At 58.8% G+C, this 56215-nt stretch carries 52 protein-coding genes, 2 pseudogenes and 1 riboswitch (1 of these 55 cut by a window edge); of the genes and pseudogenes, 20 read left to right on the top strand and 34 right to left on the bottom strand.

Annotation, left to right across the window (positions count from 1 at the left end; translation table 11 throughout):
* Positions 1-1092, top strand: partial view of a class I SAM-dependent rRNA methyltransferase gene (locus MF4836_RS30685; protein WP_020295841.1) — the 3' portion only. It extends 105 nt beyond the left edge of the window; only the last 1092 of its 1197 coding nucleotides appear in the window; its start codon lies beyond the left edge, outside the window; it ends in the stop codon at positions 1090-1092.
* 234 nt (positions 1093-1326) lie between these two features.
* Here the strand turns inward: MF4836_RS30685 and MF4836_RS30680 are convergent, their stop codons facing one another.
* Both MF4836_RS30680 and MF4836_RS30675 read right to left on the bottom strand, forming a co-directional pair.
* The gene (locus tag MF4836_RS30680; protein WP_078473510.1) at positions 1327-3006 is read right to left on the bottom strand and encodes a DUF4153 domain-containing protein; all 1680 of its coding nucleotides are present in this window, start codon (positions 3004-3006) and stop codon (positions 1327-1329) included.
* A gap of 29 nt (positions 3007-3035) precedes the next feature.
* Positions 3036-3614, bottom strand: coding sequence for a hypothetical protein (locus MF4836_RS30675; RefSeq protein WP_078473509.1), 579 nt, complete (start codon positions 3612-3614; stop codon positions 3036-3038).
* A gap of 298 nt (positions 3615-3912) precedes the next feature.
* On the opposite strand from MF4836_RS30675, the gene ilvD reads away from it, so the two are divergent.
* Positions 3913-5754, top strand: a complete 1842-nt coding sequence (gene ilvD / locus MF4836_RS30670) for a dihydroxy-acid dehydratase (RefSeq protein WP_020295844.1) — start codon at positions 3913-3915, stop codon at positions 5752-5754.
* 92 nt (positions 5755-5846) lie between these two features.
* Here the strand turns inward: ilvD and MF4836_RS30665 are convergent, their stop codons facing one another.
* The 4 genes from MF4836_RS30665 to MF4836_RS30650 all read right to left on the bottom strand — a co-directional run bounded on the left by MF4836_RS30665 (position 5847) and on the right by MF4836_RS30650 (position 10903).
* Complete coding sequence (locus tag MF4836_RS30665) at positions 5847-7073, bottom strand: SGNH/GDSL hydrolase family protein (RefSeq protein ID WP_078473508.1); 1227 nt, start codon at positions 7071-7073, stop codon at positions 5847-5849.
* A 1-nt stretch (position 7074) separates the two neighbouring features.
* Positions 7075-8268 carry an SGNH/GDSL hydrolase family protein gene (locus tag MF4836_RS30660; protein ID WP_078473507.1) on the bottom strand — a complete coding sequence of 398 codons (1194 nt, stop codon included), beginning with the start codon at positions 8266-8268 and terminating at the stop codon, positions 7075-7077.
* Positions 8255-9655 carry an MBOAT family O-acyltransferase gene (locus MF4836_RS30655; protein ID WP_238596238.1) on the bottom strand — a complete coding sequence of 467 codons (1401 nt, stop codon included), beginning with the start codon at positions 9653-9655 and terminating at the stop codon, positions 8255-8257. The genes MF4836_RS30660 and MF4836_RS30655 overlap by 14 nt, the downstream gene beginning before the upstream one ends.
* 189 nt (positions 9656-9844) lie before the next feature.
* Positions 9845-10903, bottom strand: a complete 1059-nt coding sequence (locus tag MF4836_RS30650; RefSeq protein ID WP_078473505.1) for a phosphorylcholine phosphatase — start codon at positions 10901-10903, stop codon at positions 9845-9847.
* 241 nt (positions 10904-11144) lie between these two features.
* Here MF4836_RS30650 and MF4836_RS30645 point away from each other — a divergent pair, with 241 nt between their 5' ends.
* Positions 11145-12536 (top strand): L-cystine transporter, encoded by a 1392-nt coding sequence (locus tag MF4836_RS30645; RefSeq protein ID WP_078473504.1) that lies wholly within the window; start codon positions 11145-11147, stop codon positions 12534-12536.
* Positions 12537-12652: 116 nt separating this feature from the next.
* Here the strand turns inward: MF4836_RS30645 and MF4836_RS30640 are convergent, their stop codons facing one another.
* Positions 12653-13165 carry a dihydrofolate reductase gene (locus MF4836_RS30640; protein WP_078473503.1) on the bottom strand — a complete coding sequence of 171 codons (513 nt, stop codon included), beginning with the start codon at positions 13163-13165 and terminating at the stop codon, positions 12653-12655.
* A 96-nt stretch (positions 13166-13261) separates the two neighbouring features.
* Here MF4836_RS30640 and MF4836_RS30635 point away from each other — a divergent pair, with 96 nt between their 5' ends.
* Entirely contained in the window at positions 13262-14641 is a 1380-nt protein-coding gene (locus MF4836_RS30635) for a DUF2868 domain-containing protein (protein ID WP_078473502.1), read from the top strand.
* Positions 14634-16010, top strand: a complete 1377-nt coding sequence (locus MF4836_RS30630) for a GTPase/DUF3482 domain-containing protein (RefSeq protein WP_078473501.1) — start codon at positions 14634-14636, stop codon at positions 16008-16010. The genes MF4836_RS30635 and MF4836_RS30630 overlap by 8 nt, the downstream gene beginning before the upstream one ends.
* A gap of 42 nt (positions 16011-16052) precedes the next feature.
* Here the strand turns inward: MF4836_RS30630 and MF4836_RS30625 are convergent, their stop codons facing one another.
* The 7 genes from MF4836_RS30625 to MF4836_RS30595 form a co-directional block, all read right to left on the bottom strand.
* A complete protein-coding gene (locus MF4836_RS30625) occupies positions 16053-16664 on the bottom strand; it encodes a phosphonate degradation HD-domain oxygenase (RefSeq protein ID WP_078473500.1) in 612 nt (203 codons plus the stop codon).
* Positions 16664-17797 carry a TIGR03364 family FAD-dependent oxidoreductase gene (locus MF4836_RS30620; RefSeq protein WP_078473499.1) on the bottom strand — a complete coding sequence of 378 codons (1134 nt, stop codon included), beginning with the start codon at positions 17795-17797 and terminating at the stop codon, positions 16664-16666. Before MF4836_RS30620 ends, MF4836_RS30625 begins: the two co-directional genes overlap by 1 nt.
* 217 nt (positions 17798-18014) lie before the next feature.
* Positions 18015-19040 (bottom strand): putative 2-aminoethylphosphonate ABC transporter substrate-binding protein, encoded by a 1026-nt coding sequence (locus MF4836_RS30615; protein ID WP_078473498.1) that lies wholly within the window; start codon positions 19038-19040, stop codon positions 18015-18017.
* 40 nt (positions 19041-19080) lie between these two features.
* Complete coding sequence (locus MF4836_RS30610) at positions 19081-20805, bottom strand: putative 2-aminoethylphosphonate ABC transporter permease subunit (RefSeq protein WP_020295856.1); 1725 nt, start codon at positions 20803-20805, stop codon at positions 19081-19083.
* Positions 20805-21881: a putative 2-aminoethylphosphonate ABC transporter ATP-binding protein gene (locus MF4836_RS30605; protein ID WP_020295857.1), complete on the bottom strand. Its 1077-nt coding sequence runs from the start codon at positions 21879-21881 to the stop codon at positions 20805-20807. Before MF4836_RS30605 ends, MF4836_RS30610 begins: the two co-directional genes overlap by 1 nt.
* A 137-nt stretch (positions 21882-22018) precedes the next feature.
* Positions 22019-22882 carry a LysR family transcriptional regulator gene (locus MF4836_RS30600; protein WP_078473497.1) on the bottom strand — a complete coding sequence of 288 codons (864 nt, stop codon included), beginning with the start codon at positions 22880-22882 and terminating at the stop codon, positions 22019-22021.
* 15 nt (positions 22883-22897) lie between these two features.
* Positions 22898-25234 carry a heavy metal translocating P-type ATPase gene (locus tag MF4836_RS30595; protein ID WP_078473496.1) on the bottom strand — a complete coding sequence of 779 codons (2337 nt, stop codon included), beginning with the start codon at positions 25232-25234 and terminating at the stop codon, positions 22898-22900.
* 87 nt (positions 25235-25321) lie between these two features.
* On the opposite strand from MF4836_RS30595, the gene cadR reads away from it, so the two are divergent.
* Positions 25322-25771, top strand: a complete 450-nt coding sequence (cadR, locus tag MF4836_RS30590; RefSeq protein ID WP_078473495.1) for a Cd(II)/Pb(II)-responsive transcriptional regulator — start codon at positions 25322-25324, stop codon at positions 25769-25771.
* A gap of 24 nt (positions 25772-25795) precedes the next feature.
* Here the strand turns inward: cadR and MF4836_RS30585 are convergent, their stop codons facing one another.
* Together MF4836_RS30585 and MF4836_RS30580 are read right to left on the bottom strand one after the other, a co-directional pair.
* Positions 25796-26383 carry an undecaprenyl-diphosphatase gene (locus MF4836_RS30585; protein WP_020295861.1) on the bottom strand — a complete coding sequence of 196 codons (588 nt, stop codon included), beginning with the start codon at positions 26381-26383 and terminating at the stop codon, positions 25796-25798.
* A 183-nt stretch (positions 26384-26566) separates the two neighbouring features.
* Positions 26567-26881 (bottom strand): annotated as a pseudogene (locus MF4836_RS30580) (thymidylate synthase); the annotation flags it as partial.
* A gap of 304 nt (positions 26882-27185) precedes the next feature.
* Here MF4836_RS30580 and MF4836_RS30575 point away from each other — a divergent pair.
* Together MF4836_RS30575 and MF4836_RS30570 are read left to right on the top strand one after the other, a co-directional pair.
* The gene (locus tag MF4836_RS30575) at positions 27186-28244 is read left to right on the top strand and encodes a hypothetical protein (protein ID WP_039581784.1); all 1059 of its coding nucleotides are present in this window, start codon (positions 27186-27188) and stop codon (positions 28242-28244) included.
* 267 nt (positions 28245-28511) lie between these two features.
* Positions 28512-29576 (top strand): beta family protein, encoded by a 1065-nt coding sequence (locus MF4836_RS30570; RefSeq protein WP_078473494.1) that lies wholly within the window; start codon positions 28512-28514, stop codon positions 29574-29576.
* On the opposite strand, the gene MF4836_RS30565 is transcribed toward MF4836_RS30570, so the two are convergent.
* The 3 genes from MF4836_RS30565 to MF4836_RS30555 all read right to left on the bottom strand — a co-directional run bounded on the left by MF4836_RS30565 (position 29573) and on the right by MF4836_RS30555 (position 32211).
* Positions 29573-30118, bottom strand: a complete 546-nt coding sequence (locus MF4836_RS30565; protein WP_033897012.1) for a sce7726 family protein — start codon at positions 30116-30118, stop codon at positions 29573-29575. The two genes, MF4836_RS30570 and MF4836_RS30565, sit on opposite strands and share 4 nt — an antisense overlap.
* Positions 30119-30575: 457 nt before the next feature.
* Positions 30576-31136, bottom strand: a complete 561-nt coding sequence (locus MF4836_RS30560; RefSeq protein WP_033897011.1) for a hypothetical protein — start codon at positions 31134-31136, stop codon at positions 30576-30578.
* A 67-nt stretch (positions 31137-31203) separates the two neighbouring features.
* On the bottom strand, positions 31204-32211 hold the full coding sequence (locus MF4836_RS30555) for a hypothetical protein (RefSeq protein ID WP_078473493.1): 1008 nt from the start codon (positions 32209-32211) through the stop codon (positions 31204-31206).
* A gap of 730 nt (positions 32212-32941) precedes the next feature.
* On the opposite strand from MF4836_RS30555, the gene MF4836_RS30550 reads away from it, so the two are divergent.
* Complete coding sequence (locus MF4836_RS30550) at positions 32942-35218, top strand: hypothetical protein (RefSeq protein WP_078473492.1); 2277 nt, start codon at positions 32942-32944, stop codon at positions 35216-35218.
* Positions 35219-35589: 371 nt separating this feature from the next.
* Here the strand turns inward: MF4836_RS30550 and MF4836_RS30545 are convergent, their stop codons facing one another.
* Genes MF4836_RS30545 through MF4836_RS30535 form a run of 3 tightly spaced genes read right to left on the bottom strand, consistent with a single transcriptional unit; the run spans position 35590 to position 37944 of the window.
* Positions 35590-36033, bottom strand: a complete 444-nt coding sequence (locus MF4836_RS30545) for a DUF6527 family protein (RefSeq protein ID WP_078473491.1) — start codon at positions 36031-36033, stop codon at positions 35590-35592.
* The gene (locus MF4836_RS30540) at positions 36030-37220 is read right to left on the bottom strand and encodes a ThiF family adenylyltransferase (RefSeq protein ID WP_078473490.1); all 1191 of its coding nucleotides are present in this window, start codon (positions 37218-37220) and stop codon (positions 36030-36032) included. The genes MF4836_RS30545 and MF4836_RS30540 overlap by 4 nt, the downstream gene beginning before the upstream one ends.
* Positions 37195-37944 (bottom strand): multiubiquitin domain-containing protein, encoded by a 750-nt coding sequence (locus tag MF4836_RS30535; RefSeq protein ID WP_078473489.1) that lies wholly within the window; start codon positions 37942-37944, stop codon positions 37195-37197. The genes MF4836_RS30540 and MF4836_RS30535 overlap by 26 nt, the downstream gene beginning before the upstream one ends.
* Before the next feature lie 212 nt (positions 37945-38156).
* Between MF4836_RS30535 and MF4836_RS30530 the strand changes: the two genes are divergently transcribed.
* Both MF4836_RS30530 and MF4836_RS30525 read left to right on the top strand, forming a co-directional pair.
* On the top strand, positions 38157-38528 hold the full coding sequence (locus MF4836_RS30530) for a helix-turn-helix domain-containing protein (RefSeq protein ID WP_055003240.1): 372 nt from the start codon (positions 38157-38159) through the stop codon (positions 38526-38528).
* A 14-nt stretch (positions 38529-38542) separates the two neighbouring features.
* A complete protein-coding gene (locus MF4836_RS30525; protein ID WP_078473488.1) occupies positions 38543-39415 on the top strand; it encodes an ImmA/IrrE family metallo-endopeptidase in 873 nt (290 codons plus the stop codon).
* Between the two features lie 318 nt (positions 39416-39733).
* On the opposite strand, the gene MF4836_RS35250 is transcribed toward MF4836_RS30525, so the two are convergent.
* Complete coding sequence (locus tag MF4836_RS35250; RefSeq protein WP_153050289.1) at positions 39734-40087, bottom strand: hypothetical protein; 354 nt, start codon at positions 40085-40087, stop codon at positions 39734-39736.
* A gap of 931 nt (positions 40088-41018) precedes the next feature.
* Positions 41019-41080: riboswitch (Fluoride riboswitch) on the top strand.
* Between the two features lie 138 nt (positions 41081-41218).
* Here MF4836_RS35250 and crcB point away from each other — a divergent pair.
* From crcB to ppa, 3 genes are read left to right on the top strand one after another with little or no spacing between them, the layout of a single operon-like run.
* Positions 41219-41602, top strand: coding sequence for a fluoride efflux transporter CrcB (crcB, locus tag MF4836_RS30515; RefSeq protein ID WP_017337059.1), 384 nt, complete (start codon positions 41219-41221; stop codon positions 41600-41602).
* Positions 41603-41612: 10 nt separating this feature from the next.
* Positions 41613-41966 (top strand): DUF190 domain-containing protein, encoded by a 354-nt coding sequence (locus tag MF4836_RS30510; protein WP_058410836.1) that lies wholly within the window; start codon positions 41613-41615, stop codon positions 41964-41966.
* Between the two features lie 2 nt (positions 41967-41968).
* Positions 41969-42499, top strand: a complete 531-nt coding sequence (ppa, locus tag MF4836_RS30505) for an inorganic diphosphatase (protein WP_058410837.1) — start codon at positions 41969-41971, stop codon at positions 42497-42499.
* A 142-nt stretch (positions 42500-42641) separates the two neighbouring features.
* Here ppa and MF4836_RS30500 read toward each other — a convergent pair whose 3' ends face one another.
* From MF4836_RS30500 to MF4836_RS30490, 3 genes are all read right to left on the bottom strand, one after another.
* Positions 42642-43142, bottom strand: a complete 501-nt coding sequence (locus MF4836_RS30500; protein WP_274522653.1) for an NUDIX hydrolase — start codon at positions 43140-43142, stop codon at positions 42642-42644.
* 126 nt (positions 43143-43268) lie between these two features.
* Positions 43269-44120, bottom strand: coding sequence for a universal stress protein (locus MF4836_RS30495; RefSeq protein ID WP_058410839.1), 852 nt, complete (start codon positions 44118-44120; stop codon positions 43269-43271).
* A gap of 11 nt (positions 44121-44131) precedes the next feature.
* Positions 44132-45619 (bottom strand): SulP family inorganic anion transporter, encoded by a 1488-nt coding sequence (locus MF4836_RS30490; protein ID WP_058410840.1) that lies wholly within the window; start codon positions 45617-45619, stop codon positions 44132-44134.
* Positions 45620-46211: 592 nt separating this feature from the next.
* On the opposite strand from MF4836_RS30490, the gene chrA reads away from it, so the two are divergent.
* Positions 46212-47432: a chromate efflux transporter gene (gene chrA / locus MF4836_RS30480; RefSeq protein ID WP_051422251.1), complete on the top strand. Its 1221-nt coding sequence runs from the start codon at positions 46212-46214 to the stop codon at positions 47430-47432.
* Between the two features lie 287 nt (positions 47433-47719).
* Positions 47720-48250, top strand: coding sequence for an arsinothricin resistance N-acetyltransferase ArsN1 family B (locus MF4836_RS30475; RefSeq protein ID WP_033902846.1), 531 nt, complete (start codon positions 47720-47722; stop codon positions 48248-48250).
* 47 nt (positions 48251-48297) lie between these two features.
* Here MF4836_RS30475 and MF4836_RS30470 read toward each other — a convergent pair whose 3' ends face one another.
* The 7 genes from MF4836_RS30470 to MF4836_RS30440 are packed head-to-tail and all read right to left on the bottom strand — an operon-like array spanning position 48298 to position 53175.
* On the bottom strand, positions 48298-49371 hold the full coding sequence (locus MF4836_RS30470) for an ArsO family NAD(P)H-dependent flavin-containing monooxygenase (RefSeq protein WP_033902847.1): 1074 nt from the start codon (positions 49369-49371) through the stop codon (positions 48298-48300).
* A gap of 29 nt (positions 49372-49400) precedes the next feature.
* Positions 49401-49823: an arsenate reductase (glutaredoxin) gene (arsC, locus tag MF4836_RS30465; RefSeq protein WP_033902848.1), complete on the bottom strand. Its 423-nt coding sequence runs from the start codon at positions 49821-49823 to the stop codon at positions 49401-49403.
* Between the two features lie 20 nt (positions 49824-49843).
* The gene (gene arsH, locus MF4836_RS30460; protein ID WP_033902849.1) at positions 49844-50557 is read right to left on the bottom strand and encodes an arsenical resistance protein ArsH; all 714 of its coding nucleotides are present in this window, start codon (positions 50555-50557) and stop codon (positions 49844-49846) included.
* Between the two features lie 47 nt (positions 50558-50604).
* Positions 50605-51075 (bottom strand): arsenate reductase ArsC, encoded by a 471-nt coding sequence (locus MF4836_RS30455; protein WP_033902850.1) that lies wholly within the window; start codon positions 51073-51075, stop codon positions 50605-50607.
* 16 nt (positions 51076-51091) lie between these two features.
* A complete protein-coding gene (locus MF4836_RS30450; RefSeq protein WP_033902851.1) occupies positions 51092-52375 on the bottom strand; it encodes an arsenic transporter in 1284 nt (427 codons plus the stop codon).
* Positions 52376-52399: 24 nt separating this feature from the next.
* Positions 52400-52756 carry a metalloregulator ArsR/SmtB family transcription factor gene (locus MF4836_RS30445; protein ID WP_032856860.1) on the bottom strand — a complete coding sequence of 119 codons (357 nt, stop codon included), beginning with the start codon at positions 52754-52756 and terminating at the stop codon, positions 52400-52402.
* A complete protein-coding gene (locus MF4836_RS30440; RefSeq protein ID WP_033902852.1) occupies positions 52753-53175 on the bottom strand; it encodes an arsenate reductase ArsC in 423 nt (140 codons plus the stop codon). Before MF4836_RS30440 ends, MF4836_RS30445 begins: the two co-directional genes overlap by 4 nt.
* Before the next feature lie 129 nt (positions 53176-53304).
* Here MF4836_RS30440 and arsN2 point away from each other — a divergent pair, with 129 nt between their 5' ends.
* From arsN2 to MF4836_RS30420, 4 genes are all read left to right on the top strand, one after another.
* On the top strand, positions 53305-53766 hold the full coding sequence (gene arsN2, locus MF4836_RS30435) for an arsenic resistance N-acetyltransferase ArsN2 (RefSeq protein WP_033902853.1): 462 nt from the start codon (positions 53305-53307) through the stop codon (positions 53764-53766).
* 180 nt (positions 53767-53946) lie between these two features.
* Positions 53947-54294, top strand: coding sequence for an ArsR/SmtB family transcription factor (locus MF4836_RS30430; RefSeq protein ID WP_032856864.1), 348 nt, complete (start codon positions 53947-53949; stop codon positions 54292-54294).
* Between the two features lie 38 nt (positions 54295-54332).
* On the top strand, positions 54333-55418 hold the full coding sequence (locus MF4836_RS30425) for a flavin-containing monooxygenase (protein WP_033902854.1): 1086 nt from the start codon (positions 54333-54335) through the stop codon (positions 55416-55418).
* A gap of 36 nt (positions 55419-55454) precedes the next feature.
* A complete protein-coding gene (locus MF4836_RS30420; protein WP_078473485.1) occupies positions 55455-56144 on the top strand; it encodes an MFS transporter in 690 nt (229 codons plus the stop codon).
* Here the strand turns inward: MF4836_RS30420 and MF4836_RS34810 are convergent.
* A pseudogene (locus MF4836_RS34810) lies at positions 56089-56215 on the bottom strand (IS5/IS1182 family transposase); the annotation flags it as partial. The gene MF4836_RS30420 and the pseudogene MF4836_RS34810 overlap by 56 nt on opposite strands.

Here is a 56215-nt window from a genome sequence, read left to right as displayed (position 1 = left end):
CACGGGTTCAAGGCCGGTGACCAGGCGGTGCTGGAAGCCGCCGGCGGCAAGGCCCTGGGCATCGTCGCCATGAGCCCGAACAACCTGATCTGCGCGCGCCTGCTGTCCCGTGACGTCAAGCTGCCCCTGGACAAGTCGCTGCTGGTGCACCGCCTGAACGTCGCCCTGTCGCTGCGCGAGCGCCTGTTCGACAAGCCGTTCTACCGCCTGGTGTACGGCGACTCCGACCTGATGCCAGGCCTGGTGGTCGACCGTTTCGGCGACATCCTGGTGGTGCAGATCGCTTCGGCCACCATGGAAGCCCATAAGGACGACGTGATCGCCGCCCTGACCCAGGTGCTCAAACCCAGCGGTATTCTGTTCAAGAACGACTCCGCGGCCCGTGACGCCGAAGGCCTGGAGCGCTACGTCGAAACCGTATTCGGCCTGGTCCCGGAATGGGTCGCCCTCGAAGAGAACGGCGTGAAGTTCGAAGCCCCGGTCATCCAGGGTCAGAAAACCGGCTGGTTCTACGACCACCGCATGAACCGCGCCCGCCTGGCCCCTTATGCCAAGGGCAAGCGCGTGCTCGACCTGTACAGCTACATCGGTGGCTGGGGCGTGCAGGCGGCAGCCTTTGGCGCCAGCGAAGTGTTCTGCGTCGATGCGTCGGCCTTCGCCCTCGACGGCGTCGAGCGCAACGCCGCGCTGAACGGCTTTGCCGAGAAAATGACCTGCATCGAAGGCGACGTCTTTGAAGCCCTGAAAGAACTGAAAGCCAGCGAAGAGCGTTTCGACGTGATCGTGGCCGACCCACCGGCCTTCATCAAACGCAAGAAAGACATGAAGAACGGCGAAGGCGCCTACCGCCGCCTGAACGAGCAAGCCATGCGCCTGCTGAGCAAGGACGGGATTCTGATCAGCGCCTCGTGCTCGATGCACCTGCCCGAGGACGACCTGCAGAACATCCTCCTGACCAGCGCCCGCCACCTGGACCGCAATATCCAGCTGCTGGAGCGCGGCGGCCAGGGCCCGGACCACCCGGTGCACCCAGCCATCGCCGAAACCCGCTACATCAAGAGCATCACCTGCCGCCTGCTGCCTAACAGCTGAGTGCAGTGAAGACAAAAATCCCGGCCATGTGCCGGGATTTTTTATTCAGGGCTGAACCCGCCCTGTGGCGAGGGAGCTTGCTCCCGCTGGGCCGCGAAGCGGCCCCAGAATCCGCCACCGCGAACGCTCAGACAGATCGCGGAATCAGGCTTTATAGCCGGAGCCCCGGGACGCCGGACGCCCCCATCGGGAGCAAGCTCCCTCGCCACAGATAGAGCGTTCACCGTCGGCCCATCAACGGCCGGAAATCTGCCGCCAGTCCAGTTCCACGCCGTCGATCCGCAGGGTCTTGTAGCGCTGGCGCACCGGTTTGACCTTGCCCTCGCGAATCTGCCGGATCAGCTGCGGCGCATCGGTGATGCCAGAGAGCACTCCCGCATGCCGCCATTCGCCCTTGCCCTGATCCTCACGGGTGTACATCGCCGCCGACGATGCCCAACTCTGCTTTTGGATCAGCAGCACTTCGTCGACGCCATCGTCATCCAGATCCACCGCCCAGGCTGCGCAGCCGGGTGGATTGCAGTCGTTATGGGTGGTCAGCAGCTCGATCAGTTGCTGGCTGCCTTCGGGCACCGGGCCCAACCAATAGAGTTTCGGCGTCAGGTAATCGTGCGGCTGGTCCTTGATCGAGACCGACTCCAGCATCTCCAGCAACTGCGCCCTGCCCGGCTCATCCAGGATCTGCCCCTGGCGCACCTGCGCCAGCAACCCGTCGAACTGCTCGCGACCCGGTGCGCCCAGCTTCTGGCGCAGGCTCCTGGCATCGAACTCGGCCACCGGCGTACGCCCATCCAATAGACGCTGCACCTGGTTACGGGCACTGAAGGCCTGCGGGTCGAGCAGCGGGGTGAACATCAACAACAGCACCACAAAGCTCAACAGGGCGATCCAGGGGTTGCTGCGGCTCAGGCTGCCGAGCCACACCGAGTTCCGGGCAAACACTGCCCACAACGCCGCGAGGCTGTGGACCAGGGCCACGGCCACCAGCAGCATCGCCAGAAAACGCCATGGGGTCAGGCCGTATTGATCGATCCGCAACCAGCTCGAGTAGCCCCCCATCGCCACCAGCAACGGCAGACAGCACAGACTGGCGTTGATCAGGATTTTCAGCGCCTTGGCGTAGCCGGCATCCTGCTGGCCGTCCTGGAACACGCCATTGAGCAAAAACAGAGTGCACGCCACCAGGCTCAGCAAAATGTGCGTCGAGTAGCCGGTGCTCCAGATCGGCTGCAGACCGGTGAACACCAGGGCCAGGGTGAAGACCACGGTGATCAGCGCACACAAGGGCAGCAGGTAGCGACACACGGTCAGCAAGATGCCGCGCAGCAGGCCGATGACCTTTTCGTTTTCCCGGCCCATGCGCATGCCCAGGGAGAAAAACAGCGGCAGGCTGAAACACAGGAAATACGACGAGGTAAACAGGTCGCCGAGCTGGGGCATGCCGAGAATGCTGAACAGGCGGCCGCACAGCCACAGCAGCAGGCTGAAGGCCAGGGTCACCAGCAAAGCCAGGAGCACAATGAACCCGTTGTTCCAGGCGTGGCGGAACAGGTCTTGATAACGCGGGCGACTGCCTTCGCGAGTCGGCCAACTGAGGACGAACGCGGTGCCGATATAGGCCAGCACCAGGCCCGTGAACGGCCACAGACTCCACATCCAGCCGTAGGCATCGCGCATCAGTACCCAGCTGGACATCCCGGCCAGCAACAGACTCAAGCCAACCACCAGTACCCAGGTGCCACGCTCGCGCACGTCACGGCCAAGCAGTTGCAGGTTGATCCCGGCCACCACCGCCAGGGTGCGGGCGAAGGTGTAGAGCTCAGCCTGGTGATAGAACAGGCTGGCGCTGAGCAGCAGTCCCTGGACCAGAGCGATGGCGATATAGAACAACAACGAGCGATTCAACACGGGCATTGCACATCCTTTTGTGGAGACAGGCAGCGCTAGCAGGCAGCCGCGATGGTGGTGCGGCGTAGCAGAGCCTTTATGCACAGGCCAATCAGGAACAGGCCCAGGGAGAACGCCAGGGTCGGCCCGGCAAAGAACACCAGCGCCTCCCAACCGCCCTTGAACGGGTCGCGGTAATGGCTGCTGGTCCAGGCTTTGAACAGGGCCTGGGCGATCCAGGGCAACGGCAAGGCCAGCGCCACCTCTAGCCCATGACCGAAGAAGCGCCGCCAGAAGTGCGCCAGCCCCGGCAACACGGCAGCACTGATCAGGGTCAGCAGGACCAGCACCGCCGCCACGCTGTTGAGCACCAGTGAGGTCAACGGCAGCTCGCGACACGCCAGGACCAGGCCCGTCACCACCAGACCCAGGACCGCCGCCGCCAGCCAGGTCAGCCCTTGGCCGCGACGTTCCGGCAGCAGTTGCAACAGGCTGCCGCCCATCAACAGCCCCGCGCTGCTGGCGATCATGACCTCGCCGGATACGGTGTTGGAGAGCCAGATACCCATCAACAGCAGGCCCTGGACCAGCCCCACCGCCAGGTAAAATCTCAAGGTTCGAAGGGTCGCAGACATTCCAGTTCCATTGGAGAGTGATCGAAGGGCGCGCAGTCTAACCCAGCGCCCTATCGCCCGGCAGCAGGCAATCGCACGCCGCAGAGCGGCCACAACGTTCCTTCCTGACGCCAGCGGTGTAGAATCGCCAGATTCATCGCCAGTCATCCCCCGGCGGGTTTATGAGCTCAGGCTGAGGCGCGCGGCGATCCCGCAGTGTCATCGGCAGCTTTAGGACACACGGCCATTTCTGAGTGTTCCCAAGGTCAATAGAAGCTCACTCCCCTTTTGATACCTGATTAGCCGCCCGGAGTGCTCCATGCCTGATTACCGCTCGAAAACATCCACCCACGGCCGCAACATGGCCGGCGCCCGCGCACTGTGGCGCGCCACGGGGATGAAAGATGACGACTTCAAGAAGCCGATCATCGCCATTGCCAACTCCTTCACCCAGTTCGTCCCGGGCCATGTGCACCTGAAGGACCTGGGCCAGCTGGTTGCCCGCGAGATCGAACGTGCCGGCGGCGTGGCCAAGGAATTCAACACCATCGCCGTGGACGACGGCATCGCCATGGGCCATGACGGCATGCTGTATTCCCTGCCGAGCCGCGAGATCATCGCCGACTCCGTGGAATACATGGTCAACGCCCACTGCGCCGACGCCATCGTCTGCATCTCCAACTGCGACAAGATCACCCCCGGCATGCTGATGGCCGCCTTGCGCCTGAACATTCCGGTGATCTTCGTCTCCGGCGGCCCGATGGAAGCCGGCAAGACCAAGCTTGCCAGCCACGGCCTCGACCTGGTCGACGCCATGGTGATCGCCGCCGATTCCAGCGCTTCTGACGAGAAGGTCGCGGAATACGAGCGCAGCGCCTGCCCGACCTGCGGTTCGTGCTCCGGCATGTTCACCGCCAACTCGATGAACTGCCTGGTGGAAGCCTTGGGTCTTGCCTTGCCGGGCAACGGCTCGACACTGGCCACCCATAGTGACCGCGAGCAGCTGTTCCTGCAGGCCGGCCGTACCATCGTCGAGCTGTGCAAGCGCTACTACGGCGACAACGATGTGTCGGTGCTGCCGCGCAACATCGCCAACTTCAAGGCGTTTGAAAACGCCATGACCCTGGACATCGCCATGGGCGGTTCCACCAACACCATCCTGCACTTGCTGGCCGCGGCCCAGGAAGCCGAGATCGATTTCGACCTGCGCGACATCGACCGCCTTTCGCGCCACGTGCCGCAACTGTGCAAAGTCGCGCCGAACATCCAGAAGTACCACATGGAAGACGTGCACCGCGCCGGCGGGATCTTCTCGATCCTCGGCTCCCTGGCCCGTGGCGGCCTGCTGCACACCGACCTGCCGACCGTGCACAGCGCCTCCATGGCCGAAGGCATCGCCAAGTGGGACATCACCCAGACCACCGACGAAGCCGTGCATCACTTCTTCAAGGCCGGCCCCGCAGGCATCCCGACCCAGACCGCGTTCAGCCAGTCGACCCGTTGGGAAACCCTGGACGACGACCGTGAAAACGGCTGCATCCGCAGTGTCGAACACGCCTACTCGCAAGAAGGCGGCCTGGCCGTGCTCTACGGCAACATCGCCCTGGACGGCTGCGTGGTGAAAACCGCCGGCGTCGACGAGTCGATCCACGTGTTCGAAGGCAACGCCAAGATCTTCGAAAGCCAGGACAGCGCCGTGCGCGGCATCCTCGCCGACGAAGTGAAAGCCGGCGACATCGTGATCATCCGTTACGAAGGCCCGAAAGGCGGCCCGGGCATGCAGGAAATGCTCTACCCGACGTCATACCTGAAGTCCAAGGGCCTGGGCAAAGCCTGCGCCCTGCTGACCGACGGCCGCTTCTCCGGCGGCACCTCGGGCCTGTCCATCGGCCACGCTTCGCCCGAAGCGGCGGCCGGCGGTGCCATTGGCCTGGTGCAGGACGGCGACAAAGTGCTGATCGACATCCCCAACCGCTCGATCAACCTGTTGGTCAGCGACGAGGAACTGGCAGCACGCCGCGCCGAACAGGACAAGAAAGGCTGGAAACCGGTCGAAGTGCGGCCACGTAAAGTGACCACCGCCCTGAAAGCCTACGCCCTGCTCGCCACCAGCGCCGACAAGGGCGCGGTACGCAACAAGGCCATGCTCGACGGGCTGTGATACTGACCGTTGAATAAAAATGCCCCGCCAAGTGCGGGGCATTTTTTTTGTCCGTTACCCAGGCCGCCGAGCGATTCGGGGCCAGGTCACGCCTAGGGTACAGGCTGGCCCAATTGCTCACGCAGGAAACGGTACAGGCCATCGGCGCTCTTGCGGTAGCCATCGGCCGTCAGGTGCACCAGGTCGTTTCGCGCCAGTTCGTTGGATTGCCATTGGCTGATGGAGCATGGGCCGCCCATAAAGGCCTGCCAGTCCCAGAACAGGGTGCGGTTACGCTGCGCCAGGTCCTTCTGGATCCGCACCAGTTGGCGCAGGGGCTGCGGCTGCGCGGCGGCGCAGGAACCAGCACCACGGCGCTTGATCGAGTCCGGTGGACCGACCAGCAGAATCACCGCCTTGGGCAGGGTTTTGCGCAACAGGGTGATTTTGTCCTGCAACTGGGCGCGGTACTTGTCCAGCTCCAGGTCATCATCGAACGCCTCGTTGGTGCCATAGGCCAGGATCACCATGTCCGGGCGCAGGGCCTTGAGCGCATCGGCCCAACCCGGCTGCCATTTATCCACCACATCCAGGCGCGCGCCGTTGATGCCCAGCGACGAATAGATCACTCCGGCGCTCTTCTGCCCGAGGATATTCCAGCCGCCCAGGGCCAGGCCCGAGTTGTTGGCGACGCTCAGCTCCATGGGCATGCTCAGGTTGTTGAACGGCGGGCTGAAGCGCCATTGCCCACCCGTGGCGGCCAGCATGCGGGTGGCCTGGGTCAGGTTGGACTGGGCCTTGAGGGTGCTGTTAGTGGTGGCCTGGTACAGCGCTGACACCCGGTACTGCTGGCGGCTGGGCTCGCGCTCGCGGATCTGTACCTTGGCCCCCGGGGTCTGGGGCAACGACAGATAACCGCCCAGGGGAAACTGAGTGCTCTGCTGATTACGCGCCGAAACCAGCGACCACTGACGCTTGGCCACGTTGAGGATCACCCGCTCATAGCGGGTCCCCGGTACCGGCGTGGCGGCGATAAAGCCGATACCGCCGTCACCGTACTGTGCCTGTAACAAACGGCGCATTTCACCGCTGAACAGGTCGGCCGCGGTGTGCGAGTCGCCCAGTTGCACGATGCTGATCGGGGTGCGATCCGAGGTGCTGAACTTGCGCGCCAGCAAGGCAAGGTTCGGGTCGCTGCCCGGCACCGGGAGGATTTTCTTCGAGGCCACACCCGGTTTACCGGCGCCCGCCGCGGGAGTGGCTTGGACCTGGGAGGTAGGGCTACAACTGCTCAGCAGGGTAATGCTCAACAACAGCGCAATGCCGTGCAGTCGCCGCATGTCAGTGCTCCGTTATTTGTTGGGTTGGAAAGTTGATCATGGAGATCACGCGTTCGGCGATCAGCCGTTGCCCGGTAGGGGTGAAGTGGATGCCGTCATCGACCCGGGTCTTGACCTTCTTCTGGTTGGCGTCCGTCAGGTAATAGGAGAACTGGTCGTTCTGATAGCCCAGGATCTCGTTGGCCGAGACAAAGTGCTGGTGGTACTGCTCGATCTGGCTTTTATACAGCACGTTGAGGTAGGCCATGGCCGCCGACAGCTTGGCTTTCTCCATGTTCGGCGGGCCGACCCAGATCACCTGCACGTTGTGCTCGCGCGCGGCGTCGAGGATCGAATCGATGCGCTGGCGGTAAGCCACTTCCCAGTCCGGCGCCTTGAAGCGCAGGAAGGGTTTGCCTTTGCCATCGGGCATGTCCCACGGGTCGTTGGGCCCGAGGAAAATCACCATCAGGCGGATGTTCGGGTTGGCGGCCAGGGTGCTTTCCACGGTCTTGGGCCAGTTGAAAAAGTTCGGGTAGGCCAACCCCGTGCTCTGCCGGCTGAGGTTCACGCTTTTGACGTTGTAGCGTTTGCGCAAGGTATTGGCCATGTGCGGCGCCACGCCTTGCATCAGCGAGTCACCGACAAAAAAAACTTCATCGCCCAAGGCCAGGGACGCCATCAACGGCGTGACCTGGGCACTGTCACCAGGGGTGGGGCTGGCCTGGGTCGACGGTTCGACCGCTACGGCCACTGCAGGTTCATGCACCGGCTCGTGCACGGCCGGCTGGGCCGGTTCGTGTACCGGCGCCTGGACCGCCACCGGATGGCTGGCCGGGTGCGCGGCCGGCGCTGCGGGTGCCAGGACCACCGGCTCGACAGAGGTCGGGGCAAGGGTCGGCAATGGCGCCAGCGGCTCGTCTTCCGAGGCTTCGGCCTGGGCCACCAGGTCAAGCCCGTCGTGCCCGGTGAACTGGCTGACCAGCCGTTGCCGGCCATCCTCCAGCGTCTGGTTCAACTGCGCGCCCCAACGCCACTGCGGGTTCTGCGCCAGCCCGGGAATCTCGCAGCCCTCGTGGTACTTCTGCTGGCAGTACAGGCGGATCGAGTTCTGGTTGAACCACACCAGCATCAGGCTGATGACCAGCACGGCGTACAGCACTTTGGCGGCAGCGCCCTGGCTGCTCAACCACGGCGACCTGTTAGAAACTGGCATAGATAAACCCCGGTACGCCCGACGGCGAGGCAAAGATGACCAAGCAAATGAACAACCCCAACGGCAGCGGATACAGCAGCCACGGCAACCGGGTACTGGCATCGAACAGGCGGCGCAACAGCGCCACGATCTGCGGGTAAAGGGCGACAAACAGCAGGCACGCCAGGAGCGAGGCGCCCTGGCTGGTCAAGCCGGCCAGCGACAGGTTGCCAAGGCCGGCGAACATGTCCATGGCATCGCTGAAGGACGCACAGCGGAAGAAAATCCAGGCAAACGCCACATAGTGGAAGGTCAGCAAACGGGCCAGCAGGTCGGCGCCGATCCAGGTCGGGCGCTGCGGCAGCCATTGGCTGAAGAGCTTGTACAGCGCCAGGCCGATGCCGTGCAGGGCACCCCAGATAATGAAGTTGGCGCTGGCGCCGTGCCACAGCCCGGAAATCAGCATCGCCAGCAGCATGTTCAGGTTGCCGCGCCACACGCCCCGGCGGTTACCGCCCAGGGGGATGTACACGTAGTCGCGGATAAAGGTCGACAGGCTGATGTGCCAGCGGCCCCAGAATTCCTTGAGGTTGCGTGCCGCGTAGGGAAAGTTGAAGTTCTCCGGCAGACGGAAGCCCAGGAGCAGCGCGATGCCGGTCACCAGGTCGGTGTAACCGCTGAAGTTGAAGTAAATCAGGAACGAGTAGCCGTAGACGCTGCGCAGAATCTGCTCGGCGGAAAAGCTCACCGGGCTCTCGAACACCGGGTCGACCCATTCATTGGCCAGCCACGAGCTGAGGAAAAACAGTTTGACCACCGCCAGGGCAATCAGGCCCAAGGCACGCTGCGGCTCCAGCACCTGGCGCACGGTTTGCGGGCGGATCTGCGGCAGCATGTGGCTGGCACGGTTCACCGGGCCGGCGATCAGACTTGGGAAAAATGCCAGGTACAGCGCCAGGTCGAAGGGCGATGCCGGGTTCATCTCGCGCCGGTTGATCGACACCAGGTAGCTGACCGAATGAAAGGTATAGAACGACAGCCCCACCGGCAGCAGCACTTCCAGCAGCGGCACCGACACTTCCAGGCCGAACTGGGCCAGGGCGCTTTGCAGGCTGCTGGTAAAGAAGTCCTGGTACTTGAACAGGTAGAAGGTGCCGAGCACCAGCAACAGCATCAAGCCATTGACCCAGCCACGCCCCGGATACCGATGGCTCAACAGCCCCAGCAGGTACACCAGGCTGGTATAGCCGAGCAGGATGTACAGGAAGTTCAGGCTGAAGCTGGCGAGGATCGCGTAGCTCGCGCCCAATAGCAGCACGTTCTGTAGACGCGGGCTCGCGCACAGGCACCAGTACAGGACGAAAAACAGGATGAAGCAGAAGCCGAATTCGATCGAGAGATAGCTCACAACGTATTCCATTACGCGCAGACGGAAGGGAGCCCAGCACGCAAGGAACAAGCCGCGGCGTTAAGCGGCGGCGATTATGGCAGAGGGCCTTTATTTGTCACAAGTTGAAACACTCTGCAACGATCTTATCCACAACCCCGAGCCGGCACCCGCAACCGGAGGCTGCAGGATCCGGCGTCGGTCACCGGGTTACTGAATGTCCTCGGGCTTGACGATCACCCAGTTCTTGTCGGCAGTCACCGGCAGCCCTTCCTTGGCCTGGGCGGCGGCGTGCTTGACCATCATGCCGTTGAGTTGGGTCATGTACTTGTCCTTGCGATTGATCCACAGGTGGATGCCGCCCTTGGCCACGTCCACATCGTGAAACAGCATGTAGCCATCGCTGGTCGGGGTGTCGCCGCCCACCAGCACCGGTTTCTTCCACTCGTCGATGTAGGTCAGGATCGCCGCGTGCTTGCCTGCCATCCAGGTGGCCGGGGTCCACAGGTAGGGGGTCAGCTCCAGGCCGAGGTTGGCCTTCTCGTCATATTTGCCGTCGCTGATCTGCTTGCGCGCGGTGGTCAGGGCGCCGGTCTTGCGATCCTTGAGCAGGGTGGTCACGCCGATCACGTTCTGCGGCTTGACGTTGTAGCCGTACTTGGGATCGGCGGCGACCATGCGCACCAGCTCTTCGGAAGCGGCGGTCATCACGTAGACCTCGATGCCGTTCTCCATCAGCTTGTTGTACAGCTCGGCCTGGCCGGTGAAGACCTTGGGCGGGTTGACCTCGATGGTCTTGACCACGTCGCCGTCGTAATAGGTGCTCGGCACCGGCTTGCCGGACGCCATCAGCTCGTCGACGTAGCCCTTGAGTTCCTTGAGGGTGAAACCCGAGAACACCTGCGCGACCCAGGGGTAGCAGACCATGTCGTCGACTTCACAAAGGCGGTAGTAGTAGCTGAACAGGCTTTCCTTGTGCTCGGCGGTGTCCTTGAACGGCATCAGTTTCAGTGACGGGTCGAGGGTCTCGCGGGTGATCAGGCCCTTGTTCTCCATAAAGGGCAGCAGAGATTCTTCCAGGTCGTAGCGGTAACTGGTGTTGTCCATGTCGAACACCGCGTAGTTACCCTTGTTGGCGTTGGCCGCGATCATCGCGTCCAGCTGCTTGGCCTGCGCCGCCGGCCAGTGCTTGAGTTCGGTAGCGGCAAGGGCCTGGCCAGCCAGGCCCAGGCAGAGTGCGACAGCCAGAAATTTCGGAGCAAGTTTCATCGGCGGTTCTCCCTGATTCAAAGAGATCGACGCTAACAAATAAGTGTGACGATCCTCGTCTCGACGCGACCGCCTGCGTCCTGATTCCGCCACCGACATTCGTCTGCGCGCCAGCCGCTTATTCCAAAAACGACAGTCAACCTGCTTTTTTGGTATTAAATCTTTTAGTTATCAAGCTGTTAGGATTTCCGGTTCGCAATCGCAGCCACACGCGATTGGCACCTATCTTTTCGGAGCTTCAATGAATCTGCCGCTGATCCTCAATCTGCTGGTATTCCTCGCCTTGCTGCTGGGCCTGGCGCAAACCCGCCACAGCTCCTGGAGCCTGGCCAAGAAAGTGCTGCTGGCACTGGTCCTCGGCGTGCTGTTCGGGGTCGCCCTGCACAGCATCTATGGCGCGGGCAACCCGGTGCTCAAGGCCTCGATCGGCTGGTTCGACCTGGTCGGCAACGGCTACGTGCAGTTGCTGCAAATGATCGTGATCCCGCTGGTGTTCGCGTCGATCCTCAGCGCCGTGGCCCGTCTGCATAACGCCTCGTCCCTGGGCAAGATCAGCTTCCTGACCATCGGCACCCTGCTGTTCACCACCGCAATTGCCGCACTGATCGGTATCGGCCTGACCAATCTGTTCGGCCTCACCGCCGAAGGCCTGGTGGCCGGCACCCAGGAGATGGCCCGCCTGCAGGTGATCCAGAGCGATTACGCGGGCAAGGTCGCCGACCTCAATGTGCCGCAGTTGCTGCTGTCGTTCATTCCGCAGAACCCCTTCGCCGACCTGGCCCGGGCCAAGCCGACCTCGATCATCAGCGTGGTGATCTTCGCCGCCTTCCTCGGCGTGGCCGCCCTGCAACTGCTCAAGGACGATGTCGAGAAAGGCCAGAAAGTGGTCAACGCCATCGATACCCTGCAAGCCTGGGTCACCCGCCTGGTGCGCCTGGTGATGAAGCTCACGCCCTACGGTGTGCTGGCGCTGATGACCAAGGTCGTGGCCGGCTCCAACCTGCAGGACATCATCAAGCTCGGCAGTTTCGTGGTGGTGTCCTACCTCGGCCTGGGCCTGATGTTTGTGGTCCACGGTGTGCTGGTGTCCCTGGCCGGGATCAACCCGCTGCGCTTCTTCCGCAAGATCTGGCCGGTGCTGACCTTCGCCTTCACCAGCCGCTCCAGTGCCGCGAGCATCCCGCTGAGCATCGAAGCCCAGACCCGGCGCCTGGGTATCCCGCAGTCCATCGCCAGCTTTGCCGCCTCGTTTGGCGCCACCATCGGCCAGAACGGCTGCGCCGGCCTGTACCCGGCGATGCTGGCGGTGATGGTGGCTCCGACCGTGGGCATCAACCCGCTGGACCCGCTGTGGATCGCGACCCTGGTAGCCATCGTGACCCTGAGTTCGGCCGGCGTGGCCGGGGTGGGTGGCGGCGCGACCTTTGCCGCGCTGATCGTGCTGCCGGCCATGGGCTTGCCGGTGTCCCTGGTGGCGCTGCTTATTTCGGTGGAACCGTTGATCGACATGGGCCGCACCGCCCTCAACGTCAGCGGCTCGATCACCGCCGGCGCCATCACCAGCCAAGTCATGGCTCAAACCGACAAAACCCTGCTCAACGCCGACGAACACGAAGAACTGGCCCAAGCCTGACCCGTAGCCGCTGCCGAGCAGCGCGAGAGCAGAATGGGCGACGTGGGAGTGTCAGGTACAGGGATGTAGCTGCTCAGGGCCAGCGTCCAAACGCGGCCCGAGCCTCGCGGCAGCGGCTACCGCCGCTCCCAGACCTCAAAACTATAGGCGGGCTTGTCGCCTTCGGCCGGGCTCGGCAGGTCCGACACCAACTGCCACTGCTGCTGATCGAACTCGGGGAACCACGCGTCCCCCTCCGGGCTCAACGCCACGCGGGTCAGGTACAGGCGGTCGGCGTGCGCCAGCCCTTGACTGTACAACTGCGCCCCGCCAATCAGCATCAGCTCGCTGGCGCCCTGCTCCAGCGCCCATTCCTCGGCCCGGGCCACGGCGGCCTCCAGCGATGGAAAGACCTCGGCCCCTTCGAGCTGCAGCTGCGCCTGACGGCTGACCACAATATTCAAGCGACCCGGAAGCGGCCGACCCAGGGAGTCCCAGGTCTTGCGCCCCATGATGATCGGCTTGCCCAGGGTGGTGGCCTTGAAGTATTTGAAATCCCCCGGCAAGTGCCAGGGCATGCTGTTGTCGACGCCGATCACACGGTTTTCACCGAGGGCTGCGATCAGGCTGAGGGGGAGAGTTTTTTTCATGGCGGCGAGGATACCAGAGGCTCGCGCCCTCGCCACGTACCCCGATCAGCGTGACAGCGGTTATGCTCAGCGCACATTTGAGCAACGGACCACCGCGTGACAGACCTGACGCCCCTGCAACAACTCTGGCTCACCGAAACCGTGCGCCTGCGCGAGGAACACGCCGGCACACTCGAGGATCAGGAAGCCAATCGCCTGGCCCGCCACGCCGGCGGCGACCTGGCAACCCGGGTCCACGCCCGCGCCCGCTGGCTGGCCGACCGCGATGGCCTGAGCGAGGCCCTGGGCCATTGGCTGCAAGGCGCGCGCCTGGCGCTGCTGGCCATGGCGCTGCTGGCGATCATCAGCGGCGCCGGCCTGGCGTTCGCCGCCCTGGGTGACGGTCAGCTCCCGGTCAATGTGTTCTGGGCCCTGGGCAGCCTGCTCGGTCTGAACCTGATCCTGCTCCTGAGCTGGGCCCTGGGCCTGCTGTTCGCCGGCGAACACGGCGCCAGCCTTGGCCGTTTGTGGCTGTGGCTCAGCGAGAAACTCGCGCGCGACGCCAAGGCCGCGCAGCTGGCGCCGGCCCTGCTGCTGTTGCTGCAACGCAAAAAGCTCAATCGCTGGGCCATCGGCCTGCTGGTGCATGGCCTGTGGCTGCTGGCGATGCTCAGCGCCCTGGTGCTGTTGCTGACGCTGATGGCTACCCGGCGCTACGGCTTTGTCTGGGAAACCACCATACTGCGCGGCGACACCTTCGTCGCCCTGACCCAGGCCCTGGGCGCCCTGCCCGCGCTGATCGGCTTCAGCCTCCCCAGCGAGGCCATGATCCGCGCCAGTGGCGACAGCGCCCTGAATATCGAAAACGCCCGCCAGGCCTGGGCCGCATGGCTGGTTGGCGTGGTGCTGGTTTACGGCCTGCTGCCGCGCCTGCTGCTGGCCCTGCTGTGCCTGTGGCGATGGAAGCGTGGCCGCGCGGCCCTGAGCCTGGACCTCAACCTGCCGGGCTACAGTCAACTGCGCGAAGCGCTGATGCCGAGCAGCGAACGCCTGGGGGTCAAGGATGCCGCCCCACAGCAGTTGCATCGCGTCGAAGGCGCGACCGGCACCCTGGACAGCGACGGCGCCCTGCTGGTGGCCATCGAACTCGACGACCAATACCCCTGGCCACCGCAATTGCCTCACGGCGTGAAAGACGCCGGCATCCTCGACAGCCGCGAGTCGCGCCAAAAACTCCTCGAACAGATGACCCGCTTCCCCCCGGCGCGCCTGGCCATCGCCTGTGACCCCCGGCGCTCGCCGGATCGCGGCAGCCTGGCGCTGATCGCCGAACTGGCGCGCAATGCCGGTGCCAGCCGCGCCTGGTTGCTGCCGGCGCCGCCCGGCCAGGCCCTGGATGCCGAACGCCTGGGCGACTGGCACGCTGCGCTGCAGCAGTTGGAATTGCCCTTCAGCGATGGCGCCCCCTTGAGTTGGCTGGAGACCGGTCATGACTGATACCCGCAAACCGCCCCTGAAACTGGCGGTGGTCGGCCACACCAATGTCGGCAAGACCTCGCTGCTGCGCACCCTGACCCGGGATGTCGGCTTCGGCGAAGTCTCCCACCGGCCGAGCACCACCCGGCATGTCGAGGGCGCGCGCTTGTCGGTGGACGGCGAAGCCCTGCTGGAGTTGTACGACACACCTGGCCTGGAAGACGCCATCGCCCTGCTCGACTACCTCGAACGCCTGGAGCGCCCGGGCGAACGCCTGGATGGCCCGGCGCGGCTGGCGCGGTTTCTTGAAGGCAGCGAAGCTCGCCAGCGCTTCGAGCAGGAGGCCAAGGTTCTGCGCCAGTTGCTGGCCTCGGACGCCGGGCTGTATGTGATCGACGCCCGCGAACCGGTGCTGGCCAAGTACCGCGATGAGCTGCAAGTACTGGCCAGCTGCGGCAAGCCGCTGCTGCCGGTGCTGAATTTTGTCAGCAGCGCCAACCACCGCGAACCTGACTGGCGCGAAGCCCTGGCACGACTCGGGCTGCACGCCCTGGTGCGTTTTGACAGCGTGGCGCCACCGGAAGACGGCGAGCGCAGGCTGTATGAAAGCCTGGCCCTGCTCCTGGAAAGCTCGCGCCCGCAGCTGGAACGGCTGGTTGCAGACCAACAGGCACAACGCCAGGCCCGCGAGCAGAGCGCGAAGCGGCTGATCGCCGAATTGCTGATTGATTGCGCGGCCTGCCGCCGCAGCGTGGCCAGTGATGCGGCGCTGGAACAACAGGCCATCGGCGAACTGCGCAGCGCCATCCGCCAACGGGAGCAGCGTTGTGTCGAAGCCCTGCTCAAGCTCTATGCCTTTCGCACCGGAGACGCCGCCGCCAGCGACCTGCCGCTGCTGGACGGACGCTGGGGCGATGACCTGTTCAACCCGGAAACCCTCAAGCAACTGGGGGTTCGGGTCGGTAGCGGAATCGCGGCCGGGGCCGCCGCCGGGGCTGGCGTCGACCTGCTGGTGGGCGGCCTGACCCTGGGCGCGGCGGCGCTGGCCGGTGCAATTGCCGGCGGCGCCCTGCAAACCGCCCGCAGCTATGGCAGCCGCCTGCTGGGCAAGATCAAGGGCCAGCGCGAACTGACGGTGGATGACAGCGTGCTGCGCCTGCTGGCCTTGCGCCAACGGCAGTTGGTGCAGGCCCTGAACCAGCGCGGGCATGCGGCCATGGACAGCATCCAGGTGGCGACGCCGGAGGACAAAAGCTGGCGCGAAGGCAAGCTGCCCGAAGCCCTGCACAAGGCCCGGGCCCACCCTCAGTGGTCGTCGCTCAACCCTCAGCCGCGGCTGAATCAGGCAGAACGCCAGGAACAGGTGGAGCTACTGGCCCAGTCGTTATAACCAACCTGTAGCCGCTGCCGAGGCACGAGGCTGCGCCGGCCATCACTGACGACGGGGTTCCCCCGGCATAACCTCGGCGTCCGAACCGCCCAGCGGCAGCGGCGCCAGCAGGGCCAGCGCCTTGTCCTTGAGGATCTGCATATCAATCACCGGCACCCACAGCTCCTTGGCCTGTTCGTCCCAGTGCCGCAAGCGCAGGCTGATGGCCCATAGCGGGTCTTGCTCGAAAGCTATCGCCTCCTGTGCACTCATCACCCCGCCCTGAAACTCCAGGGTCCGGCGGCTGGCTTCGCTGAGGCGCTGGTAATAACCCGGCTCCTTGAGGGTCAAGTAGCGCTTGGCCTGCACGTGATACTCCACCAGCCGCGCCAGGCGCTCGCTGAAGCCGATCCGACGCAGGTAGTCGGCACCGAGCCGCTCATGGCTGACCACGCCGAAACCATCCATGGTTGCCGCATCTTCGGCGCAAATGTGCCCTATGTCGTGAAAGAACGCCGCCAACACCACTTCATCGTCAAAGCCTTCGGCCATGGCCAGTTGCGCCGCCTGGGACATGTGCTCGATCTGCGACACCGGCTCGCCAATGTAGTCGTGGTCGCCAAAGCGCTCGTACAGCGCAAACACCTCGGCAACCGCCCGGGCCTGATGCTCCATCAGCTTTCTCCCAGCAGGCGGGCGATATTGTTTTCCGCCATCGCCGGACCAACGCTCATCCCCACTCCGGTGTGCATCAGGGACGCATGCACCCCCGGCGCCGCCTGCAGGAACGAAAACGGCTGCTGCCCGCGCGCGCCGTACACGCCCTGCCAGCGCTCCAGCACCTGAACCTTGCAACCCAGGGTCTGCTCGGCCAGCTCGATCATCCAGTCGTCCACTTGTTCGGCATTGAATGGCGAAGGATCGCGACCGTAATCGTGGGAATCGCCGATGATCAACTCACCGTAAGGGGTCGGGCTGATCAGCAGGTGAATGCCATGCTCATGCAGATGGGGCGCCTGGGCCAGGATTTGCGCCTGGACCGCCGCCGCTTGCGGCAAGTCGGAAAACGCACCGTAGTGCACGCAACTCAGGCCGGTGAGCAGCGCGTGCTGCAGCTTCAGGTCGACCTGGGGCCGGGCGCGGAGCATTTGCAGGCGACAGATTTGCGGCTCGAGCCGGGCCAGGGGTTCGGCGAGCAGGGTCTGATAGTCGTGGCCGGAACAGAGCACGATCTGCGCGCCACGAAAGGTCCCGGCGGTGCTGTGCAACTGCCCGGGTTCGATGTCGCGGACCAGGGTCGAAAAATGGAACTCCACCCCCAGGTCGCGGCGCAGGTACTCGATCAGCGTCGGAATCGCTTCGCGGGAATACAACTGCTGGTCGTCCAGGCCGTGGAGCGCCGCACGATGATGACGAAACTGGCCGCCGTACAGGTCATTCAGGGCCGCGCCTCGCAGCAGCTCGACCCGATAACCGTGCTCCACTGCACGCCCATTGCAAAAGGCTTGCAGCAGATGCTCTTCGGCCTCGGTGCGGGCAAACAGGTAGGACCCATTGCGCTTGAGCTGCAACCCCGCCAACTGCGCCCAGTCACCCCAGATCTCCCGGCTGGCCCGGGCCAGCTCAAGCATGATGCCCGGCGGCTGGCCGGTGACCAGGGCCTGGCCGAAGTTGCGCACCGATGCGCCCAGGGGTGTGGCGCTGCGCTCGAATACCCGCACCCGCAGGCCGCGCTTGGCGGCCGCATAGGCATGGGACAGGCCCAGGATGCCGGCGCCGATAATCAGCATATCGCTGTGTCGAGTCATGTACGTGTCCTGAAAAGATTAGGCGGGCGTGGCGAGGGAGCTTGCTCCCGCTGGACCGCTCAGCGGTCCCAACCCCGGGTACTGCGGCGTTTCAAGCACACCGCAAACTCTGCTGTCAGGAGTGCTGTTCACTCCAGCGGGAGCAAGCTCCCTCGCCACAAAAAGCCACTCGTCCTCCCCTGACAGGCCCTTGGCCCGCAGGGAGCGTCCCTGGCGCTTACTGCGCCGCCACTTTTTCCGACTTGCCGTCGTAGCGCTTGCGCCATTCGGCGAGGATCTGGTCGCGGTTCTTCGAGGCCCAGGCGAAGTCGTTCTTGATCAGGCGCTGCTCATAGTCGGCCGGCAGTTCGGTCTGCGGCTTGGCGATACCCGGCTGGGCCAGCACCGCGAAGTTTTCCTTGTACAGCTCCATCGCCGCTGGGCTGGCGGAGAAGTCGGCGAGCCTCTTCGCCGCCTCTTTATGAGGGGTGCCCTTGATCACCGCAGTGGCTTCGATTTCCCAGCCCAGGCCCTCTTTGGGCAGCACGATATCCAGCGGCGCGCCCTGGCGCTTGAGCTGCACCGCCGGGTACTCAAAGGAAATGCCGATCGGGAATTCGCCGGCAGCGGCCAGCTTGCACGGCTTGGAGCCGGAGTGGACGTACTGGCCGATGTTCTGGTGCAGCTCATCCATGTACTGCCAGCCCTGCTTCTCGCCGAAAGTCTGCAACCAGGCGCTGACATCGAGGAAGCCCGTGCCGGAGGACGCCGGGTTGGGCATCACGATCTTGCCCTTGTACTCGGGCTTGGTCAGGTCCTGCCAGCTGACCGGCTTGGTCAGGCCCTGCTTCTCCGCTTCCACGGTGTTGAAGCAGATGGTCGCGGCCCACACGTCCATCCCGACCCAGGCGGGCGGGTTGGCGGCGTCGCGGTAGTTGGGCCCGATCTGGCCCAGGTCCTTGGGGGCGTAGCTTTGCAGCATGCCCTGTTGATCGAGGATCGCCAGGCTCGACGCCGCCAGGCCCCAGACCGCATCGGCCTGTGGCCGGGCTTTTTCCGCCAACAGCTTGGCGGTGATGATCCCGGTGGAATCGCGCACCCACTTGATCTCGACGTCCGGGTTGGCCTTTTCGAAGGCTTGCTTGTAGGACTTCAGCTGCTCGGCTTCGAGGGCGGTGTACACCGTCAACTCGGTCTTGGCGGCAAAGGCATTCAGGCTGAAGGCGGTGAGGACAGCAGCGGCAAGAGCCAGGGGCTTGAACATGGTGCGGTTCCTTTTAATGAGTGTGGGTGGAGGGGCGGAATCAGTGGCCCGGCGCGGTCTGGCGCCAAGCCTGGGAGCGGCGCAGCAAACCGCGCGAGGCCCAGGCCAGCAGCAGCGAAACGCCGGCCGAGGTGAAGAGGATCAGGGTCGACATGGCCGCCGCGCCGCCGACGTTGCCGGCGTCGTCCATGTTCAGCACGGCGACGGCGGCGAGAATGGTGTCCGGGCTGTAGAGGAAAATCGCCGCCGACACCGTGGTCATGGCCGAGACGAACAGGTAGCGCACGATGTCCAGCAGCGCCGGCAGGCAGATCGGCAGCGTGACCCGCCAGTAGTGCCGGTACAGCGGCGCCTTGAGCGACAGCGCGGCAGCTTCGAACTCGGCGTCGAGCTGGCGCAGGGCAGTGGTGGCGGTCATCTGCGCGGTGGTCAAATAGTGAGCGATGGTGCACACCACCAGCAGGCTCATGGTTCCGTAGAACACATGCAGCGGGTTGCCGTTGAGGTTGAAAAAGAACACGTAGCCCAGGCCCAGGACCAGGCCCGGCACTGCCATCGGTACAAAGCTCAGCATGCGCAGCAGCAGGTTCAGGCCGCGCTGCCCCTGGGTCTTCTCCATCAGGTAGGCGCCGGTGAAAATCAGCCCACTGCCGATCAGGGCGGTGCACAGGGCCATGGTCAGGCTGTTGCGATAGGCCAGCCAGCCACCGCCGGCGGTGTCGCTGAACTGATAGTGATTGAGCGAAAGCGACAGGTTGTACGGCCAGAATTTGACCAGGGACGAGAACACCGCCATGCCGAACACCAGCAGCAACGCCGCGCAGATCAGCAGCACGATGGCCAGGTAGCAGCCGTCCCGGACGCGACTTGGCAGCGGCTTGAAGACCTGGGCCCGGCCGCTCATGGAGTCGCCATGGCGTCGGCGCAACCAGGCATCGACCGCGAAGCTGAACAGCGCCGGCAGCAACAACACCATGCCGATCAGGGCACCACGCCCGAACTGTTGCTGACCGACCACCGCCTTGTAGGCCTCCAGTGCCAGCACCTGATAGTCGCCGCCGACCACCACGGGCACGCCGAAGTCGGTGATGGTCAGGGTGAACACCAGGCAAAACGCGGCGAACACCGCCTGCCGGGTCGCAGGCCAGGTGATGCTGCGAAAGGCCTTGGCCGGGCTCGCGCCCATGCTCGACGCTGCGTCGAACAGCCGCGCATCGGCCAGGGACAGCGCCGAGAGCAAAATCATCAAGGCGTGGGGAAAGGTGTAGATCACCTCCCCCAGGACAATCCCCCAGAAGCCGTAGATGTTGTCCGACAGCAGCCCGCGCAGCAGGCCTTGGTTGCCGAACAGATACACCAGGGCGATGCCCGGCAGCATCGAGGGCGCCATCAGCGGCAGCAGGGATAGACCGCGCCAGACAGCCTTGCCCGGGATCAGGGTGCGTTGCAGGGCGTAGGCGAACAGATAAGCCAGCGGCACCACGATGGCCGCCACGCTGAGGGAGACTTTCAGGCTGTTGCCCAGCAGCCAGTGGAAGTTTTCGCTGCGCAGCAGTTCCCGCGCCGCCACCAGCCCACCGCCCTGCCCGGCTTCACTGCTGAAGCCGCGCCAGAAGATCGCCAGCAACGGCATCAGCACAGCAACCCCCAGCAGGCACAGGAGCAGGACCTTGCCACCGACCACAAACAGCCGATCGCCCAGCTCGGCGCGGGAGGCCTGGCGTACCTGCTTGCCCGGCAGCGGCAGGGCGATCTGCGCGCCCATCAGGCAAACACCTGCAGGCTGCGCGGCGGCAGGGCGACCATGATGTTCTGCGCCCCCAGGCGCGGCATGGCTTCGGGCGCCAGTTCGGCGAGCAGCGCATGGCCGGGCAAATGCTCCAGCTCAAAACTCATGCGGCAGCGATTACCGAGGAAGGTGATTTCACGGACCTTGGCCGGGAACAGGTTTTCCTCGTGCACCAGCGGGTTGACGCTGATCGCCTCCGGGCGGCAGAACAGCCGGCCCGACGCGGCTTTGCCGCTGTTGTCGGCCAGGCGCATGCTCATTCCGCCGACCTGGGCATGGCTCTCGCTGTTACGGCTGAAGGGCAGCCAGTTGCCCTGGCCGACGAACTCGGCGACGAAAGGCGTCGCCGGCCGGTCGTAGATTTCCTGCGGCGTGGCGTACTGCTCGACCTTGCCGTTGTTCATCACCGCGATGCGGTCGGCCATCAACATGGCCTCGTCCTGGTTGTGGGTCACCATCAAGGTGGTCACGCCCAGGCGCCGCTGCAATTGGCGCAGCTCGGTGCACAGGTGCTCGCGAACCCGGGCATCCAGGGCCGACATCGGCTCGTCGAGCAACAGCAGGGAAGGCGCCGGTGCCAGGGCACGGGCCAGGGCCACCCGCTGCTGCTGGCCGCCGGACAGCTGGCCGGGGTACTTCTTTTCGCTGCCGGTCAGGCCCACCAGCTCAAGCATCTGCCCTACCCGCTGGCGCACCTCGTCGCGCCCGCTGCCAGCCAGGCCGTAGGCGATGTTGGCCTCGACGCTGAGGTTGGGGAACAACGCGTAGGACTGGAACAGGATCCCGTAGTCCCGGGCCTGAGGCGCCAGGCGCGACACATCGCGCTCACCCAGGTACAACTCGCCCTGGTCCTGGCGCTCAAGGCCGGCGATGCAGCGCAGCAGCGTGGTCTTGCCGCAGCCAGACGGGCCGAGCAGGCACACCAGCTCGCCGGCCGCCACGTCCAGGGACACGTTATCCAGCGCCGCAAAGGCGCCAAAGCGTTTCTGCAGACCGCGCACCTTCATCGGTGCACCGGGGTTGCTCAGGGCAGTGGCAATCGAGTTGTTCATGGAGGGGCCTCATCAAGCAGATGCAGGCCATCCTAGGGAACGAATGCGTAGTTACTGTGGCAGCGAGGCAAAAGTTGCCGATAGTGGTATTGGCAGATTTGGGTTGGCCCGGGGCCAGGCAACCCTGCACGGCAGGTTCAGCAGCCGGCCATTTCCTGGGCCAACCCGAGGAAGGCCGCCGGCAGACGCGCGTTTTTACGCTCCTTGAGGCAGTACAGGTACTCGGCGATCTGTGGGGCGTTTTCGAAGGTCAGCACCCGCAATTGCGGGTCGTGGGGCACTTCCTGGCGGGCGATGATGCTGATGCCGATGTTGCGCAGCACGGCTTCGCGGATCGACTCACGGCTGCCGATCTCCAGCAGCGGGCCGAAGCTGACCTGGGCACTGTTGAGCAGTTCTTCGGTCAGGCTGCGGGTGGTCGAGCCGGCTTCACGCATCAACAGGGTATGCCCGACCAATGCACTCAGGGGCACGTGGTCCAGCGCCGCCAGCGGATGGTTGCGATGCACCGCCAGCACCAGTGGGTCGGTGCCCAGCACCCGGCGGATCAAGCGTGGGTCTTCGAGCAGTTGCGACGAGGCGGCGATGTCCACTCGGTACTCTTCCAGCGCCTCCAGCACCTGCTGCGAATTGCCGATTTCCACGGCCACCTGGACCTGGGGCAAGCGCTCGCGGAAGGTCTTGACCAGGTCGAGGATGTAATACGGCGCGGTGGCGGCGATGCGCAGGCTGCCCTGCATCTGGCCGCTGTTGCGCAGGAAGAACTCGATGTCCGCCTCCTGCTGCAACAGTTGCTTGACCATCGGCAGCAGCCGCGCACCCTCGTCGCTCAGGCTCAGGCGGCGACCGCCACGGTAGAACAGCTCAACCGCGTACTGGCTTTCCAGGTGGCGAATCTGGGTGGTGACCGTCGGCTGGCTAAGGCCGAGCTTTTTCGCCGCCAGGGTAATGCTGCCCAGGCGGGCGACCATGTAAAAAGCCTTCAGCTCGGCACTCAGCACTGCGCACTCTCGTCGTTATTTGCGCAACAGGCGCAAACCATTGAACACCACCAACAGGCTGACCCCCATGTCGGCAAAGACTGCCATCCACATCGTGGCCAGGCCGGCAAAGGTTACTCCAAGAAAGATCGCCTTGATCACCAGCGCCAGGGCGATATTTTGCACCAGGATATTTGAGGTCTGACGCGACAGGCGGATAAACGCCGGGATTTTGCGCAGATCGTCGTCCATCAGGGCGACATCGGCAGTTTCAATCGCGGTGTCAGTGCCAGCGGCGGCCATGGCGAAACCGATTTCGGCCCGGGCCAGGGCCGGCGCGTCGTTGATGCCGTCGCCGACCATACCCACGCGGTGCCCCTGGGCATACAGCGCTTCAATCGCTTGCAGCTTGTCGGTGGGCAGCAGGTCACCTCGCGCCTGGTCGATGCCCACCTGGGCCGCAATGGCCTGGGCGGTGTGCGGGTTGTCACCGGTCAGCATCAGGGTCTTGACCCCCAGCTCATGTAGCTGGGCAATGGCTTCGCGGCTGGTGTCCTTGACCGTATCGGCCACGGCAAACAGCGCCAGCGGCCCGGAGCGGTCGAGGAGCAGGACCACGGTCTTGCCTTGTTTTTCCAGGGCGAAGAGTTTTTCCTCGAGGGCGGGCGAGCACAGGCCCAGTTCTTCCACCAGGCGGTGGTTGCCCAGGTGGTACAGCTCACCGTTGATCTCGCCACTCACGCCGCGCCCGGCCAGAGCCTGGAAGTTATCCACAGCGTGCAGCGCCAGGTTTTTATCCACAGCCGCATTGGCGATGGCCAGCGACACCGGGTGGTCCGAACGCCCGGCCAGGCTGGCGGCCAATGCCGGCGCGGTGTTTTCGGCCAGGGGGTCGAGGGGCAGGAAGTCGGTCTGCACCGGCTTGCCGTGGGTGATGGTGCCGGTCTTGTCCAGGGCCAGGTAGTCAAGCTTGTAACCGCCCTCCAGGTACACCCCGCCCTTGACCAGGATCCCTTTGCGCGCGGCGGCGGCCAGGCCGCTGACGATGGTGACCGGGGTGGAAATCACCAGTGCACACGGGCACGCCACCACTAGCAGCACCAGGGCGCGGTAGATCCAGTCGAACCAGGCCGCGCCCATGAACAGCGGCGGAATCACGGCCACGGCCAGGGCAAAAACAAAGACTACCGGGGTGTAAATGGTGGAGAACTTGTCGACAAAGCGCTGGGTCGGCGCCCGTGCGCCCTGCGCCTGCTCCACGGCGTGGATGATTCGCGCCAGGGTCGAGTTGTTGGCCGCGGCGGTGACTTTATATTCCAGGGAGCCGGCCTGGTTGATGGTGCCGGCGAAGACCTTGTCGCCCACGGTCTTTTCAATCGGCAGGCTTTCGCCGGTAATCGGCGCCTGGTCAATGGTCGAACTGCCCGAGACCACCTCGCCATCGAGGCCGATGCGCTCACCGGGGCGTACCCGGACCAAGGCTCCGAGTTCGATGCTCTTGGCTTCACGTTCGACCCAGGTTCCGTCCGGCAACTGCACCGTGACCTGTTCCGGGGTCATCTGCATCAGGCCACCGATGGCGTTGCGAGCCCGGTCCAGGGAACGCGCTTCAATCAGCTCGGCCACGGTGAACAGGAACATCACCATCGCCGCTTCCGGCCACTGGCCGATCAGCACCGCGCCGGTCACCGCGATACTCATCAGCGCGTTGATGTTGAGGTTGAGGTTCTTCAGGGCGATCCAGCCCTTTTTATAGGTGCCCAGGCCACCGCTGAGAATCGACACCAGCGCCACCAGGGCAATCACCCACGACGGCGCACTGTCGGTGAAGTGGATCACTTCCGCGGCCAGTGCCCCTACGCCGGACAGGGCCAGCGGCCACCAGTGTTTTTTCACCGCGGGCGCTGCCGGCTCGGCGTCGGCGCCCTGCTCGATCGGCTCGGCCTGCATGCCCAGGGACTTGATGGCTTCGATAATCGGCGCGGTGCTCGGCAAGTCGTGGGTGACCCCCAGGACCCGGTTGATCAGGTTGAACTGCAATTGCTGCACACCGGCCAGCTTGCCCAGTTTGTTCTGGATCAGCGTCTGCTCGGTCGGACAGTCCATGGCTTCGATACGAAAACTGCTCAGGCGGGCGCTGGCGCTGATGGTCGCGCTCAACTGGACCTGCGCCGGTGCGACTTTGGACGAGCAGCAGGAATCGCCATGGCTGCCGTGGTCATGCTTGGGGATGGCCTGCAGCTTCGGCTCCTGGCCGTGATCGTGATCGTGATCGTGATCGTGATCGTGATCGTGATCGTGATCGTGATCGTGATCGTGATCGTGATCGTGATCAGCGTGGGGCTTGCCGGAAGTGTGGAGCGAATTGTTCATTGTGGTGACGTCCATGAAAGGTGCCTGTTGCCAAGTGAACACCCTGTAGCCACTATAGGGTCAAGCACCCAAAACGAGACGGCCCCCATGAAAATTGGTGAATTGGCGAAACTGACCGACTGCCAGGTCGAAACCATCCGCTATTACGAACGTGAAGGGCTGCTGCCGGAACCGGCTCGCAGCGAAGGCAACTACCGTCTTTACACCCAGGCCCACACCGAACGCCTGACGTTTATCCGCAATTGCCGCAGCCTCGACATGACCCTCGAGGAGATCCGCAGCCTGCTGGGCCTGCGCGACAGCCCGCAAGGACAGTGCGAGAACGTCAACGCCCTGATCGACGAACACATCCAACACGTCAAATTGCGCATCGACGGCTTGCTGGCGCTGCAGGAACAACTGCTCGACCTGCGCCAACGCTGCTGCGAAGGGCCGGATCTGGACCAATGCGGGATCTTGCAGCGCCTGGAGGTCAGCGGTTCGGTCGCGCCCAGCGACGCCGAACACTCCCATGTCGGCCGCAGCCACGGGCACTAGGCCCGTGGGCCGGGCGCCATGTTTTCAGGAGCCGTGGCGGCCCAGGGGTATCAGCCGCTGGTAGATCCCCTCAAGCAGCGTCAGCAGCCGTTGATCCAGATCGCGCCAGGCCAGGCCCTGGCGCACCAGGCAGGCGCTGAGCAACCCGACCAGGCAGCCGCCAAGGATATCGAACGGGAAATGCACCCCCAGGTAGACCCTGGCCCAGCTCACCAACAGCGCCAGCGCCAGCATCACCAGCCCGGTTCGGTACAGGGACACCAGGATCAGAGCGAACGCCATGGCAAACATGCCGCTGGCATGATCGCTGGGAAAAGACGCCCCAGGCGCGTGGGCCAGGAAGTTCTGCCCCAGGCCCAGCATGAACGGCCGTGGGTGAAACCACAGATCGCGAATCAGCAGGTTGCAGGCCAGGGCGAAGACAATGCTCAAGGTCGCGATCAGCACGATCATTCGTTGCCGCCGCCCGCCAAACACCCACAACATCAGGAGCAGCAGCGGCACGCTCAGGACCAGCCATTGCGCCAGGAACACCGCCAGTTCGCGCATCGGCAACGATGCTTCGGCGCTGGCATTGATGGCCAGGAACAGGCTGCGGTTGAGTTCTTCCATTCAAGGGCTCGCATTCAATATCAGAAGGACTGCACCCCGAACGAACCGAGGCTGCTCCTGAGAGCGTAGCCGCCCGCCAGGTACAGCAATGCCCGGGAGGGTTCCCGGGCACAGGTCGATAAAGGTCACGGATGAAGCGACAAGGGCCGCGCGGTGTCAGCCCCACGGCCCCCGGGTAAAGGCCTAAACCGCCATCGGCGCGGTCATTGGCGCATGGTGCTGGTAGCCGTCGAGGGAGAAGTCGCTCGGCTCGATCAGCTCCAGCCACTCCGGCTGGTAGACACCGGTCTTGGCAAACTCCGGCACCCGATCACTGATCACCAGCTTAGGCATCGGGAACGGCTCGCGCTTGAGCTGTTCATTGAGCATGTCCAGGTGGTTTTCGTAGACGTGGGCATCACCGATGAAATAGGTGAACCAGCGTGGGGTGTAGCCGGTGAGGCGCCCGATCAGGCTCAGCAAGGCGGCGCCTTCGGTGAGGTTGAACGGCGTGCCCAGCATTATCACCCCCCACCTTTACTGCACATTACGTTGACTTGTAATGCCTTCCAAGCAACTTGGTATATGTGCATTATAGCTTTTGCACATTACCTGCGCAACCCTTAATACTGGATAAACCACCAGTTTTTTAAAGCCCTTTCCAAAGCTCATCTTCTCCTGAACCCCCCGAGATACGAGGCCTTCAGCCAAGAAATTGACTCATCCTGGCAATGTGCTATCCATGGTGTCGGGGAAATCAATCTCCCTAGGATCAACTCCAGCGCTTCCGCAGCCGCTAAGACGCAACCAGCAGGGAGAATCGATGCGCCTAGATCAGATGCCATACCACTCAATGCCCACCTTGGCCGTCCTTCCGTTCCGGCAGTTCCGCATCGGATGGACGTGGCAGCTGCGGGCGCTCAAGCTCTTCCCCGACTCCCAGCTGTCCTGGAAGCGTTACTTCTACGATAACGGCAGTGGCCATGCGAGGGTGGCTGTTTTCGCCTCCTACGAGGAGGCCATGGAAGCGGCAGACGAGTTCAACAGCCGCACCAGTGAACTGGTCGTCCAGGCGGTACCAGATCCTGTGCTGCAGAGCTCGACCACCCTGAAGGTCGAGAAAGCACTGACAGCGGCGCGCCGTATCCAGGGAGAAGAGGAGCTCATGGAGCGCGAGGCGATCAAGCGGAACGCCCATCTGCCCCGGCTCTCGGTGCAAGAGCTGAAACTGCACAATACGATGGAGAGCTTGCGCCAACCCCTTTACGAGGAGCTCGAACGAGCCCCCTATGTGGATGTGGTGGCCCTACCGCATTTCAACACATGCCTTCGCCGTGTCGATGACCAGACATGGGAGCAGATTGGAGCCCTGTCTCCCAAACGCTCGCAGATCTGTCTACGCGAAGTGACAGCCAAAGGGTTTGGTCTTTCGGGAGCTGACCACTGGGGAAGAACCAAAGCGCAGATACGCGCACTCTTACTCCCCCGAGCCAATCAGCTGTTGCAGTTAGCAAGCGTCAAGCAAATGCTCGCCGAGGCGAGGATGCGCGGCCAAAGGGTACTGGTCTGCGGTGGCTTCGTGTTTTGGTATGAGGACGACGGGGTGCCACGGTGGGTGGTGAAAAACACGGGTGGCGAGTCCAACAGCGATGAAGGAAACACCCTTTGGCACGAGGGAACGATCCTATCTAAGAACCATGGTCGTATAGTCGTGCTCCCCTATATCAAGGAGAACGGGGAAAAGGTTCAAGGGCACACGAAGAATGCACCACACGATGGAAAGGCGCTGCCCCGGCATTCTGAGCAGTACGTCACCCTCCCTTTCGAGATCTTGGATGGTGACCTCATGATCGGACTGTTTGGTGAACTCCACTATGAGTAACCCACTGACTAATCGGACATAAGTGCACCCCGTATCCCAAATACAACGCATCCCAGGAAACAACGCATTAAGGCTTCTATTGAGTGGCCAAGTGCTATCTTACCAATCTCGACCTGCCGTCTCGCTGGGAGCATGACGTCGGCCAGTGGCAGTGGGCAAAACCGACATGTTCCGTATGTCGACGCTCGCTGATTGCCGGGGCCTGTGACTCGCCATGCCTTCAGCATTACGGCGAAACCGGTTTTCACAACATGCAAGGAGTGCAAGATGCAGTACGTGGCTTGTTTACGAGTTGGTCAGAATGACGTTAAGGCGCTGATAAATCTGGAAGACCACAGGCGGGAAGTCGTGGCTCCGCTGTTGGACATGCGAGGTGACGACGACAGACACCTTCAAACATTCCTAGCGAGTTGGACTGAGCATCCTTTTTTCCTAGACGTTTCAAGAATAACGAAGGACGTTGGTGAAGAATTCATTACTACCAACGACCTGCACAATCCTCATGGCGCGTTTGAGAACAAACGTCGATTTTTCTCCGATGTGGCAGGCATCAACCAGAACGTCATACCAGTGGTTTCCTGGGTTGATGACGACCCCCAACGAGCAGTCATCCAAAGTGCACTGGCTCTCCAGAGCGATTTCCCACATATAGCTATCAGGGTTACCTGCCCGGAAAACCCCACTTCCACTTCATGGAACAGATTGCTGTCAATCCTGGATGCTCTTGAAAACCCGGACACCGCGACGGTGATTTTGGACTTCGGTGCCACAGCTCCGGCCAACACTGCCTCGGGGTCGGATTTCAATGTATCCCTGCGTCAACTCAACAGCTATCAGATACGAAATCTGGTTCTGATGAGCACCTCCTTCCCTATCGATAAGCCGGCCTCAAACACCTCACGTTCCTCCGCCTGCTACGACGTTGCGTGGCAAGCAAGGGTCGATACCAGTGGCATAGAGTCGGATATTGTCTACGGGGATTACGCCGCCACCAACCCAACCGCCTCGATGGAATACATACGAGGCATGCCTGTGCTTCCTTTTGCCTGCTATTACACGCCAACGGAATGGTGGCAACGACGCAAAGGTTCGGACAAGGAATTTGTGCGGTACATCGAAATTGCCCAGGAGATTAGAGGTTTGCCGGGTTATCACGGCGACGACTTTTGCTGGGCCACTCGCGAGTACAGCAGAATTGTCGCCACATCTACCGGCTACGGGAACAACGGAACATGGAACGGATTCAGAATCAATCAGCATATCTGCGCCATGATCCAGTCCATAGTAGATACTGACGGCTTCGATGACCTCGATGCCGATGACTTACTCTAACGGTAACGTTGTTTCAGGCTGACCAATACATGTGACCTGATCACATTCATGGGAAGGGCGTCGCTGAGCTGGCGGCGCACTTCTTTTATGAGGTCGCGACTTTTCGTTGGCACCCCATGCTGGTTCGCGAGTGCATCCAACTCGCTACGCCACAAAAATCCCGTAAGGTGGAATTTATCCTGGAGCTTGTTGGGCTTCGCCTTTCGAATCATCGCCATGCCGGAATAGTCATCGACGACGAGTACGCCAACATTCGGCAGACATGACTCAAGAGCCTTCACCAAGTGCTTTGAATGGCAGCATAGCCAGACTTCGTCAAAGCACGCCATATACGCCTGCTGCTGGCCCTCCCAGCGAGTCAAGGTGTCGGCATGGGACTTGATCTCAAAAGCGGTTAGCTTCCCATTGGCATGAACGAGATCGGCGCGTCTGGCCTTATCGATGAAGCACAGCTCCTCGATGAAGACGTCACTCTCTTCATGGGACATCGCTTTCGCGACCCACTGCTTGAGGATTGGGCGGATTTCGGTTGGATTCAACATGCGCGGATTATAGACAGACAGTTGAGGCTTCTCACGCTAAAAAAGCGCCCAGTCGTCGATCACCACAGGGCCCGCACGTGCGTGATACCTGTCCGGCACGGCGTGAAGACGATGACGCAAAGCCAAGCTTGGGCTAGGTAATTCCTGGCTTGACCAGCTTACCCCTGGCCGACCTCAGCCCCTAACGGTGGTCGATTCATAAGGCAGGCGACGCCTGCGAGCACGTGGTGAGTGGACGATCGTTTATTCCAACTGTAGCCGCCGAAACAGCTGGCTTGCCGAGCCAGCCGGTGCTTCCAGTATGAGTCACAACCTCATATGGCCATTGATTCGAGAGCAATTGCCATCATAATGACAGCGCTACGGCGGGCAGCCAAAAGGCCTGCTTGTACCCTGCTGTAGAAGCCTGTTAGCCGGAGATCAAGTCCTCTGGTTGAGGGTCGATGCGTAGGCGCGCTCAAAGGTATTCGAGAAACACTGATCCGTCGTGGTCTGTACGAAGGAACGAGATTTCGTCAGGGTAACCGTCTACGCCCATCAGCTTAACAATTCCATCTGCGTGCTCGTGCATACAGACCAAGGTGCACGTAGCTACATCTGTGGGAACCAGAGCCTCATGGAGGGTGTAGCGCTCAATGCAGTAGAAGTCTCCGACTTCAAGATTGAGCCTATCGGTTTCACTTACAGCTTCCCGTACCTCTGATTTGCGAAGTGTGTTCGCTGTTTTCTGAGCGTATCGGTTCCCATCATAGATGACTTCATACACAGGTTTACCTGAGGGGCAGTCTGACGTGACCGGCGTGCTTGTGTATTGGATGTTCGTCAGCGCGCCTGTGAGAATCCGGCTACTCACGTGAGTGTCGTGCAGGTGGATGCGCGCCGGCATTCCTGTTATTTCTCGATGACCGTTGGGCCACAGATGAAGTCGCCACTGCTCATCGACTGAGCGCTTTAGCAGCATCACATAGAAGCCATGCGGATGCTTCAGGCACCGTGGTTTGCGCTCGGCGATCCACATACGCAGTGCTTCCTTTATAGAGTGCGTGGGCGTAGTGGTCAGATGCTCTCTATCGAGGAAGCTAAGGTCAGTATGCATAAGGGGAGCCTGCACCTACGGCTGCCTCTGCTTTTGCAATGACTTTTGCAGGGATGGTGCCCAGGCCGAACATCTTTTGCAGAACCTCGGTAGGCGCCACGTCCATGGCTATTTCAATCGCTGAAGCTTCTGTGCGGATCAGGCCTAGCTCATGCGCATACGCTGCGTAATCGCGATGAGATCGGTGGTACCGGTATGCAAAGTCTTTCGGGTCTTCACGCGTGACGATGATCTCTTGAGAGGAGCCTTCGATACGGAATGTGGACAGGCGCTTGCTTAGGTAGAGCTGTACGTTCAGCAGAAGCGGATATTCCGCCTTGGCGCGTGCGATCGCGAGGATCGTAGCCAAAACCTCGGATTGAACGTACTCAACGTCCCACAGACGACTTTCGAATGTCGCGCTTTGCCGAAACCGGACGTACTGCTCACAAAGGGAGGCGTCTCTGAAATCCAGCAAAATGGCGTCAACACGGATTGGTTGCCGGTGTCTTTTGGCTTGCTCAAGAAGCTTTTGAAGCGTATCCGCTCTGAAATGCCGTCCCGTGCGCACGCTGATCTGGTAGTCGACAGAGTCCGCGACGATTCGATCAAGGTTCTGCGAAATGTCTTGAGGTAGAACGACGGCAGCTTTCTGCACCTCATTCGGATCGACGAAAAACGAAATGTACAGTGTCGAGAGAATGGCGAACGCGCCGCTAGCTACGACTGAGGTCAGGAAGCTGTTGAAAGCGACGAGCGCAGGGGGTTGATCAGGGCGATTGGCAATCCACACGATCGCCAGGAAGCAAAGAAGCAGCAATCCGCAGCTGGCGAGTAGGAAGCTTCTGCGCTGATGAGCAGAGCTGAAAATTCCCGAGAGAGACACGCTGGTTACCTTCTGAAATCCGTTTCGGTCGCGGATTTTGCTCGGCATGATGGCGCAATGCAAGTACGCTTCGCCTAGCGTCTTGATTTTCTCACGGCGCAAAAACGAATCGCAGTGCGAATTCGAAAGCATGAGCTAGGCTCTCACCGAGGCGATTTACGTCATCGAATCGCGAAAGAAAATGGTGAACCGGATGCGAAAAACGATGCGCGAAACGCGTCAGTAAACGTGTGACATGTCACAGCTACCTATTTCGTTACGTGATTCCTTTGTGCCATACTCGATTCACAACCTGTTTTTCAGCCTGGTTGATCGCCTAAAAGCTGCTGCTTACTTAAGCAGTACGATGATCAAAAAATGCTAAACCGGAGGCAAGCCGCTTCTGTGACCCGTACTGAATCTACTGAAGCACTTGCATGGGGTATGGTGCTTTAGGTTGAACGTTACCGCAGGTATTGAGTCGATGCAGTGAGGAAAGGCCGTTCGTCGGTCACTTGAGAAGGGGGCTGACGACGATCTGGATGGATTCGTATAATCCACCGCCTCACGAACCATGGCGAGTCATACACGCTTCGGCCGCGTAGCGTATTCCGATGTGAGACCGCGACCACCGGGAAGTGGAAAAAGGGGATAGAAAATGAGCGTTGAGCTTTTGTATGAGAAGGCCAGGAGCCAGATGGGTGCGACGGAAGCGGAGCGCCTGCGTAAGGCACGAGCCCGTACCGTTCTGATGACCAAAATCCTTGCTGCCCAAGCCAGAGCCCAAGCTGTTAACAGTGAGATGCTTGCTCGTACTTGCAGCCTGTAAATTTTTTATTTCCTAAAGCAGCCCTAGCGGCTGCTTTTTTTTGCGCGAAGAACAATGACTCCTTACCTCGTAACCGAATTTCAGCGCGAGACGCTGAGTGCCTTGATCCGCGAATGCTTCGGGTATGAATACCTGCAGATTTTTGACAAGGAGCAGGTGAAATATCTCTATGGCTACCTCCGCTCGCTCGGCGCGAAGACCATCCTCCTGGAGCCACGGTATACGGATCGAGATTTCCTAGAGGACTACTCTCGCTACTACGTCAAACGGTTCCGAAACGACGGTGAGGTATGTGGCCGGCTTCACTTCTTCAGTTGCAAGCTTGACCACAAGTCGTTCGACAGCATGATGCTCGATAGCGCGCGCCAGGACGTGTCTCGGGGTTGGCTGCAGGACAACTACTTGGGCTTCGTCCTGATCAAGCCCCTGAATAAGACATTCATCGGTAAGACCTGCCTGCGAACTGCAGGTGACTCCGGTACCGGCCCAGGTACCAAGAAGAAAATTTCTAAGCGCTACGACGTCAATTTATTCGGCATCAACCTTTCCGTTGAATCCATTGCATTCCAAGAACAGGACAAGGTTGTGGCTGCCTGCGCGACCACTGCGATTTGGACTGCCCTTCATGCTTTGCCTGGGCGTAACGTCAAGACCATCCCTTCTTGCAGCGAAATCACGATCTCAGCACTGAATTTTGTTGACGGCTCAAACAATGGATTTCCAAACAAGCATCTGACGCACAAGCAGATTCAACGTTCACTGGACGTAGAGGGCCTGCGTTATCACTCTTCGACACTCACTGAGACACCGAAGAAATGGTTCCAAGGCTATGCCTGTGCTCACATTGACAGTGACATACCGGTGATTCTCGCAGGCTTTGTCTATGGGCCTCAAAAGGCTAAAGCTAGCGAGGCAGAGCCAGAAGAGGACGCGCTTTCTGAAGCTGAACGTCTCTCTGTCCTTGAGGAATACGGTGACGGCCTTTCGGATGAAACGCGTGCACAATTGCTGGCTGGTAACGGGGCCACTGTAGGGCAATCGGTCTGCTTGAAGGGGGGTCATGCAATCACTCTTCTTGGCTACGACTTCCGCGATAGCGCGCAGTGGATCTATGTCCACGATGATCGCCTCGGCCCGTACGCGAGAGCTCAATTGATTGAGGCCACCAGCTTCATTGATCTTCACGCCGGTAACGGTTTTGAAGCTAGCGATGAGGTGAAAAACTCTCTCAAAAATCGCTGGGCGTTGGCATTCAGTCAGTGGGATGACGAAAAGCAGGTGTGGCTTTCTCCTCACGAAATTCTTGTGCCTGACATGGGCATTGTGCCGACTGATAAAAAGGCGCGACTTGAATTCCGCTACGCGCATGACACCGCCGCAATTCTCCTTGGTCATATCAAAAAGTGGATGGCCGAGATCTGTGACAGCTCTGAGCTTGAGCATCAGGATTGCCGCTACACTATCAAGCTGTCTCCCATTTCCCAGATTCGCAGCGAAATCGTGGGGAAACCTATTAGCTACGTGCCTGGCGATGTGCTGAAAGCGGGTAAAGAGTCCCCGACAGCCACGTCGGAAAGCATTCAGCGGTGGAATGCCGATAAGCTGAATTTCTTAACGGCGCCTATGGCTCGTCTGCAGTGGGATATTGATCTCTATTGGGGTGACAAAAAGGTTCTGAAGGTTCTGCTCGACTCCACGGACACTCCGTTGGGTGACGCGGTTTCGGCAATCTATGAGCACGACCTACTCCTGGCCGACCTGTTCTTGCGGGTCTTCAGGGACGACAAACCGAATGCCCAGTACGTAGACGAGGTGCACTTCTACAGCTCGTTCCTGAAAGTGCTCGCGAAGCGGGACATTGATCACACTGGCCACCTAAACACTACCTATGGTCAGCTACGCGCTCCGAAGAGACTTGAGCAGAGTGAGATCACTCTGGAAGGCAAGGGCGCCAACGATACTGCCATCGAGCGATTCGATCCAATGGCTGAGGAACGTTCCTTGATGACTCGCTACGAAGAGGTCGTTAAGGACACGGAAAAGAATCTCATCTGGGCGATTGGCAAAGATGGCAGCCTTTTTGTCGCGATTGATCTCAAAGATCCGAAGCGTGGTCATCCAAGCATGACTGGGCTTCAGGCTGCGCGGATCGCTGGTGAAATGTGGTGGAGGCCCGGCGATAGTGGTGGAGTGTGGGGTGTGAACCACGGATCCGGCCGTTATAGCTTTGACTACGCGAATCCCTCGAATTTGCTAAACAACGCAATTACCAAAATCGCGTCCTTCTTCCCTGACGACGAATTCGTCTCCGAGCCTGTCCGTAGGCCTTGATGTCCTCTTAAGCGGCGTAACCTTCAGCAAGGCCATTGCTGCTCGTCTCTCCGACTACTACGCGCTAAATGCGGAGTCGGTCGTAAGGGATTTACAGCCAGGCAAATACGAGGGCAAGGTTGCGGTTAGAGCTGGGGAGGTTTTTTTGATGCGTAGGCAGTTCATAGATTGAGGGCCCAAGTTTATCGCTCATCGCTCGCCCAGTTACTCAGCTAAATACGATCGATGTCATGGGCAAGGCGCCACAAAGTTATCAGATACGGTGTAAGCCACACCGCGAGGCCAGCCCACCAAATTCCAGAGGTTGGACACGATGGCGTGAGGGCATAACTGATTCAGCCCACAAGCCATCACTCCATTTCCGAACAGCGTCACTGGAATAGCCGTTTCAGCCACGCCAACAGCCCGCCCTTCTGCGGCTGCGTTGAGGATGCTTCCTCTGCCGGCACGTGGGATATTTTCTGCACGGTATTTTGCTTCTCGTAGAATTGTTCCTTGCGAGCTGCGACATAGGCCCGACCACTCTGTATGGCCTTATCTGACATCTCACCCGACCAGTCGACGGCCCCACCCCTGATAAAATAATGTGAACGGCAGGGGAAACTCCAATTGCCTACGGATGGGCTAAGCGAGACCTCACCATTGAAGGTCAACTGCCAGGCGGTAGGCGAGAGAGATAGAGGCACTTCCTGGCGGCATCCGCACGGGCACAAATGTGACACCGTCCGGTAGCGCATGGAAACGTAGAGCACCCCATCTTCCAGATCGTCAGGAATAAACTCCACAAATGTGGTGCGGAAGCGCTCGACTTTCATGTTGGCTGCTCAGAGTTGATATTCTTGTTATTGGCTGTGTTGAAGGACGCGTTCATCTCTGCGCTCCGGTCATAGAAGAATCCGCAATGCCGCTTCCAGCGCATCACCGCCAGCATGGCATTCATCGCGTTCATCTCGACAAGCTGGATATTCGACGCATAGAGGTTGTCGCGCTTGAGATCGCTCATCGACACTCGTGAGGCAACGTGGTCACGTTTTCCCGGCTCGCTAGTGGTGACTCGCATCACTCCCCATAGCAAACCATCTTCCGTCATCTGGACGTCCATTCCGGTGTCGATCATTGTCACAGCTGAGTCTTCGAGACGTTCGTAAATGAGCTTACGGACATCCCCTTTGTCCACACAGACAAAGACGTAATCAAAGGCGCGCAATTCATCGATATTGGACGCAGTCACCTTTTCGTTATGCGCCACGATGCCCCGCCTCAGCTCAGAGTACCGTTGAGAGTAGTAATCGACTTTGCTCAGGCGCTCGTCAAGAATAGCTCGTGAAATCACACCTGGAGCACGAAAGGCGTTGTGTTGCTGAAGAGCGTCGTCGTCATAGAGGTGAATTTCGGCCACCGGCGTCTTGGCGACTGCATCAAGGACATAAGCACCGGTACCGCCAAGCCCGACAATGGCAATGCGAAGAGGCTTGAGCTTAGCGACCTGTGCCCCAATACCCGCTCGGGGAGATGCCGTATCTTCGTAGACAAAAACCGACTCCGGATCCACAGTTTCAATGAGCTTGAACGTCAACGGTGTTTCACCGGTCGCTTTGGCCTTTACCTCATTCCAGAGAATGCGCGTGTAATGCCAAACCTTGTCGTAATAATTGTCGAAGTTATTTGCCCCACGGGGCTTGTTGGAGAAAGCGAAATTGGCAGTCAGCTCAGCTGAAATTGCCAATGACCACCCTTGGACGTCGATGGCCGTGATTTTCCCGCCATCGAACCGGTGAGGAAAACCGCCGATAAACAGCATGACATGGCTAGGGGGCGGCCCTGCCAACTCAGGATTCACCAAGGTCAGTGGGCAACAGAAAACGCCCTTCTGCACCTCTTTGTTCGCATCGAGGTAAGGCACCGAATGCACGAACAGGTGCCCATCTCGCACTTCCAGCTCAAAACCTTCATTGCGCAAACGCAACAAGTCTGGGCTACGACTGATCGCTAACGATGACATAGAATTCCATCCCTTCTTTCACGTGAACGTATTGGCCATCCACCACAGAACCTTCTGGGAATTCATGGGGCCCGTTGTCGTAATCAATCGTGTACACCGTGTTCGCCGGATGCGGGCTGCCCGGAAAGGCAAGCTCGACGAGATCGCGGTAGGAAAGCGACCGGGAATGAACGATTTTGGGCTTAGCATTGACGACGATGTGGGCCTCGAAGCGCTTGGTAGCGAATCGCTCGACGCCAGGCTTCGTCAGGTCGACGAACTCCTTGTTGCCAATCAGGTTGTCCTTCCCGCCAACAATGATTTCCCAGACATCGAAGTCGTTGACGTCCACACCTGCCAAGGTCTTCAAGGTTGCACCGGAGATCTGGCGAGCCCCCCATTCAAGGCTTTGGTCGTTTACGAGCATGCGGTACGAACTATCGCTTTCGAAGACGATAAATTTTTCTACACCTGCCGCCCGCAAGTCGACACTCTCATCAGGGCTGATCTCCTCAAGTCGCCCGGTTACCAAAATCTGAAACACCTGATGCTCCACCGCATTACGAATCCGGGCAAGGGCCAGGATTTGTGAGCCGGTCACGATAGGATCATTGATCACCGCCCCAACAAACCGCAGCGCTTCGTCACCAATCAGGACGCTGTAGGGCCCATGGTCACGCACCGGACGGCCTGCTTGAACTGCAGCCGATACATCTTCAGCTTCAAAAACATTTGACTCAGACATAGGGAAAAACCTCATGCACAGCACATCAATTCGTTGCCTGGCCAGACAACGCCACCGATCTTAAAAAACGACCCAACGGTCGTTGCCTAGCCAGACAACAGTGGACTTCAAAAAAAACCCGCTTATCATGGATCATGAATCGCAAGCTGTTGTCTGGCTAGGCAACAGACTACTCCCGCCCGTTCGGGCAATGCAAGAGGTTGGAGAAAAAAATGGATTTGGCTGAGTTCATCGCGACCATGCGTGAACGAAAAGAGCTGAGCTTCCGTGATCTGGAGAAGCGCGCAGGAGATCTAGATCATGCGTACATATGGCGATTGGAGAAGGGGGATCGAGCTGCTCCTTCAGACGATGTCGTGACTCGATTAAGCCAAGCGCTCGGACTAGAGGAGCGAGAGAGCGACGTGTTCCGCCTCTTGGCCAAATCAGTCACTGTGGACAATGCGCTTTACCATCTGATGGTCTCTCGCTTCGACATCCCATGGGAAGATTTCGAGGATGTGGCTACGATGAGCTTCCGTGGCGAACGCCCGACCACAGAGGATGCTTGGCTCAAACGGATTCAACTCATTCAGCAGATGTAGAAGCGAGGTTTTTCATGGACGAAAATATTGCAATCGCAAGGGCCCGAAAGCTGCTGAAAGACGTGGGAATTTCAAGCGTGCCGGTTGATGTCGAGGCAATGGCCCTTTTCTTAGGGTTCAACGTCTCGCGCAATGCGCTCGAAGATGGTGAAGCAGGCAACACCTTTCAAAGGCGCGGACAGAAGTACATCTGCGTCAATGAAAGAGACAGTGCGCTTCGTCAGCGTTTCACCATCCTCCATGAGATCGCACACCACGTCCTGGAACTCCCCTCCAGACATGGCGAGAAACTGCCGAGTGATGAGCTTGAGCGCTTCACCGGACGCTACCCGGAGGAGGTTCTCTGTGACATCTTCGCAGCAGAGTGCCTGGTTCCTTGGGAGCTGATCAAACCACTTGCACAGGAAAAAGATTTCACCCTGGAGCACCTCGCCGAATTGACTGAAAAATTTCAGGCGTCTCGCTCCTGCATCGCTTCCAAATTCGCTCAAGCGTCGAACAGTCCTCTGGCATTCGTCGTGGCGGAGGACGGAGTGGTGAAGTACTTCATCAGCTCTAAAGGGCTGCGAGAATCGCGCGTGTGGATCAATAAAGGGATACCGCTTCCTCAAAACTCCGCTGCGGTCAAAGCTTTCAAGGCCGGCTTCAGCGGTATGCACGAGGCAGACGGTGAAGCTACAGACTGGAGCCATAGTGACGATGCCCGTCGGTTTGCATATTACGAGCAAGCGACCTATCACGCGCCAACTAGGCAAACTCAGTCCATCTTGATATTCGAGGAGCTTGAGCAGCGACCGTCCTCCAACGGCTACCGCGCCAATCTAGATGATGACGGTCGTCTGGAAGAGCTCGATGGCTTTCCTGGTTGGTCAAAACCGCGCTACTAACCCTCGCCAGACGCCCTGCCTGAGCAAGCCCAATCTGCGTCGAAGTGCTCGACATCTTTCATTTTATTTCTGCGCCAAGCCGGCCCCTGCTCGCAACACAGCAGCGCATCATCCAATGTCGAGAAGGTGCCCGATTGGATCGGACGATCCCTGGCGCCACCCAACTGACCTGATTTTCAAGTCGCCAAGGCAAAAGCCTTAAGCCACTCTGATGCGCACCCGGTTCAAACACAAGCGAGCCACTCTAAACCGCACTCGGAGGAACCACCGTTCGACTAGAACAAATACGCCTCATCCCGAGAATCCGGCTCGTCCTCATCACCCTCCAATCCAATCAGGGCACTTTTGTAAAGGCCAATCTGAGGATGATGAAGTGCCAAGTGCGTCATGCCCATCGATGATCAGCTTCTGCTGCAGATGGCGTACGAGATGCCAAGCCAGAGGTTCGCGGATATCCAAGCAACCTTGGATCTGATGGAAACTATTGGAGCGCTGTGTAACAAGGGCCTCTCGAAGCGCTGTAAAGCCATCAACGCTGTGAACACGGATAGGATTGTTCAGCCCCGGACGACGCTCGTAAGCGCTCACAATCGATCCAAGGATTCCAGGAAGATCATTCCCATAGGCTTTGCAGGCAAGAGACCAGAGCTGACCATCAGACAGTAGGGTCATCGGGCTCGCACTATCAATAAATTGGCAAAATAGCCCCAAGCGCCGCCAGAATCCAGATCCACCTGTAAACCAATTTTTTGACGTGTTAACTGCCGAGGTTTACAGATCAAAAATTTAGTTAACAGATCCGAATTTTCGAAGCGCGCAGTAGGTCACCGGGTGCGTCTTGCTAGAACATTGAAGGCGACGGACGCTTGCAGACGCCTGTTGTCCGAGACGGGTGGAATTTCAGACGGACTGATCCCAGCAAAAGAGCCCTATTGGTTTGACGTCAAAGCGTAAGCAGCAGCCTACGGCTGCAAAGTAAAGCGATTTCTCCTCCGCCCCCAGCCCCACCATTCCAACCTCAAATTCACCTTCAGTCCTCAAAACCGTGTGATCTAGAAGCCGTAAATATCAGATGTAAAAGCCGGCGAAATCCTGTGAGAAAAGCGGTGCCTGGGCCACTGCCGCTTTTATCTTGCTCTCAAATATAAGAACTCCGTCTCGCTTAAAAATTTTCAAGAGGGGGGGGTGAAAATAAAATGGACATTGCCGACGAACGGTAAATAAATTGCCTATTTGTCAATCTGAATTTTCACTCAAACATCCTCGAAAAACTATAAAAAAGGCTTTAAAGCAGGCGAAAACGCTAACATTTATGAAATTTCGATTCACCAAGTGCGAATTTTGATCGCCTACGACCGCGCCCAGTAGCAGATACAGTGGCCATGTCGATCATTTGTAACCGTCCGGCCAACTCACCTTCCTATCCACAATTGCTGGGACAAAAATCAGCAATCCTCCCTGGGTCAATTTTCAATCGGCAGGATGGGTCAGTTTTCAATCAGCGCCAACAATCAAACATCTTGCCTAGCCAAAAGGGCCTTCAGATCGCTTGCATGCAGCTGCTCTTGATGCCTATTGATACCATTGGCGCTGATGCTATAGGATCAGATCAGGAGATGGCATTCCTCCTTTAACGGCCTTCGTGCTGATGATGCCTACGTGAACCCTGGACAGGGTGCGTAGGTGCGCCTCCCTGTCCTCCATTTTAGGACAGGCTATGATCTTACCCTCCGAGTTTCCCTTTTCTTTCGGCGCGAGCCGCTTGCGAGTTAGTCCACTCAGGTCTGATGAGGTGGGCTCGCCATGCTGAAGTCATTAATGGTCATCGCCGTTGGTGCTTCACTTGGAGCCTGGTTGCGCTGGATATTGGGCATGAAACTGAATGCTCTGTTTCCTACGATTCCCCCAGGTACTGTGGTCGCGAACATGGTTGGGGGCTACATCATCGGCCTGGCCATCGCCTTCTTGGCCGCTTCTCCTACCCTCAGTCCAGAGTGGCGTCTCCTGATCATCACGGGTTTCTGTGGTGGGCTTACCACCTTCTCTACATTTTCAGCCGAAACGGTTGCCTTGATTCAGGAGGGCAGACTGGTCTGGGCGCTTGGCTCAATTTCGTTGCACGTTGCAGGCTCGTTAGCGATGACCGCTGCCGGGCTTCTGTCCTACCAAATGATTGGTACTCGCTGAGGAGATAGAAATGAAAGGCTATATGGTCGTTTTCTTCACCCAACAAAACCGTCGTTATCAGGGAAAGATGCTAGGCGATTGGATCGTCGACGTGGCTAAAGAAATGGGGTTGCGAGGCGCCACGCTCTGCACCGGAATCGAAGGGTTTGGGCACACAGGAAAACTGCATTCATCGCACTTTTTTGAGCTGGCGGATCAACCCACGGAGATTCGCTTGGCCATCACGGAAGATGAGGCAGAACGATTGTTCAAACGATTGGACTCTGAGGAAATATCGGTGTTTTTCACCAAGACGCCAATCGAGATGGGCACCCTTGGAAAAACGCCCTCCAGCTCAACACCCTCCACAACTTCGGAGCTGTGAACATGAGCTACGCGGACATCCCAGCTGGCAACGCCCTCCCCGATGACTTTTTCACCGTTATCGAGATTCCTGCAAACCACTCGCCGATCAAGTACGAGGTGGACAAGTCGAGCGGACAAATTTTCGTTGACCGCTTTCTCAGTACACCGATGTTCTATCCGGCCAACTACGGGTTTATCCCGAACACGCTGAGCGACGATGGCGATCCGCTGGACGTCCTGGTGGTTTGTCCATATCCCGTCTCACCTGGAGTTGTCATCCGCAGTCGCCCGGTTGGTGTGATGTACATGACTGACGAAGCCGGAGCCGATGCCAAGGTGATCGCAGTGCCTCATGAAAAACTCAGCTCCATGTACATCGACGTAAAGGAGTGCTCAGACCTCCCTGCGTTACTCCTCGCACAGATCCAGCACTTCTTCGAAAACTACAAAGCATTGGAACCGGGTAAGTGGGTGAAGATGGGCCGCTGGGGCAGCGCCGATGAAGCGCGGGAAGAGATTCGCAAGTCGGTAGCTGCGTATATCCCCAAATAGACTTACGCCAGATTCAAATGCCTGTGTCGGAGGATCGCGCTGAGGTTCCTGCATTATGCTGGGCCTCAGTTGCTCCGATCATCAAATATCCGGGGAAACATATGCTGGGAATGAAGGAGCGATGTTGACTCGCCCATCCCCGTCAACGGCTGATTTGCACCAGCAACTCCGCAGCAACTTTTTTCAGCATGAAAGTTTCGCGCTGAATGGACTGCCCCATCGATGAGTCCTGACGCTGCATCACGGCTTCATTGTGCGATATGGCCTCATGTAGGTTGATCCAGACAGGCCGCATACCATTAGCGATTTCGTGGCTTTCCATTCTCACGGGCTCTAGCTGTGGCGCTACTTCGCATTGATAAAAATGCGATGTCATGTGCATCAGATCGTACTGTGGCTTCCAGTAGGGCCGGTACTCCTCGATGTAACCGTAGTGCTGGAGCACCTGTATTTCACGGGCACCAGTCTCTTCCTCAAGCTCGCGCTTCAGACCTGTGACAATGTCCTCGTCACCATCAAGACCGCCACCAGGAAAGCTGAAGTCGTTATAGCGCTCTGTGAACAGCAGCAGAATCTGTTCACCCCACATCACGATGCCGCGTGCTGCATGTCGACGGAATACTCTGCCCTGCTTGGATTTCAGCTCGGGGTGAACAATTTCAGTTAGTGAGTTGCATGTGGTCTCGTTACGGCAAGATCAGTTAGTCATCGTCCAAGGTGGCCACGGCATTTCCGCAGTTCTGGAAATACTGTGGCCAGTGGAACTGGCTCAGCGAAGCAGTAATACGGGTGAAGTGGATGTTCGCAGCATCGTCGTGGTCGTGCTGCCTACCAGAAACTGCCTAATGCGTGAGTGCCCGTACGCCCCCATGACCAAGAGGTCAATGCCGTGCTCTGCCTGATATGCATGGAGTACCGACTCCACTTCGCCTGGGCGGATCTCGGCATGCACCAGCGAGCCAGAAGAGGCAAATGTGGCTCGTGCTTTCTCCAGCTCGTTCTGATTTTCTTCGGAGTCCGTACCAGCCATGACGATATGAATTGGCAGGCCTTCGCACAGCGGGCTTGAAGCAAGCATCTGTACGGTCTTGTGTCCTGTAGCGCTGCCGTCAAATGCCACCATGACCGTTTCAGGTTTCCTGAAATGGCTGGTTGTAATCAGGATGGGGTGGTGGATAGTTCGGACTACCGCTTCAATCTGGCTGCCAAGACCTTGGGCACTGCGCGTGCTGTCCTCACCGACTCTTCCAATCACCAGTAACCGAATATCGTCTTGGAGATTGCTCAGGCTCTCGACGAGATGGCCATGGCGCTGCTTCATATCAGGTGACATGGCTCCAGAGTGGACTGTTCGCTCGCGAGCTTTTTCAAGCATGTGCTGCCCATGTTCCAAGGCCAGTTTTGCCCGCTGCGCATCCAGCGTGGCCAACTCTTCCAGTAGATGTTCTCTGCTACCGAGACCGATATTGCCGCTGAGGTCAGCGGATGCAGGATATTTCTCCTTATCCAGCACATGAAGCAAGGTCAGGGGAGCGCTGAGTCGTTGCGAGGCCCATGCTGCGTAATCGCAGACCGCCAATGAGGATTGTGAGTTATCAATGCATGCCATTACGTGGGTCATTGTCGTTCTCCTTAGTGGCCCATGAGCTTGTCGATGGCACCGGGCTTGTCATGCACACCGAAGCGGTCAACGATTGTTGCGCTGGCTTCATTGAGACCGAGCACTTCAACCTCAGCGCCTTCGCGTCGGAACTTGATCACGACCTTATCCAGCGCTGCGACGGCGGTGATGTCCCAGAAATGCGCCTGTGTGAGATCGATGGTGACCTTGTTGAGCGCTTCCTTGAAGTCAAAAACCTCAGTGAACTTGTCCGCAGAGCTAAAGAACACCTGGCCCACGACGTAGTAAGTCCGATGCGATTTCGTCTCTTCCAGAGTGCTCTTGATATCCAGGTAATGCCCAACCTTATTGGCAAAGAACAGCGAAGCCAGCAGCACACCTACCAGTACGCCGTAGGCTAGGTTGTGAGTGGCCACGACGACCACGACGGTCACCACCATGACGAGGTTGGTCGACAGCGGATGCTCTTTCAGATTACGCAAAGAATCCCAGCTAAAGGTGCCGATGGACACCATGATCATCACAGCCACGAGTGCCGCCATAGGGATTTTGGAGAGCCATTCGCCAAGAAATACCACCATCAGCAGCAGGAAAACGCCGGCACACAATGTCGAGAGACGGGTGCGGCCACCAGATTTAACGTTGATGATCGACTGGCCGATCATGGCGCAACCGGCCATGCCGCCAAGCATACCGGCAGCGATGTTGGCCACACCCTGGCCTTTGCACTCGCGGTTTTTGTTGCTGGTGGTATCGGTAAGGTCGTCGACGATGGTCGCGGTCATCATTGATTCGAGTAGACCCACTACTGCCAACGCAGCCGAATACGGGAAAATGATGCGCAGGGTTTCAAAATTCAGCGGAACTTCAGGCCAGAGGAAGATCGGGAGCGTATCAGGCAGTTGGCCCATGTCACCGACGGTGCGGATATCCAAACCGAGGTAAATGGCGATGGCCGTCAGCGTCAGAATGCACACCAATGGAGAGGGAATCAGCTTGCCGATTTTCGGCACATACGGAAACAGGTAGATGATTCCCAGGCCCGCAGCGGTCATGGCATAGACATGCCAGGTGACATTCGTAAGTTCCGGCAACTGCGCCATGAAAATCAGGATCGCCAATGCGTTTACAAAACCGGTGACTACCGACCGTGAAACGAACCGCATCAACGAGCCAAGCTTCAGGTAGCCGGCAAGGATTTGAAGTACGCCACACAGTAGAGTCGCGGCCAGCAGGTACTGGAGTCCATGCTCTTTTACCAGCGTCACCATGAGCAGTGCCATGGCGCCGGTAGCCGCCGAGATCATTCCCGGGCGCCCGCCGACAAAGGCGATGACAGCACAGATACAGAAGGAGGCGTAGAGACCGACTTTGGGATCTACCCCGGCGATGATGGAAAAGGCGATTGCTTCCGGGATCAGCGCGAGTGCGACTACCAGCCCCGCGAGCACGTCGGCACGGACGTTAGAAAACCACGTTTGTCTAAGTTTTTGCAGCATAGAAATATCCAAGGCAAAGCATCGCGCACGCCAAGGGAATGGCGAGCGAGTCGATACAAATTCAAATTTTGAGGATTTTTTTGCTGTGCGCTTAAGGTGTAAAACCAGGCGTACAGCAGTGCGCACCCGCGAGCGAGGCTAGCGGAAGCAGGTTGTTGCGAGGGGGCGTAGCGCTAAGGCGGCGTAGGCTGCCAGTAGATCGTTTGGAGTACAGTCATGCTGATGTTCCTGTAGCTCAAGGGTATGCAGAGCCGGCAGTATACAGCAAATCAACCCTTGATCGGGACTCAGTGTCAAGCCCCACGAAAATTTAATGCTGAAGGAGAGGTAGCTGAAGAGTTGGTTTTTTAGCAAAGTCTAATTTGTAGATACGGCTCTGTTACGTGTGGCAATGGTGAAAGCCGTAAGCATCTCGCGAGACCCGCTTAGAACTCGAACTGGTTTTCGCTGAGGTTGGTACATCATTATGAAACCAAGTTCTGATCCACTCGCAGGGCTAGCCGCGTATGCCTAAGGAAGGCCATCGTTTAGCCTATATACCGTTTGCTCCAAAGTATTTGGTTTTGTGCAGCAATCATTTTGGGAGTGATGAATATTGTCAGCCGAAAGTAGTGTAAAGGCCGTCACGACTGACTCCCCTTGGGCGGTTTTTCTGGTGTTTCTGCGCCTAGGGCTCACCTCCTTCGGAGGCCCGATTGCACATCTAGCTTACTTTCGCGAAGAATTTGTCGCTCGACGCCAATGGCTGAGCGAGCGTAGCTATGGGGATTTGATTGCTCTGTGCCAGTTCTTGCCGGGGCCCGCCAGTAGCCAGGTTGGAATAGGTTTAGGACTATCTCGTGCTGGGTTTCCTGGAGCAGTAGCTGCGTGGGCAGGCTTCACATTGCCTTCGGCAATAATCCTGGTTTTATTCGCTCAGGGTATGTCCTCGTGGGGAGGGGCGCTTCCGAGCGGTCTTTTACATGGTCTTAAAATTGTCGCGGTGGCTGTCGTTGCTCAAGCCGTCTGGGGAATGGGCCGCAGTCTTTGCACTGATGCCCCTCGAATAACCGTCGCCGTGTTTGCTGCCTATGCTGCACTGCTTTGGCCGCATGCCTGGGGGCAGATCGGCGTGATTTTCTTCGGCGCTGTCATAGGAATGATGCTCTTCAAAACCGATGAAAGCCAAACTACGGAGTCTTTGCCCATATCGGTGAGCAGAAAAGTCGGCGTGGTGTTGTTGCTGCTGTTCTTCGGCCTTTTAGCTGGCCTGCCATTACTGATTCAAGTGTGGCCCTCTCAAGCGTTAGCTGTGGTAAATGCCTTTTTCCGTACTGGGTCATTAGTTTTTGGAGGTGGGCACGTCGTGCTGCCGCTGCTTCAATCAGCTACCGTGCCGAACGGATGGGTAGCCAATGACACATTTCTTGCCGGATATGGTTTAGCACAGGCCGTACCGGGCCCGCTTTTTACCTTCGCAGCATTTCTTGGCGCGTCCATGAATGCCCAACCTTCTGGTTGGCTCGGGGCTACCGCGTGCGTCCTAGCAATTTTTGCCCCTTCTTTCCTGCTCGTAATCGGCGTTTTGCCATTCTGGGAGCAACTGCGGAAAAGCTTACGCACCCAAGCTGCACTTTCAGGCGTAAACGCAGCAGTTGTGGGCCTTCTTCTGGCGGCCTTGTATAACCCTGTCTGGACGAGTGCCATATTCACTCCTACAGACTTTGGCTTGACGCTGATAGCTCTCGTGGCCTTGATGTTCTGGAAGGCTCCTCCATGGTTGGTAGTCTTGGCTGGAGGCCTCTTCGGATGGTTACTCAGCAGTGTATTTTGAGGCCGGCTAAACGATACCGTCAGGACGAGTTGCTTCGCGCACGATTACAGTGTGCTGAGCTGTTGATGCAGCCGATGGATTTGATGAGCCTAAGGGGCAGAACTGAGAGCATGTATTGCGGCCCTAATTTCGCGATAAACCTTCTGTGGTCTTGAGCTAGGACTATACGAAAGACAAGCCCCCAAGTGAGGTACACAGATTTCAGGCCGCTCTTTTTTCTAATGGCCTAATGGCGAAAGCTGACCAGGAAAAGGTAGTGTTCAAATTCTTACTCATGGACGTCCTACATGCCTGTCACAATTCGCGCTGCAGTGGTGGCAGATGCACAAGCTATCCAGTGCATTTACGCTCAGATAGTTTCGACAACGGCGATCTCGTTCGAAGAGATCCCGCCAAGCGCTGAGGAAATAGCTCAGCGAATAGCCACCACACTTCAAACATATCCCTACCTTGTGGCCGAAGAAGATGGGGAGGTCAAGGGCTATGCCTATGCAAGCCAGCACCGCGCACGCCCGGCCTACCGATGGGCAGTTGACGTGACGGTATACATAGCTGAATCGGCTCGCCGTCAGGGTGTTGGCCGTGAGCTCTATGAGACCTTGCTTCCGATTCTTGAGAAGCAGAGATTTCGCGCAGCGTACGCCGGAATTGCACAGCCCAATGAAGGAAGTGTGGGCCTGCATGAGTCGCTGGGGTTCGTCCACATCGGCACATATCCGGAGGTAGGCTTCAAGCTTGGGAAATGGCACGACGTCGGCTACTGGCGACTCGGGCTGTGTCCGGCAACTCCTCCACTGGAGCCTATTCTCTTTCCTTAGCTTGAAGTCGCATCACAGTAGGCACACTCGATTTGCGTCGCGAGACATCAGGGTTCGCTAGTGAGATAGCTTTGGACTTGGTTGACTACATCCCGAGCGGTGCGGGTTACTCCGATCAATGTCGCAGAGGCGAGCCCCGTCCAATCGCCGTAACCCACCAGCCACAAATTGGGTGACGCAACACTTCGATTTTCGTCCACAGCCACTTTACCGTCCAGGCCTACAACGCCCAGGCTGCTCAGGTGGTCGAGCGCGGGAGAAAATCCCGTGCACCAGATGACAACGTCCAACTTTGTTTCGTCTCCTGATGACCACACAACGCCTGTCGAAGTGAAGTGCGTGAATGGCCGTACCGCTCTCAATACACCGCGTTCACGAGCGTCTTTCACCGATGACACCATTACGATGTCGCCCAACCCTCCAGCGGGCTGCTCAGGCTCCACACCATCCTGTTGCGCCTTCAATCGAGCTGTAGCTCGTTCGAACAGGACGCGCCCATCAACCTCATCAGGTAGAAACTTTGGGACTTCTTGAGTTACCCAGGTTGTCTGAGCCACTTTGGAAACCTCGGCGTAAATCTGGGCTCCCGAGTTGCCACCACCGACGACAAGGACAGTTTTCCCCTCAAACTCATCCGGCCCAACGTAATGAGCGGAATGAAGCTGCTGCCCTAAAAACAACTCCTGTCCGGGATAGCTTGGGATAAATGAGCGGCTCCAGGTGCCTGTTGCACTGATAACCGCTTTGGCCTCCCAGGCTCTGTCCTCGGAGACAACCCGTAATCCGTCTTCGATTTTCTCGACACGGTTTACCCGCGTGGATCGGATGATGGGAAAGTCATATCGACGCTCGTACAGAGTTAGATAGTCGATAACATCGTCCAGCCCAGGAGTCCCCTCGGATACTGCTGGCATGGGCCAGCCGGCAATTGAGCTCCAAGCAGACGGCGAGAATAGTCGGAGAGAATCCCACCCATGCCGCCAGGCCCCTCCCGGTGCTGACTCGGCGTCGAGTAATACATAGGAAAGGCCTGTACGCCTCAAGAAATAGGCTACGGTGAGCGCGGATTGGCCACCGCCAATGACCACTACATCAAATTTCGAGTTTTGATTCACCAGCATCCCCCCAGGCCCATCTGCTTTACATCGGTTTAAACCCTGCGGCCATTCTCATCAATGACGACTTGTCCGTCTTCTTTGACGAAGCTGCCGCGCTGCTCTTGCGGCAGAAGGTCGAGGACTGCCTCTGACGGTCGACACAAGCGTGTGCCCAAGGGCGTCACGACGATGGGGCGATTGATCAGGATGGGGTGAGCCATCATGGCATCGATGAGCTGATCATCAGTAAGTGACGTATCGCCCAGTCCCAACTCCTCGTAAGGAGTGCCTTTGATGCGAAGCAGGGCCCGCATCTCAATACCCATATCCTTGATCAACCTGACAAGCGTGGTGCGGTCAGGTGGGGTCTGTAGGTACTCGATAACAGTCGGCTCTTCTCCGCTGTTGCGGATCAGCTCCAAGGTGTTGCGAGAGGTGCCACATTGCGGGTTGTGATAGATCGTGATCTGGCTCATACAGTTTCCTCGCACTGACGTTAGATGGAGCGCTGGTTGACGCGTTTGGAAAGCTCTTCGGCGGACTCTTTGCGCTCGGAGTACCGATCAACCAAATAATCCTGGCGATCCCGCAACAGCAGGGTGAACTTCATCAGCTCTTCCATCACGTCCACGAGTCGGTCGTAGTACGAGGACGGCTTCATACGACCTGCCTCGTCGAACTCGGTAAATGCCTTGGCCACCGAAGATTGGTTTGGGATGGTGAACATCCGCATCCATCGGCCCAGTACGCGCAGCTGATTGACCACGTTGAAAGATTGGGAGCCGCCGCAGACCTGCATCACTGCAAGGGTTTTGCCTTGCGTAGGCCGTACAGCGCCCATCGCCAGCGGTACCCAGTCAATTTGGGCTTTGAATACTGCGCTCATGGAGCCGTGACGCTCAGGGGAGCACCACACCTGCCCCTCAGACCATTGCATCAGCTCGCGCAGCTCAGCGACCTTGGGATGTGTATCGGGAGCGTCATCCGGCAGCGGGAGACCTGATGGGTCAAAGATCTTGGTTTCGGCGCCAAACTCTTCCAACAAGCGGGCTGCTTCCTGAGTCACCAGCCGGCTGAAAGAGCGCTCTCGCGTCGATCCGTACAAAAGCAGAATTCGAGGCTTATGGAGCGAAGGCGTACGAGGTGCCAGTTGCTCCAACGAAGGAATGTCGATCAGGTCGGCGTGAACGTTCGGCAATGTCTCTTGCATACAAACTCCTACGGCGGCGCCTGATTGGGGGCCGCCTCGGTTGGTCTTTAAAGCGAACCGATGCGATTCAATTCAGCTTTCAACTGGTCAGTGCTGATGGTCTTCAGTGGCAGCGCAAGAAATGCGCTCACGCGTTCGTGAATTTTGGCTAGTGTGGTTTCAAACGCAGCGGTGATCTCGGCTTCCGACCCGCTAGCCTCAGACGGGTCGGCCAGCCCCCAATGCGCCTTCAAAGCTGGCCCGAAGAAGATTGGGCATGCCTCACCTGCAGCCCGGTCACAGACAGTGATCACGATGTCTGGCGGCGAGCCTTCAAAAGCGTCCGAAGCCTTGCTGCTTAAGCCCGCAGTAGAGATACCCGCCGCCTCCAGTGTCTGCAGTGCCCTTTGATTCACCCGGCCACTGGGAAAGCTTCCTGAGCTGACAGCTTCTACGCCCTCGGGCGCCAAGTGGTTGAAAAGCGCCTCGGACAGAATGCTGCGGCAGCTGTTGTGGGTGCACATGAACAAGACTTTCATCAGAAGATTCCTTGATTCAGAAACTGAGGCGCAATGCCAGGGCAGACAAGGTGGCGACGAGGATAGGCAAGGTCAGCACGATCCCAGTCTTGAAGTAGTAACCCCAACTGATCTTGATGTCCTTCTTGGCCAGCACATGCAGCCACAGCAGCGTGGCCAGACTGCCAATTGGAGTGATCTTCGGGCCTAGATCGCAGCCAATGATGTTGGCGTACACCATTGCTTGCTGTACGACGCCATCAACTTCGGCGGCTTGGATGGATAAGGCACCAACCAGAACCGTGGGCATGTTGTTCATGATCGAAGACAGCAATGCTGTTAGCAGCCCTGTACCCAGGGACGCGCCCCAAACGCCATAACCGGCGAACACGTTCAGGATCTGCGCGATGTGGTCGGTCAGGCCGGCGTTCTTCAGGCCATAGACGACCAGGTACATACCCAAAGAAAAAATCACTACTTGCCATGGGGCCTCTTTGAGCACCTTGCTTGTGTTGATGGCGTGACCACGAGCCGCGATGACATAGAGAATGAACGCACAGACCGCTGCAATGGCGCTGATTGGCACCCCCAACGGCTCAATGACAAAGAAGCCGATCAGGAGTAGTGCCAGCACCCACCAGCCGGCTACAAACGTGGCCCGGTCGTGGATTGCCTCGTCCGGATTGTTCAGTTGGTTGAGGTCATAGGTCTTTGGTAAATCTTTGCGGAAAAACCACAGCAGCATGGCTAATGTCGCTGCCACGCTGACGATGTTTACCGGCACCATGATCGAAGCATATTCGTTGAAGCCGATATCGAAGTAGTCGGCAGAAACAATGTTGACCAGGTTGGAAACCACCAGCGGTAAGCTCGCCGTGTCGGCGATAAAACCGGCTGCCATGACGAATGCCAAAGTAGCCGCAGGAGAAAAACGCAACGCCAGCAACATCGCGATCACAATGGGTGTGAGGATCAATGCTGCTCCGTCATTGGCGAACAGGGCCGACACCGCTGCGCCAAGCAGGACGATAAATGCGAACAGCTTGCGGGTGCTTCCGCCTCCCCATCGGGCCACATGCAGCGCAGCCCATTTAAAAAAGCCTGCCTCATCAAGCAGCAAACTGATGATGATGACCGCGATGAAAGTTCCGGTAGCATTCCAGACGATGCGCCAGACCTCGGGTATGTCTGCAAGAGTAACGACGCCTGCCAGCAACGCCACGATGGCACCCAACGTGGCACTCCAACCAACTCCGAGCCCTTTGGGCTGCCAGATGACGAGCACGATGGTGGCGATAAATATCAATACGGCAATCAGCATTTCGTTAATCCGGTTGGGCGTGAATCAGCTGCACACGGCCTGGTTGATCGGACGGTCGTTCATACCGCACAGGCGTTTAGTCTCGGTTTCCAGCCATTGCTGATTGGCGTCTACGACTTCTTTCAAAACCGCAGTTACCCACGCAGGCAAATCGGGGTTCAGGCGGTAGTACACCCACTGACCTTGCCGGCGATCCATCAACAAACCAGCAGAACGCAGCAGGGCCAAATGACGAGAAATCTTCGGCTGGTTCAGGTCGAGTGCCGCCGTCAGCTCGCAGACACACAGCTCGCCTTCGCTCACGACAAGCAGGGAAATTTTGGCTCGGGTGTCATCCGCCAAGCACTTGAATAACGTGGTGGGGTTCATGGGTTCTGTCATAGATCCTCCAGGTGTTTGGTCTTGACCAAAACGAAGAGCTTGATGCGCTCGTGGATGTCGTGGAGCGTGTGGCGAAATGCACCGGGATCATCGTTCGTTACTGGGTCAGGAAAGTCCCAGGCAATGACTTCACCTGCACTGGGCATTGGTAGGCACTCGCTGGCGGATTTATCGCAAAGAGTGATTACGTAATCGAATCGATCAGCTTGAAACTCGCTGATGGACTTGCTTCGCAGGCCCGTCGCATCGACTCCAACTGCCTCCAACGCCTGAATCGTGCGCGGATCAACCTCAGAGGGTTGGGATCCTCCGCTGAAGGCCTCGAAGCGCGGGTCGGTGTGACGCAGCAAAGCCTCTGCAAGCTGGGAGCGGGCTGAGTTGGCAACGCACACGAAAAGCACTTTGATAGCAGGGGTCATGACTAGACTCGATGCATATGGAAAATCGAATATACGCTTTGGCAGATATTCGGTAAAGCGAATATGATGACTACGGCTTCGGCTTGGGCCGTAACAGTCCATGCAAAGCAGCACAAAGGAGATGGAAGGATGGAGTGGGAGATGATGATCCAGGCAACGGAAATAGCCGGTGGGCAATGGCAGCGCTTTCGCGATGCACTGAAATCTGCTGACCTTCCATCAGACGATATTGATCTTCCGGGCCGAACCTTTTTTGAGTTCACGCTGGACAGTAAGACGGTCGCATGGGGAGGATTCGAAACGCATGGTACGGACGGGTTGCTGCGTTCCCTGGTCGTGGAGCCGGCATGCAGATCGAAAGGGGTTGGAGCTGAAATGCTTCGAGTCATTGAAGCGATAGCCGCCGGGCAGGGAATCGCTCGATTTCATTTGCTGACAACAACAGCGCCAGGATTTTTTGAGCAGCAGGGGTACGCAGTGCATCAACGGGGCTCTGCGCCGCCTCTGATCTCACAGACGGAGCAGTTTAGGGGGCTTTGCCCTGGCTCGGCTTGTTACATATGCAAGGCGTTACCGCTGGACGATGGCTGATTGTCGACGCTACCGATAACCTAGCAGCAGAAGGTTGGCCGATCATCCCATTGAGAAGTTTGGCACCTGGATTGAGGTGTTGCTCGTCAGTAGATAGGCACGGCCCTCTGGAGTGCTGGCAGGTCGTGCTTTGTCGACCCGACCTTTACATGTGCACGTACATGCACATATAGTCGCTACATGACCTTATTACTGAACCGAACCCAGGCAATCGAGGCCGCCATAGAATCGCTGGACGGTGCATTCTTCAAAGCCCTCTGTGAGCCACCGCGAATCGCAGTGCTGAAGCGCGTAATGCTACTAGGCCGTGCTGATGTCACTGAAATTGCGGCTGACTTACCTCAAGAGCGTTCGGTTGTGTCTCGCCACCTTCAGGTGCTACTAGAGGCGGGGATCGTTAGAGCCACTAAGGTAGGGCGCCAGATGTTCTATGAAGTGGACGGCCCAGCCATTATCAAGCGTCTAGAGGCCATCCTCATCCACACCAAAAGCATCGTTCCACTGTGCTGTCCAGGCGAAAAGGTCTGAGCCTTTTTTTGCATAAATACGTGCATGAGTGCGCATACATGAACATAAGCAGTCAGATGTTGGATGTTATTGTCATTGGTGCTGGCCAAGCAGGGTTGGCTACCGGTTGGCACCTGAAGCAGCACGGCTTCAATTTCCGCATTTTTGATGAGCAATCGCAGCCTGGGGGGAACTGGCGTAATTACTACGACAGCCTTGAATTGTTCTCGCCAGCAGCATATTCCTCTCTTCCGGGGCTTCCATTTCCTGGAGCAGCAGGCCACTACCCTTCTCGGGATGAAGTAGTGCGTTATCTGGAAGGTTATGCCGACTTCTTCCGGTTACCTATCCTTCAAGGGATTAGGGTCGCGAACGTAGGTCAGGAAGGCGAAGGATTTCGGATCACTGCAGCGAACGGACAAAGCTTTTGTGCGAGAGCGGTGGTCGTGGCCTCAGGAGCCTTCAGTCGTCCCTACGTACCCGATATCCCTGGGCTCAAGAACTTCAGCGGCACTCAGCTTCACAGTGCTCATTATCGGAATGCAGAAGCATTTAGTGGGCAACGCATCGTCGTAGTTGGCGCTGCTAACTCGGCTGTACAAATCGCTTACGATTTATCCAAAGTTGCAACCGTGACTCTGGCCACGCGAGAGGCGATTCGATTCGCGCCACAACGGATATTAGGAGCAGATTTTCATACTTGGTTGAAATGGACAGGCCTAGAGAAAACTAAGTGGCTAAACGATCAAAGCACGCCTGTACTGGACGACGGTACGTACAGAAAGGCTCTGAGATCCGGACGCTTCAATCAAGCAGCAATGTTCTCCGAGGTCACTTCAACAGGCGTTATTTGGGCCGAAGGGCAGCATGAAACCGTTGATAGCCTGATTTTTGCCACTGGCTATCGTCCGAACCTGCCATTTCTCCAAGGCCTTCCAGTAATGGATGAGCAGGGACGAGTGGCGCAGCGCGACGGGCGAGCCGTTCATGTTCCAGGCTTGTACTTTGTAGGCTTGCCCAAACAACGCAACTTCGCTTCTGCAACCCTACGAGGAGTGGGGCCTGATGCCGAACAAATACTTCGGTATTTGCTAAAGCGAGTTCGTAAGTTAGAAGCCGCCCCGACGCTCGTAACGCAAAACTGAGCCGCTGGCGTCCGAAAAAACAAGAGTCCGTAGCTAGTGAAAAACCTAGAAAGCAGCCAACGACCTATCAACCGATTCAAGCTTGTGTGGGCATTAGGCATCGCACAAATCCTTGCTTGGAGTTCGACCTATTACCTGCCAGCAGTTCTTGCAACACCAATCACCAAAGAAACAGGATGGTCAGTTACGAGCGTAGTGATTGGATTATCTTGGGGACTGCTGGTCGCAGGAGCTTGCTCGCCCATGGTGGGACGATGGATCGATCAAAGTGGGGGACGCCCCGTGTTGGCAGCTAGCTCGTTATTTTTGGCGATGGGTATGCTGTTGATGGGCTTAGCCAGTCACTTGGCCGTTTATTACCTAGCATGGACGCTGATCGGCGCGGGCATGGCTGCTGGCCTTTATGACGCAGCGTTTTCGACTCTCGGACGACTACTTGGCGACCACGCACGTGCCTCGATGACTGGTCTAACCTTGCTAGGTGGGTTTGCCAGCACCTTAGGCTGGCCACTGATCGCAGGCCTAGAGCACCAGATCGGGTGGAGGTACAGTTGCTTTGCCTTAGCCGCAATGCACCTGGTAGTTGGACTACCAATCCATCTTCTGACAATTCCCAGCGAGAAAGGCCCCCCAGCCGAATCTGCACCTCTTACAAGTCCCTCGTCCATTCCTAGGCTTTGTACGAAAAGTATTGCCGCATGCAACGTAGGCTGCAGGCCAAGGTGACCATGGCTGCAAAGCTCTTGGCCAGCTTGTCATAGCGAGTGCCGATCCTGCGATTTTCTTTCAGCCAGCCA

Source organism: Pseudomonas sp. MF4836, from assembly GCF_002018875.1.
GTDB lineage: Bacteria > Pseudomonadota > Gammaproteobacteria > Pseudomonadales > Pseudomonadaceae > Aquipseudomonas.
Note: the sequence above shows the minus strand (reverse complement) of the source record. Positions and strands in the feature narration are given on the sequence as shown.

Coding starts and splice junctions, on each gene's coding strand:
- MF4836_RS30640 (WP_078473503.1), bottom strand. CDS start 13,165: ATGAAAAAAACTCTCCCCCTCAGCCTGATCGCAGCCCTCGGTGAAAAC.
- MF4836_RS30570 (WP_078473494.1), top strand. CDS start 28,512: ATGCAGTACGTGGCTTGTTTACGAGTTGGTCAGAATGACGTTAAGGCG.
- MF4836_RS30595 (WP_078473496.1), bottom strand. CDS start 25,234: ATGAACAATTCGCTCCACACTTCCGGCAAGCCCCACGCTGATCACGAT.
- MF4836_RS30605 (WP_020295857.1), bottom strand. CDS start 21,881: ATGAACAACTCGATTGCCACTGCCCTGAGCAACCCCGGTGCACCGATG.
- MF4836_RS30445 (WP_032856860.1), bottom strand. CDS start 52,756: ATGACAGAACCCATGAACCCCACCACGTTATTCAAGTGCTTGGCGGAT.
- arsC (WP_033902848.1), bottom strand. CDS start 49,823: ATGAGCCAGATCACGATCTATCACAACCCGCAATGTGGCACCTCTCGC.
- MF4836_RS30610 (WP_020295856.1), bottom strand. CDS start 20,805: ATGGGCGCGCAGATCGCCCTGCCGCTGCCGGGCAAGCAGGTACGCCAG.
- crcB (WP_017337059.1), top strand. CDS start 41,219: ATGCTGAAGTCATTAATGGTCATCGCCGTTGGTGCTTCACTTGGAGCC.
- MF4836_RS30660 (WP_078473507.1), bottom strand. CDS start 8,268: ATGCCAGTTTCTAACAGGTCGCCGTGGTTGAGCAGCCAGGGCGCTGCC.
- MF4836_RS30665 (WP_078473508.1), bottom strand. CDS start 7,073: ATGCGGCGACTGCACGGCATTGCGCTGTTGTTGAGCATTACCCTGCTG.
- MF4836_RS35250 (WP_153050289.1), bottom strand. CDS start 40,087: ATGACCCTACTGTCTGATGGTCAGCTCTGGTCTCTTGCCTGCAAAGCC.
- MF4836_RS30650 (WP_078473505.1), bottom strand. CDS start 10,903: ATGAAACTTGCTCCGAAATTTCTGGCTGTCGCACTCTGCCTGGGCCTG.
- MF4836_RS30575 (WP_039581784.1), top strand. CDS start 27,186: ATGCGCCTAGATCAGATGCCATACCACTCAATGCCCACCTTGGCCGTC.
- MF4836_RS30440 (WP_033902852.1), bottom strand. CDS start 53,175: ATGACCCCTGCTATCAAAGTGCTTTTCGTGTGCGTTGCCAACTCAGCC.
- ilvD (WP_020295844.1), top strand. CDS start 3,913: ATGCCTGATTACCGCTCGAAAACATCCACCCACGGCCGCAACATGGCC.
- MF4836_RS30490 (WP_058410840.1), bottom strand. CDS start 45,619: ATGCTGCAAAAACTTAGACAAACGTGGTTTTCTAACGTCCGTGCCGAC.
- MF4836_RS30495 (WP_058410839.1), bottom strand. CDS start 44,120: ATGACCCACGTAATGGCATGCATTGATAACTCACAATCCTCATTGGCG.
- MF4836_RS30530 (WP_055003240.1), top strand. CDS start 38,157: ATGGATTTGGCTGAGTTCATCGCGACCATGCGTGAACGAAAAGAGCTG.
- MF4836_RS30550 (WP_078473492.1), top strand. CDS start 32,942: ATGACTCCTTACCTCGTAACCGAATTTCAGCGCGAGACGCTGAGTGCC.
- cadR (WP_078473495.1), top strand. CDS start 25,322: ATGAAAATTGGTGAATTGGCGAAACTGACCGACTGCCAGGTCGAAACC.
- MF4836_RS30680 (WP_078473510.1), bottom strand. CDS start 3,006: ATGCCCGTGTTGAATCGCTCGTTGTTGTTCTATATCGCCATCGCTCTG.
- arsN2 (WP_033902853.1), top strand. CDS start 53,305: ATGGAGTGGGAGATGATGATCCAGGCAACGGAAATAGCCGGTGGGCAA.
- arsH (WP_033902849.1), bottom strand. CDS start 50,557: ATGCAAGAGACATTGCCGAACGTTCACGCCGACCTGATCGACATTCCT.
- MF4836_RS30615 (WP_078473498.1), bottom strand. CDS start 19,040: ATGTTCAAGCCCCTGGCTCTTGCCGCTGCTGTCCTCACCGCCTTCAGC.
- MF4836_RS30565 (WP_033897012.1), bottom strand. CDS start 30,118: ATGTTGAATCCAACCGAAATCCGCCCAATCCTCAAGCAGTGGGTCGCG.
- MF4836_RS30475 (WP_033902846.1), top strand. CDS start 47,720: ATGCCTGTCACAATTCGCGCTGCAGTGGTGGCAGATGCACAAGCTATC.
- MF4836_RS30560 (WP_033897011.1), bottom strand. CDS start 31,136: ATGTGGATCGCCGAGCGCAAACCACGGTGCCTGAAGCATCCGCATGGC.
- MF4836_RS30510 (WP_058410836.1), top strand. CDS start 41,613: ATGAAAGGCTATATGGTCGTTTTCTTCACCCAACAAAACCGTCGTTAT.
- MF4836_RS30555 (WP_078473493.1), bottom strand. CDS start 32,211: ATGCTTTCGAATTCGCACTGCGATTCGTTTTTGCGCCGTGAGAAAATC.
- MF4836_RS30585 (WP_020295861.1), bottom strand. CDS start 26,383: ATGGAAGAACTCAACCGCAGCCTGTTCCTGGCCATCAATGCCAGCGCC.
- MF4836_RS30525 (WP_078473488.1), top strand. CDS start 38,543: ATGGACGAAAATATTGCAATCGCAAGGGCCCGAAAGCTGCTGAAAGAC.
- ppa (WP_058410837.1), top strand. CDS start 41,969: ATGAGCTACGCGGACATCCCAGCTGGCAACGCCCTCCCCGATGACTTT.
- MF4836_RS30455 (WP_033902850.1), bottom strand. CDS start 51,075: ATGAAAGTCTTGTTCATGTGCACCCACAACAGCTGCCGCAGCATTCTG.
- MF4836_RS30430 (WP_032856864.1), top strand. CDS start 53,947: ATGACCTTATTACTGAACCGAACCCAGGCAATCGAGGCCGCCATAGAA.
- MF4836_RS30675 (WP_078473509.1), bottom strand. CDS start 3,614: ATGTCTGCGACCCTTCGAACCTTGAGATTTTACCTGGCGGTGGGGCTG.
- MF4836_RS30470 (WP_033902847.1), bottom strand. CDS start 49,371: ATGCTGGTGAATCAAAACTCGAAATTTGATGTAGTGGTCATTGGCGGT.
- MF4836_RS30545 (WP_078473491.1), bottom strand. CDS start 36,033: ATGAAAGTCGAGCGCTTCCGCACCACATTTGTGGAGTTTATTCCTGAC.
- MF4836_RS30540 (WP_078473490.1), bottom strand. CDS start 37,220: ATGTCATCGTTAGCGATCAGTCGTAGCCCAGACTTGTTGCGTTTGCGC.
- MF4836_RS30425 (WP_033902854.1), top strand. CDS start 54,333: ATGAACATAAGCAGTCAGATGTTGGATGTTATTGTCATTGGTGCTGGC.
- MF4836_RS30450 (WP_033902851.1), bottom strand. CDS start 52,375: ATGCTGATTGCCGTATTGATATTTATCGCCACCATCGTGCTCGTCATC.
- MF4836_RS30535 (WP_078473489.1), bottom strand. CDS start 37,944: ATGTCTGAGTCAAATGTTTTTGAAGCTGAAGATGTATCGGCTGCAGTT.
- MF4836_RS30630 (WP_078473501.1), top strand. CDS start 14,634: ATGACTGATACCCGCAAACCGCCCCTGAAACTGGCGGTGGTCGGCCAC.
- MF4836_RS30645 (WP_078473504.1), top strand. CDS start 11,145: ATGAATCTGCCGCTGATCCTCAATCTGCTGGTATTCCTCGCCTTGCTG.
- MF4836_RS30625 (WP_078473500.1), bottom strand. CDS start 16,664: ATGGAGCATCAGGCCCGGGCGGTTGCCGAGGTGTTTGCGCTGTACGAG.
- MF4836_RS30620 (WP_078473499.1), bottom strand. CDS start 17,797: ATGACTCGACACAGCGATATGCTGATTATCGGCGCCGGCATCCTGGGC.